Genomic DNA, 57,262 nt, shown 5'->3' on the forward strand with positions numbered 1-57,262 from the left:
GCGCCCGTCCAGTCGGTGACCACATGGCCGGCGGTGGCCACATGCCACAGCCCGACGGCCACGACCACGGCGTTCAGCGCGAGGTAGACGCCGACCAGGGCGAAGGCGACGCCGATCGCCTCCAGGAACCCCTTGAGGAACACCGCGCCCAGCAGGGCGACGAGCAGCAGGGTGATGACCATCTGGTGGCCGTGGAGGGTGCCGGTCAGGTGCGGGTTCTCGATCAGGTGGGTGGAGGCGTCGGCGGCCGAGAGCGTGATGGTGATCAGGAAGTCGGTGGCGGCGAAGCCCAGCAGGGTCAGGACGAAGAGCTTGCCCTTCCAGAAGGTGAGGAGCCGTTCCAGCATGGCGATGGAGCCCTGGCCGTGCGGGCTCTCCTGCGCCACCCGTCGGTAGACCGGCAGTGCGCCGGCCAGGGTGACGATCACGAGGACGACGGTGGCGATGGGGGAGAGTAGTCCGGCGGCGAGGGCGGCGATGCCGGGCTGGTAGCCGAGCGTGGAGAAGTAGTCGACGCCGGTCAGGCACATCACCCGCCACCAGGGCTGGCCCTTGTGCGGTGGCTCGGGCTGGGCGTCGGGGCCCTGCGCGGAGCCCTTGCCCATGTCGGACAGCCCCTCCAGCATCCACGCCCGCAAGCGGCTCGGACGTGCGTGCTCCGTAGCGGCCATCGGCGTGCTCTCCTGGCATATGGCTCTGCGAGCGATTCCGGCCATCAAGGAGACCGGGTTCCAGCGTAGGCAGAGACCGAATCCGGTGGCCCGTGGACGGCGACCGGATGGTGTCGCGCCGCCCGGAGGAGACAGGTGGGCATCAGGTAGGTGGTGCCTGGTCGGCGAGGGTGCGCCGAGGGCCGGCCCGCTGAGACCGCGGGGAGTGGCCGGGCACGCCCAGGGCCTAGGGTGGCGCACCCAGGGCCGTCGGCTGCCGGAAGGCGTGGCGTGTCGTGACAGGAGCAACCGTCCATGACCGCACCCGAGTTCACTCCCGAGGAGGCCGCCGCGCTGGCGGACGTCGACGGGGCGTCCATCGCCCGGACGCTGCGGGAGCTGATCGCGATCCCGAGTGTGACCGGAACCCCGGCCGAGTCGGAGATCCAGCACGAGCTGGCCCGGCGGCTCGACCGGCTCGGGCTCGACGTCGACCTGTGGTCCATGAACCTGCCCGAACTCCTCGCCGACCCCGGCTTCCCCGGCGCCGAGGCACCCAGGGACGAGGCCTGGGGCCTGGTCGCCTCGACCCCGGACGGGGACGACGGACCGGCACTGATCCTCCAGGGGCACGTGGACGTCGTACCGCCGGGGGATCCGGCGAGCTGGGAGGGCGACCCGTTCGTGGCGAGGACCGCCGGGGACGTCGTGTACGGCCGCGGCGCCTGCGACATGAAGGCCGGACTCGTGGCGCACCTGGCCGCGCTGGAAGCGGTGCGCGCGAGCGGGGCCCGGCTGCGCGGCCGCGTCGCCGTGCACTTCGTCGTCGGCGAGGAGGACGGCGGGCTCGGCGCCTTCGGCACGCTGCGGCGCGGGCACACCGGCGACGCGTGCGTCATCACCGAGCCGACCGGCGGCACTCTGGTGACGGCCAACGCGGGAGCCCTGACCTTCCGGGTCTCCGTACCGGGCCGGGCGGCCCACGCGAGCTCCCGTGACGAGGGGGTGAGCGCCGTGGACGCGTACATACCGGTCCACCGGGCCCTGGCCGCCCTGGAGGAGGACCGCAACACCGACCCGGACCCCTTGATGAAGGAGTACCCCATCCCCTACGCGCTGTCGGTCGGCACCGTCCGCTCCGGCGACTGGGCGAGCAGCGTGCCCGATCTGCTGGTCGCCGAGGGCCGGCTGGGCGTGCGGCTCGGCGAGGACCCGGCCGCGGCCCGGGCCGAGCTGGAGGAGTGCGTGGCCCGGGCCTGCGCCGCCGACCCCTGGCTCAGCGCGCACCCGGCCGTCGTCACCTGGCCGGGCGGCCAGTTCGCGAGCGGCCGGCTGCCCGCAGGCCACCCGCTGCGGGACGCCGTCGCGACGGCGCACGCCGACGCGACGGGCGGTCCCGGGCCGCGGGAGCGCGGGGCGCCGTACGGCAGCGATCTGCGGCTGTACGCGGCGGAGGGCATCCCGACCCTGCAGTACGGGCCCGGTGACGTACGCCTCGCGCACAGCGCACGGGAGCGGGTTTCGCTCGCCGAAGTCACGAACGTGGCACGCGCACTCGCGTTGACGATCTTGCGCACGGTCGGAATCAAATGAAGAGAAGGTAAGAAGTCGGCTCTTACGATTACCCCCTGTACCTGCTGTTACTACAGATAGTGGCCAGCTTTTCGTCGTCTTCGTTGCTGCATTCCAGTGACAGCCGGGTCGCAGCCCGTTCGGCTCCATGGAAGCCTCGAAGGTGCGCGCAAGTGGGGGATCCGTCCAGTGGGGGATCTGTCACAGCACAGGAGACAAACGTGAAATCCACGCTTCGTACCCGCTCTGCCCGTGTCCTCGCCGTCGGTGCCGTCGCCGTCACCCTGGTGGCGGTCGGGGCCGTAGGTGCCTTCGCCGCCGCGCCTGCCTCGACGGCGCAGAACACGACCGTGACGGCCGCCTCGATCACCGTCCAGCCGTCGCACACCGAGCTGAAGCCGGGTCAGTCCGTGACGTTCGCGGGCCACACCGAGGGCCTGAGGGCCGGCGACATGCTGACGCTTCAGCGGTACGTCGGCAGTCAGTGGGTCACCGTGAAGAGCCTCAAGGTGCAGGGCGACACCTTCACCTTCTCCGCCGTCAAGCTCCCCAACCGCGGCATGGAGAAGTTCCGGGTGATCCACGCCAAGGCGATGTCGCCGACGGTGACGATCAACGTGCGGTGACGCCGCGAGCCTGACGCCACAAGGCTGAGGGGCGCCCCGGATCCCGGGGCGCCCCTTCCGTCTGTCCGGTGTGCGCGACAAACGTCCGGAATTCCGTCGCCGTGACCGCTGCGGAGCCGAGTGCGGCGCTCCATAGGGAATTCGGCGCGCATTTCCCTTTATGCGGTCACGATGTCATCCGGTCACGATGTCACGTGCGTCACAACGCCGTCGGAGTTGCTCTGTCGAGTGGTCCGGTGACGCCGGTTCAGGGCCACACCAGGCAATAGGGCTGATGCCCCGCCTCATGCAGTCGATGGCTGAAATCCTGCCATTCGTGGAGCAGCTGGTACACGTTGAAGGCGTCACGCGGCCCGCCCCGGTCCGGCACCGTGGACCAGATGAACGCCGCGGCGCCCACCGCCTCCTCGCCGATGCCGCGCAGGGGGTCGACGACCGTCATGGGGAGCTTGACCACCGCGTAGTCGGGGTGCAGGACGACCAGTTCCAGCGGCGGAACCTTGTGCAGCGGGACGCCCTCGATGCCCGTGAGGACCATCGCCGCCATCGTCTCCGGCTTGATCTTGGTGAACATGCCGCCCATGCCCAGCTCGTCGCCGCCGAGCTCTTCGGGACGCATCGAGATCGGGACCCGGGCCGCGGTGGCGCCGTCGGGCGCACCGAAGTACTTGTACGTCACCCCCACCCGGCCACCATTCCCGCTTCCTGCCCCGAGTCCGTCCAACCTACGGTTCGCGTGGTCCATGCCATCCATACGCGACAGCCGGTCGATCCGCTCAGGTCCACCCTGCGCACCCTGCGCCTGACGTCTCTCGCTCGTCTCCTCCGCGTCGCGTCGGTGCCTTCCCTGCCGGGCACGCCGAGGACCGAGGTCATCGGTCCCCTCGCCCAGTCCGCCACCGCGATGCATATCTCCACCCGACTGCTTTTCTAGGATGCGAAGGCCCCGCTGCGCAACCCGATCATCGTGTCAGTGACCTCCCCCACGTTCGTCCGCCGAAACGTGCGGTGAAACACCTGTCCGCAGGATCTTCGCAGCCTCTGACACCATGGCTTGTGTGAGCTATCCGTACGAAGCCCCAGTTTCGCAGACTCTTTTCGAGCGCGCGGCGGCCGTCACGCCCGGCGGCGTGAACTCTCCGGTACGCGCCTTCCGCGCCGTGGGCGGTACGCCCCGGTTCATGGTGTCCGGTGACGGTCCCTATTTGACCGATGCCGACGGACGCGAATATGTCGATCTTGTTTGTTCGTGGGGGCCCATGATCCTCGGGCATTCCCACCCCGAGGTGATCGCCGCCGTCCAGGAGGCCGTCTCGCGCGGCACCTCCTTCGGTACGCCCGGTGAGGGCGAGGTCGCGCTCGCCGAGGAGATCGTCGCCCGGGTCCGGCCCCTCGAGCAGGTGCGCCTCGTCTCCAGCGGGACGGAAGCCACCATGTCGGCGATCCGGCTCGCCCGCGGGTTCACCCGGCGGTCCAAGGTGATCAAGTTCGCCGGGTGCTATCACGGACACGTCGACTCCCTCCTTGCCGCCGCCGGCTCCGGGGTCGCGACGTTCGCGCTGCCCGACACCCCCGGAGTCACCGGTGCCCAGGCCGGCGACACCGTCGTCCTCCCCTACAACGATCTGGACGCCGTCCGCACCGCGTTCGCCGTCCACCCCGGCGAGATCGCCTGCGTGATCACCGAGGCCTCGCCCGGGAACATGGGGGTCGTTCCGCCGTTGCCGGGGTTCAACCAGGGGCTCAAGGATCTCTGCGAGGAGAACGGCGCTCTCTATATCTCCGACGAGGTCATGACCGGCTTCCGCACCAGCAAGGCCGGCTGGTACGGGATCGACGAGGTCGAGCCCGACCTCATGACGTTCGGCAAGGTGATGGGTGGCGGCTTCCCCGCCGCCGCGTTCGGCGGACGTGCGGACGTCATGGCGCATCTGGCCCCGGCCGGGCCCGTCTACCAGGCCGGCACCCTCTCCGGGAACCCGGTCGCCACCGCCGCCGGTCTGGCCCAACTGCGGCTGCTCGACGACGCCGCGTACGAGAGGGTCGACGCGGTCTCGGCCGAGATCCGTACGCTCGTCACGGACGCGCTGACCAAGGAAGGCGTGGCGCACCGGCTGCAGAACGCCTCCAACATGTTCTCCGTGTTCTTCACCGACCGGCCGGTGCACAATTACGAGGACGCCAAGAGCCAGGAGTCCTTCCGGTTCACGGCGTTCTTCCACTCCCTTCTCTCCCAGGGCGTCTACCTGCCGCCCTCTTCTTTCGAATCCTGGTTCGTCTCCACCGCCCACGACGAGCGGGCGATCCAGCAGATCGCCGACGCCCTTCCGGCGGCGGCCCGTGCAGCAGCGGAGGCCACGGCAGCATGAGTGACATCACCGTCGTCCACCTGATGCGGCACGGCGAGGTCGCCAACCCCGACGGGGTGCTGTACGGGCGGCTGCCCGGCTACCACCTGTCCGAACTGGGCCGGCAGATGGCCGAGCGGGTCGCCGAGCACCTCTCCTCCCGGGACATCACCCACGTCGTCGCCTCCCCGCTGGAGCGGGCGCAGGAGACGGCCACCCCGATCGCCAAGGCGCACGGTCTCGACCTCGCGGTCGACGAGCGGCTGATCGAGGCCGAGAACGTCTTCCAGGGCAAGACCTTCGGGGTCGGGGACGGCGCGCTGCGGCGCCCCGAGAACTGGAAGCACCTCGTCAACCCGTTCAAGCCGTCCTGGGGCGAGCCGTACGTGGAGCAGGTCGTCCGGATGATGGGGGCGCTGGACGCCGCCAAGGACGCGGCGCGCGGCCACGAGGCCGTGTGCGTCAGCCACCAGCTGCCGATCTGGATCGTGCGCAGCTTCGTGGAGAAGCGCCGGCTGTGGCACGACCCGCGCAAGCGGCAGTGCACGCTGGCGTCCCTGACCACCTTCACGTATCAGGGCGACAGGATCGTGTCGGTGGGGTACACCGAGCCGGCCCGGGACCTGGTGCCGGCCCATCTGCTCGCGGGTGCCAAGCCGATCAAGGGCAAGGACAAGGCGTTCGGGGCCTGAGGACCGGCGCCCCGGTGACGGCGTACGCCTTAAGCCAAGGCGTACGCTTCATCACAAGACGTACGCAGTCCTGCCATATGATCGTTTCTTCGTAAAATCCGCTCCACGTAGTCGAGTTCGGCGGAACCTTCGTCTTCATTGCGCCCTCTCATTGTGTGACCACTGAGAGGGCGCAATGAGATGGGGACGGAATGCGGGAGATCAGCCGACGGGGACTGATGGGGCTCGGGGCGGGTGCGGCCGCCGCGATGGGGCTGGCGGGATGCGGTACCCAGCAGCACGACGACGCGAAGCCCGGCCGTGGTTCCGGCAAGAGCACTCCCCGTGCCTCCAGCAGCCCCACGGCCACCGCACGCCCCCTCGGTGACGGCTCGACCTCGGCCACCGGCAAGCAGCCCAACCAGCCGGACAAGCCGGTGCCCCTGGAGCCCGGCCAGACGCCGCCGCAGTTCGTCGTCTTCTCCTGGGACGGCGCCGGAGAGGTCGGCAACGGGCTCTTCCCGCGCTTTCTCGACCTCGCCAAGGAGCACGGCGCGCACATGACCTTCTTCCTCTCCGGGCTCTATCTACTGCCCGAGTCGAAGAAGCGCACCTACCTCCCGCCGAACAACGCGCCGGGTGCCTCCGACATCGGCTATCTGACGGACGCGCACATCCGCTCCACCCTGCAGAACGTGCGCCGCGCCTGGCTCGAGGGCCATGAGATAGGCACCCATTTCAACGGGCACTTCTGCTCCGGTTTCGGCACCGTCGCGCACTGGACGCCCAAGCAGTGGCGCAGCGAGATCGACCAGGCCAAGTCCTTCGTCAAGGAATGGCGGACCAATACCGGGTTCACCGATCTGCCGTCGCTGCCCTTCGACTACGACAAGGAACTGATCGGCGGCCGGACCCCCTGCCTCCTCGGCCAGGACAACCTGCTGCCCACGGCCCGCGAACTCGGCTGGCGCTACGACGCCTCCTCGCCCGGCGGCCGGCAGCGCTGGCCGGAGAAGCGCCAGGGCCTGTGGGACTTCCCGCTCCAGCTGGTCCCGTTCCCCGGGCGCAGCTTCGAGGTCCTGTCGATGGACTACAACATGCTCGCCAACCAGTCGATCCGGACGACGCAGGCTCCCTCGTCCAACTACCCGGGCTGGCGTACCCAGGCGGCGAACGCCTACATATCCGGATTCCGGCGGGCATATGAGACCAATCGTGCACCGTTCTTCATAGGTAACCACTTCGAGCACTGGAACGGCGGCATCTACATGGACGCTGTCGAAGAGGCGTTCAAGCACATAGCCCGTGAGAAGGAGAAGGGCGCCGACGTACGACTCGTCTCCTTCCGGCAGTTCACGGACTGGCTCGATGTGCAGCGGCCCGAGGTCGTGCGCAAGCTGCAGTCGCTGGACGTGGGGCAGAAGCCGGCCGGGGGCTGGACGACGTTTCTCGCGGCAGCTGGCAAGAAGGCTTCGGGCGCCCCGTCGAAAGCCGCCTGAAACGCGGTTTTCCACCCACAAGGGGGGTGCGCAAGATCCCCGGAACGGACATGCGAAACTTTTCACATGAGTGCCGCCTGCCGCACCCCCCAACGCCTGAACCGGACCCGCAGCCGCCGACGCGCCGCCCTGGCCACCGCCGGGGCCGCCATGGCGGCGCTGGTGCTGTCCGCCTGCTCCTCCGGGGGCACCTCAGGGGGCTCCGGCAACACCAACTTCATCACCGGCAAGGACGGCATCGCGACCGTCAAGAAGGGCGAGCGGGCCGCCGCTCCCGACCTGTCCGGGCCGACGATCGACGGCAAGCAGCTGGACGTCGCCGCCTACAAGGGCAAGGTCGTCGTCATCAACGTCTGGGGCTCCTGGTGCCCACCGTGCCGCGCCGAGGCGTCGAACTTCGTCAAGGTCGCCCAGGACACGGCCGGCAAGGGCGTCCAGTTCGTCGGCATCAACACCCGTGACACCAGCACCCAGCCGGCCCGCGCCTTCGAGAAGCAGTACGGGGTGCCGTACCCGAGTCTGTACGACCCGACCGGAAAGCTGATGCTCCGCTTCAAGCAGGGCACGCTCAACCCGCAGGCGATCCCCTCCACGCTGGTCATCGACCGGGAGGGGAAGATCGCCGCGCGCACGCTGCAGGCGCTCAGCGAGGACAAGCTGCGCGCGATGCTCGCCCCGGTACTCGCGGAGAAGTGACGTGACCGGAGTGTCCACTCTCGCCGCGGCCACCGATCCCAACCAGACGGTACTCAACGGGGCCCTGCTGCTCGCCGTGCCGGTGGCGGTGCTCGGGGGTCTCGTCTCCTTCTTCTCCCCGTGCGTTCTGCCGCTCGTCCCCGGTTACCTCTCGTATGTGACGGGGGTCACCGGCAGCGATCTGGCGGAGGCGCGGCGCGGGCGGATGGTCACCGGCGCCTCCCTGTTCGTGATCGGGTTCACCGTCGTCTTCGTCTCCGGCGGGGCGCTGTTCGGGTATTTCGGGCAGACGCTGCAGGAGTACAGGGACACCGTGTCCAAGGTGCTCGGCGTCCTCATGATCCTGCTGGGCGTCTTCTTCATGGGGCTGATGCCCTGGCTGACCCAGCGGGAGTTCCGTTTCCACAAGCGGCCGATGGCCGGGCTGATCGGCGCGCCGCTGCTGGGCGCGCTGTTCGGGATCGGCTGGACCCCGTGCATCGGCCCGACCCTCGCCTCCGTGCTGGCGCTCTCCTCCAACCAGGCGAGCGCGGGCCGCGGGGCCCTGCTGACCGTCGCCTACTGCCTCGGTCTCGGGGTGCCCTTCGTGCTCGCCGCGGTCGCCTTCCGCAAGGCGCTCGGTGCCTTCGGCTGGGTCAAGCGCCACTATGTCTGGGTGATGCGCATCGGCGGCACGATGATGATCGTGACCGGTGTGCTGCTGCTGACCGGCGCCTGGGACAGCCTCGTGCAGGACATGCAGACCTGGTCCAACGGCTTCACGGTGGGGATCTGACCCATGAGCGACACACGGAGCACCGACGTGCACAGCGACGGAACCCCTGGAACATCGGCGCGGACCAGCGAGCCCGGTACCCCCGCGAACGCCACCGAGTCCGACCTCGGCGAGGCCGCCTCGCAGCTGTCCACCGCCCCCGTCGAGACGGCCGTGCCCGGCTCCTTCGGCGGTTCCCGGGCGCCCGGCGCCAAGGGCTGGATCACCTGGATCCTGCGGGAGACCGTCGGCTGGGCCCGCTGGTTCTGGCGGCAGTTGACCTCCATGCGGGTCGCGCTGCTCCTGCTGTTCCTGCTCTCGCTCGGGGCGATCCCCGGGTCGCTCATCCCGCAGTCCGGCACCGACGCGCTGAAGGTGCAGGACTTCATGACCGCCCACAGGACGCTGGGCCCGGTCTACGAGAAGCTCGGGCTGTTCCATGTGTACAGCTCGGTGTGGTTCTCGGCGATCTACATCCTGCTGTTCGTCTCCCTCATCGGCTGCATCGTGCCGCGCAGCTGGCAGTTCGTCGGCCAGCTCAGGGGCCGCCCGCCGGCCGCGCCCAAGCGGCTGACCCGGCTGCCCGCGTACGCGACCTGGCGCACCGACGCCGACCCCGAGCAGGTCCGCGAGGTCGCGCTGAAGGTGCTCAAGCGGCGCCGTTTCCGTGCCCATGTCGCCGGTGACGCCGTCGCCGCCGAGAAGGGCTATCTGCGCGAGGCCGGGAACCTGGCCTTCCACGTCGCCCTCGTGGTGATGCTGGTCGCCTTCGCCTGGGGCCAGCTCTACAAGTCCGAGGGCAACAAGCTGGTCGTGGAGGGCGACGGGTTCTCCAACACCCTCACGCAGTACGACGACTTCAAGTCGGGCAACCTCTTCACCGACGACGACCTCGTGCCGTTCAGCTTCAAGCTGGACAAGTTCGCCGCCACGTACGAGCGCACGGGCCCGAACAAGGGCACCCCGCGCACCTACCAGGCCGGTCTCACCTACAGCGTGGGCGCCTACGGCAAGGACAAGAGGACCACCATCAAGGTCAACGAGCCGCTGAACATCGGCGACGCGAAGGTCTACCTCGTCAGCCACGGGTACGCCCCCACGGTCACCGTCCGCGACGGCAAGGGCGACGTCGTCTACCACGACGCCGTGCCGCTGCTGCCCCTCGACCCCAACGTGACCTCGCAGGGCGCGATCAAGGTGCTGGACGGCTACCGGAACGCCCAGGGCCAGCAGGAGCAACTCGGCTTCCTCGCGGTCTTCGTGCCGACCTTCGCCGGAGCCGGCAAGGGCACGATGTTCTCGCAGTTCCCGGCGCTCGACTACCCGGTGCTCGCGCTGAACGCGTACCACGGGGACCTGGGCGTCAACGCGGGCCTCCCACAGAACGTGTACCAGCTGGACACCAAGAACCTGAAGCAGTTCAAGGACGCGAGCGGCGCCATCCTCAAGTCCCGTCTGCTGCCCGGTGAGACCATGACGCTGCCCGGCGGCAACGGCTCGATCACCTTCGACAAGGACATCAAGGCCTGGGCCGGCTTCCAGATCGTCCAGCAGCCCGGCACCGGCTGGGCGCTCGGCGCCGCGATGACCGCGATCTTCGGACTGGCCGCCTCGCTGTTCATCCACCGCCGCCGCGTCTGGGTGCGCGCGACGACCGGAGCCGACGGCGTGACCGTCGTCGAGATGGCGGGTCTCGGCCGCAGCGAGTCCACGAGGCTGCCCGAGGAACTCGGCGACCTGGCCGCGCTCGTCCACGACCAGGCACCCACGACAATCGACGACGAACCGTCCCCGGACGCCGACCCCGATCAGGAGCCGGGCGCCGCAACCTCCGTACCCGTCGCTGAAGGGGCTCAGAAGAAGTGACCCTCGCCACCGCCACCAACGAACACCTCGCGAACATCAGCAACACGCTGATCTACTCCGCGATGGCCGTCTACACCCTGGCGTTCTTCACCTACATCGCCGAATGGATCTTCGGTAGCCGCAGCAGGGTCGCCCGTACGGCGAACGCGCTCACCGCCGACGGCGCGAAGAAGGCGGAGGGGCCCGCCGTCACGGTCCGGAAGGCCGGGGGCACCGCGGTGCTCGAGCGGCCGAAGGTCGTCACCCGCGCCGCGGCCGGCGCCCGTGACGTCCCGGACGGCCCCGGCGCCCACGGCGGCGACGAGCAGGGCGACCTCTACGGCCGGATCGCCGTCTCGCTCACGGCGCTGGCCTTCCTCGTCGAACTCGTCGGCGTCATCGCCCGCGCGGCGTCCGTACAGCGGGCGCCCTGGGGCAACATGTACGAGTTCAACATCACCTTCTCCACGGTCGCCGTCGGTGTGTACCTCGCGCTGCTCGCCCTGAAGAAGAACGTGCGCTGGCTGGGTCTCTTCCTCACCACCACGGTCCTGCTCGACCTCGGTCTCGCCGTCACCGTCCTGTACACGGCCAGCGACCAGCTCGTCCCGGCCCTCCACTCGTACTGGCTGTACATCCACGTCTCCACCGCCATCATCTGCGGTGCGGTCTTCTATGTCGGCGCGGTCGGCACGCTCCTCTATCTCTTCAAGGACTCGTACGAGAACAAGCTGCAGAACGGCGGCAAGCCCGGCACGTTCGCCACGTCCGTCCTGGAGCGGCTTCCCGCCTCCGCCTCCCTCGACAAGTTCGCCTACCGCGTGAACGCCGCGGTCTTCCCCCTGTGGACGTTCACGATCATCGCGGGCTCCATCTGGGCGGAGTCCGCATGGGGCCGCTACTGGGGCTGGGACCCCAAGGAGACCTGGGCCTTCATCACCTGGGTCGCGTACGCCTGCTATCTGCACGCCCGTTCCACGGCCGGCTGGAAGGGCCGCAAGGCGGCCTACATCGCGCTCATCGCCTTCGGCTGCTGGTTGTTCAACTACTACGGCGTCAACATCTTCGTGACCGGCAAGCACTCCTACGCGGGCGTCTAGTCCTCCTGCCGCACAGGCCGGTTCCGTGGCGTGAGCCACCGGAACCGGCCTGTGTCGTTCGCACGCGGCCCCGGCGGGACGGCCCGGCACCTGCAACACGTGCGGAACATCCGCTCGCGGGCGAGGCTGGTGTCATGACCGATCCCATCGAAGAGGGCACCGCCGAGCACCGTGGGGACGTGCACGTACGGCACTACCTGCTGCACCTGCCCCGGCCCGTGGAGGAGGTCTGGCCCGCCCTGGCAACCGCCGCGGGTCTTGGCTGCTGGCTGGCCGCCGCCGAGCCGTTCGAACCACGGCTCGGCGGCGAGGTGGGACTGAGCCTGCCCGGTGGAACGGTCCGGGGCCGCGTCACCGCGTGGGACGTGGAACGGGTCGCCGAGTACACCGTGGAGCGCCGCGGCCGTATCCGCTTCCATCTGGAACCGGGCCGTCCCGAGGGGACCACGGTGCGCTTCACGCACGAGTCCGAGGAGGACACGGACCCGGGCTGGCGGGAACGCTTCGAGCGCCTGCTCGCGTATGTGGGAGGCCGCGGCGGCTGAGCCGTCGCACGCTCCTCGGCCCGGTGTTTCGGCCGACGGAGAGCGGAGGCATGGATCAGGCACAGGCGCACGAGACGCTCGCCACCGCGGTCGCGGAGGCCCTGTGGAATGAGGACTTCGGAACGTGACTGAGCCCCGCATCCCCACCATCGATCTGCGACCCTGGCTGGACGGCGCCCCGGACGCCCGCGCCCGTACCGCGCGCACCGTCGACGACGCCCTGCGCAGCGCCGGTTTCCTGCTGGTCACCGGGCACGGCGTGACCGCGTCCCTGCGCGCCCGGATCCGTGCCGCGGCGCGGACGTTCTTCGTGCTACCCGCCGAGATCAAGGAGAAGTACGCGGCCCGGGTCGGCGGTCGCGGCTGGCTCGGCCCCGGCACCGAGGCCAACGGCTACTCCGAGGGCACCGAGACCCCGCCCGACCTCAAGGAGTCGCTGACCTTCGCCACGCACGAGCCGTTCGAGGACCCGGAGATCAACGCGCAGTGGTACGCGCCCAACGTCTGGCCGCGGGAGGTGCCGGAGTTGCGGGTGCTGTGCGAGGAGTACCTGGCGCGGATGAGCGAGCTGGAGAACCGGTTGCTGTCGCTGCTCGGCGAGGCCCTGGGGCTCGAACAGGACTTCTTCACGCGCCATATGGCACATCCGACGTACGGGTTCAACATCAACTGGTACCCGGGTACGGAGCTCGTCGGCGAGCCCGAGCCGGGCCAGTTCCGCATCGGCCCGCACACCGACTTCGGAACCGTCACGATCCTCGACCGGCAGGCCGGCAAGGGAGGACTCCAGGTCCACACGGACGACGGCGGCTGGCAGGACGCGCCCTACGACCCGGCGGTCTTCACCATCAACATCGGTGACCTGATGGCCCGTTGGACGGGCGACCGCTGGCGTTCGGGCCGCCATCGGGTTCTGCCGCCGCCGGCCGACGCGCCCGCCGAGGAGCTGATGTCCCTTGTCTACTTCGGCGAGTGCACCCCGGGCACCGTCGTCGAGTCGGTACCGGCGCCGGTGGGGCGGGTGGCGTACGAGCCGGTCGACTCGCATGTGTATCTGCGGGAGAAGCTCGACTCGATCACGGTCCGCTGAGCCCTGCGCCGGCCCCGTGCCGGACCGCGGACGGAACCAGGGCCGGACGCCACCCTGGTTCCAGGGTCAGGGCCTCGCCCTCAGTCCTGGGGCTCCTCGCCGCGTTCCCGGCGCCGCAGTTCGTCCTCGCGCCGGCGCAGGTCGGCCTCCCAGTCCTTCAGGAGCGCCTCGTCCTTCTTGTTCTCTTCCTTCAATGTCTTCAGGAAGGCGGGGTTGTCGTCGGGCGCGATCCACTCCATGCGGTGGTTGCGGTGCCACTCGGAGGGCGTGGCTCCGTTCGCCGGGGCCTGGCGCACCTTGCCCGCCACGAACCAGGCGATCGGGCCGACCAGCACTTCCCCGAAGAGCAGGATGATGATGACCCAGACCACCTTGGGCAGCCCCCGGATCTGCGTCTCGGGGGTGTTGAGGCAGTCGATGAAGGCGTATATCCACAGCGCCAGGACCAGCAGGTAGGGCAGATACCTGAACATGGTGGTGCGATCCCCCAGGAGTCGGCGACGGGGCATGAGAGGGCCCCGGTGACGGGGCAAGGTTAGCCGGTACCGGATACTGGGACGCATGGCCTACGACGATCTTCGGTCCCTGCTCCGGGCGCTGGACCGCGAGGGGGACCTCAAGCGCATCAAAGCCGAGGTCGACCCCTATCTGGAGGTCGGGGAGATCGTCGACCGGGTCCAGAAGTCCGGCGGGCCCGCGCTGCTCTTCGAGAACGTGCGCGGCTCGAGCATGCCCCTCGCCATGAACGTGTTCGGTACCGACCGGCGTCTGCTCAAGGCCCTCGGCCTGAAGTCGTACGGCGAGATCTCCGACCGGATCGGCGGACTGCTGAAGCCGGAACTGCCGCACGGATTCGTCGGGGTGCGCGAGGCGTTCGGGAAACTCGGGGCGATGGCCCACGTACCGCCCAAGAAGGTCAAGTCCGACAATGCCCTCGTGCAGGAAGTCGTCCTGCGCGGCGACGAGGTGGACCTCGACACCCTGCCGGCCCTCTTCACCTGGCCCCAGGACGGCGGCTCCTTCTTCAACCTCGGGCTCACCCACACCAAGGACCCGGAGACCGGGATCCGCAATCTCGGTCTGTACCGCCTCCAGCGCCACGACAAGCGCACCATCGGCATGCACTGGCAGATCCACAAGGACAGCCGCAACCACTACCAGGTGGCGGCGAGGCGCGGCGAGAAGCTCCCCGTCGCGATCGCCTTCGGATGTCCGCCGGCCGTGACGTACGCCTCCACCGCGCCGCTGCCCGGCGACATCGACGAGTACCTCTTCGCCGGGTTCATCGCGGGCAAGCGGATCGAGATGGTCGACTGCAAGACGGTCCCGCTCCAGGTGCCCGCCAACGCCGAGGTCGTGCTGGAGGGCTGGCTGGAGCCCGGGGAGATGCTGCCCGAGGGGCCGTTCGGCGACCACACCGGCTTCTACACGCCGCAGGAGCCCTTCCCCGCCCTGACGATCGACTGCGTGACGATGCGCCGCCGCCCTCTGCTCCAGTCGATCGTGGTGGGCCGCCCCCCGACGGAGGACGGTCCCCTCGGCCGGGCGACCGAGCGGTTCTTCCTGCCGTTGCTGAAGATCATCGTGCCGGACATCGTGGACTACCACCTCCCCGAGGCGGGCGGTTTCCACAACTGTGCGATCGTCTCGATCGACAAGAAGTACCCCAAGCACGCCCAGAAGGTGATGCACGCCGTCTGGGGTGCGCACATGATGTCCCTCACCAAGCTGATCGTGGTCGTCGACGCCGACTGCGACGTCCACGATCTGCACGAGGTCGCCTGGCGTGCCCTCGGCAACACGGACTACGCCCGTGACCTCACGGTCGTCGAAGGCCCGGTCGACCACCTCGACCACGCCTCCTACCAGCAGTTCTGGGGTGGGAAGGCAGGCATCGACGCCACGAAGAAGTGGCCCGAGGAGGGGTACACGAGGGACGGGGGCTGGCCCGACATGGTCCTGTCCGACCCGGAGACGGCGGCGAAGGTGACCCGCCGCTGGAAGGAGTACGGCCTGTGAGCAGCGCCTCCGCCGCGATCCCGCAGCCGGGACGCACCAAGGCATTCCTTCGCCTGGTGATGATCGAGCACTCCGTCTTCGCGCTCCCCTTCGCGTACATCGCCGCGCTGACCGCGATGTACCAGTGGGACCGGAACATCCACTGGGGCCGGCTGTTCCTGGTCACCGTCGCCATGGTGGGCCTGCGCACCTTCGCCATGGCGGCGAACCGGATCATCGACCGGGAGATCGACGCCCGCAATCCGCGCACGGCCCACCGTGAACTGGTCACCGGCGCGATGTCGGTGCGGCACGCCTGGACGGGCGCACTGATCGCGCTGGTCTTCTTCCTGGGCTCCGCGGCGCTGCTCAACCCGCTGTGCCTGGCGCTCGCCCCCATCGCGGTGATCCCGATGGTGGTGTATCCGTACGGCAAGAGGTTCACCAACTTCCCGCAGGCCATCCTCGGACTCGCCCAGGCGATGGGCCCGGTCGGCGCCTGGCTGGCGATCACCGGCAGGTGGGACTGGGACGCGGTCATCCTCGGGCTCGCGGTCGGGATCTGGATCGGCGGCTTCGACCTGATCTACGCCTGCCAGGACGTGCAGACGGACCGCGAGATCGGGGTCATGTCGGTGCCCGCCCGCTTCGGCGTGCCGGCGGCGATCTGGGGCGCCCGGGTGTGCCACACGGTCGTGACGGTCCTGTTCGTCTGGTACGCGGCCGTCACCAGCGCCGGATTCTTCTTCTGGCTCGGTCTGGTGATCGTGGCGGGGGCCTTCGTCTACGAGCACTCGATCGTGCGGCCCCACGACCTGAGCCGATTGAACCGGGCGTTCTTCAGCGTCAACGGATTCATCGGTATCGCCCTGTTCGTGTGTGCGCTCCTTGACCTTCTGGTTCGGGGCCTGAGCGTGTGAGTACGGCGCGGCCTACCAACGGGTGCAGGGCCCCAGGGAGTCGACCGTGACCGTCTCGGGCATCGACCGCATGCTCGCGCGGCTCAGCAAGCCGGCGGACATCTTCCCCGGCTGTCTGACGGAGATGGTCGAGGGCGGCATCGGAAGGCCGACGCTCACCACCGGCCGCCTTCCGGTGGACCCGAAAGCGCGCGACCGGTCCTGACACCGGCCCCAACCCCCCGCCGGAACAGGAACGCCGCCGCCACCCCCGCCACCAGACCGATCAGATGGCCCTGCCAGCTGACGTTCGTCTGGGCGGGCGAGAGGCCCATCAGGATCGAGCCGCCCCACACCGCGCCGACCAGCAGGCCGACCAGGATGCCGAGCGGGCGGCGCTCGACGAGGCCGCCGGCCACGAGGAAGCCGAACAGTCCGAAGATGAGGCCGGAGGCGCCCGCGGTGTTGGTATGCGCCGGGGCGATGAGCCATACGCCCAGGCCGTCCGCCACGATGATCAGCAGACAGACCGCGGCGAACCGGCGCAGTCCGCCGAGGGCCGCCAGGAAGCCGAGGACCAGCAGCGGCACGCTGTTGGCCGCGACATGGGCGAAGCCGAAGTGGATGAAGGCGGCGGGAACGACGTCGACCAGCTCGGAGGCGGTGCGCGGCATGATGCCGAGCCCGTCCAGGGCGTGGCCGCTCACCACGTCCACCACTTCGAGCAGCCACAGCAGAGCCACCCACCCCACCATCAGCTTGGCCGCCGCCTTGGCGCGGTCGCTCTGCGACCACTCGGGCTTCGCACCCTGCATGGCACCCCCCACCCCTCGCTGATCCCCTCCGGTGAACGGCGGGGCCCCCTTGGCCGGTTCCCGCCCCGCGGCGCCGGATAGGCTCGGTGTCGTGAACCCAGTCAAGCCAGGAGAGACGTCGCGTACGCCTTGGATCGTAGGGGTGTCCGGCGCCTCCGGCACCCCGTATGCCGCTGCCGTGCTGCGCGCACTGCTCGCCGCGGGCGAGAGTGTCGATCTGGTCGTCTCCCGCGCCTCGCGGCTCACTCTGCTGGACGAGACGGGGATCGCCTTCCGCGACGCGCACTGGCGGGACGACCTGAGGGAATGGCTGGGGCGGGGCGCCGACGGCAAGCCCGGGACGTTCACGGTCGACGTCGACGGGGACCGCGTACGGCACTGGAGCGCCGGCGACCTGGCCGCCGGGCCGGCCTCCGGGTCGTACCCCGCCAAGGGGATGCTGATCGTGCCCGCGTCGACGGCGTGTGTGGCCGGTGTCGCCCTCGGGCTCTCGAAAGACCTGTTGCAGCGGGCCGCGAGCGTGACGCTCAAGGAGCGGCGGCCGCTGGTCGTCGCCGTGCGGGAGACCCCGCTCGGTGGGCAGACCCTCAGGCATCTGGTGGCCCTGGACGAGGCGGGCGCGGTCGTGCTGCCCGCGTCGCCGGCGTTCTACGCCGGGGCGACGCACATCCAGGACCTCGTCGACTTCGTCGCCGGGCGGGTGCTGGACGCGGCAGAGGTGCCGCACCGGCTGTACCGGCGCTGGAAGGGAGAGCTCGGGGGAGGCTCGCGGCCCGACGAGTAGAGGCTGACGGATTCTGCGCAGCGTCCTCCGATGACGCTCCGGGACAGTGGTCCATCACTGATCGTATGAATGATTCTCAGGGCTCCGGCTCTGCACGCCTTGATTTCTATACGTAAACCTTCAGTAACGCCGAACAATGAAAGGCTTAGGACCTATGGATGCCGTTGACAGGCAGCTCATTCAGGCCCTGCGCGAGAACGGCAGGGCCTCTTATGCCGAGCTCGGCCGGCTCGTGGGCCTCTCCGGGCCCAGCGTCACCGACCGCATCAACCGCCTGGAGGCGGCCGGCGTCATCACCGGCTACCGCGCCACCGTGGACGCCGCCTCCCTCGGTCTCGGCGTCACCGCCCTGATCGGCATCTCGCTGTCCGACGCCGCCGACCACGAGGACGTGGCGCGCCGTCTGAGGGACCTTCACGAGATCGAGGACTGCTGGTTCATCGCCGGCGACGACTCCTTCATGCTCAAGGTGCGCGCGAGCGACGTGGACGGCCTGGAGAAGACCATCCGCCGGCTGTCCGGCACCAAGGGTGTCTCCCGTACGCGCACCACGATCGTGCTGTCCACGAAGTGGGAGAACCGGGTGGGCGAGCTTCCCGAACAGAGCTAGGCGCACGGCGCCGTATGGGGGCGCCGTCCGTCCGGAGGGCGGGGGGTACGGTTGGCAGGATTCGTCCAAGGGAGAGGCAGAAGCATGGATGTCGGGCTCAAGCGCGAGCTGGAGGACAAGGTCCGGGCCGGTGAGCGGCTGACCCGCGAGGACGGCATCGCGCTGTACGAGTCGGACGACCTGGCGTGGCTCGGCGGTCTCGCGCACGAGGTGCGGACCCGCAAGAACGGTGACGTGGTCCACTTCAACGTCAACCGCCACCTCAACATGACGAACGTGTGCACCGCCTCCTGCGCCTACTGCTCCTTCCAGCGCAAGCCGGGCGAGAAGGACGCGTACACGATGCGCATCGAGGAGGCGGTCAAGCTCGCCAAGGCGATGGAGTCGGACAACCTCACCGAGCTGCACATCGTCAACGGCCTGCATCCCAACCTGCCGTGGCGCTACTACCCGCGCTCGCTGCGCGAGCTGAAGGCGGCGCTGCCGAATGTCTCGCTGAAGGCGTTCACCGCGACGGAGATCCACCACTTCGAGACGATCTCCGGTCTGACGGCCTCCGAGATCCTGGACGAGCTGATCGACGCCGGACTGGAGTCGCTGACCGGCGGCGGCGCCGAGATCTTCGACTGGGAGGTCCGGCAGCACATCGTCGACCACAGGACCCACTGGGAGGACTGGTCGCGCATCCACCGCCTGGCGCACGAGAAGGGTCTGAAGACCCCGTGCACCATGCTGTACGGCCACATCGAGGAGCCGCGCCACCGCGTGGACCACGTGCTGCGGCTGCGTGAACTCCAGGACGAGACCGGCGGCTTCCAGGTCTTCATCCCGCTGCGCTACCAGCACGACTTCGTGGACATGAAGGACGGCAAGATCCGCAACCGCCTTCAGGAGCGCACCCAGATGGCGACGGGGGCCGAGGCCCTGAAGACCTTCGCGGTCTCGCGTCTGCTGTTCGACAACATCCAGCACGTCAAGGTGTTCTGGGTCATGCACGGTGTGCAGACCGCGCAGCTGGCCCTCCAGCACGGTGCCGACGACATGGACGGCTCGGTCGTCGAGTACAAGATCACGCACGATGCGGACAACTTCGGCACGCCGAACAAGCTGACCCGCGAGGACCTGCTCGACCTGATCCGTGACGCGGGCTTCCGGCCGGTGGAGCGCAACACCCGGTACGAGATCATCCGCGAGTACGAGGGCTCGGACCCGGCGCGCCGGGACGAGCCGCAGCCCATGCGCCTCTGAGCGCCCACGCACCCTGGTGCAAGCCCCGGCTCGGCCGGGGCTTTCGCGTGCGCGCCGACGGCGCGGAAGGGGCTTGAGTCCTGGCCGGAGTAATAGGTACCCTCGCGGCATGCCCCTTACTTTCGCCTTCGATCCCGCCATGACCTCCGAGCTCCGTGACGGCGTCCTCGACCTGTGGACGGACGTGTCCAACGCCGGCGGCGCCGTGGGATTCGTGGCTCCGGTCACCCGCGAGGAGATACGCCCGGAATTCCTGAAGCACCTGGCGGCGATGAGTGAGGGGCGCGCCCGGCTGCTGGTGGGACACGACGAGGACGGGCGGGTGGCGGCGACCACGTTCCTCACCTTCAACACCCACCGGCTGATGAAGCACTGGCTGTGGCTCTACACGGTGATGGTGCATCCGCGGCACCAGGGCAAGGGCTACGGTCGTGACCTGCTGGCCGCCGCCGCGGACGCGGCGCGCGGCATCGAGGGCATCGAGGCGGTACGGCTCACCTGCCGGGGCGGTCTCGGTCTCGAGAACTTCTACGGGTCCTGCGGCTACAAGGAGGTCGGCCGGGTGCCCGACGCCATCCGGGTGGCTCCGGGGGACGACCGCGACGACATCACGATGCTGCTGCACCTTGGGTGAACCGGGGCGTACCCCGGTGCAAGATCGGGCGTCCGGCGTGCTTCACTGGAGGGCGCCCTTTGGGAACCCTTTGGGAAGATCGCCGGGTTCTCGGTTTGGCTCGAACAGGGGAACCCCCACGGAACGGAAGAGTGGATTGCGATGCTCCGCTACACGCTGATGCGCCTCGGTATTCTCGCGGGCTGCCTCGTGGTCGTCTGGGGCCTCGTCTACTCGGGCATCGTCCCGCGCGGCCTTGGCGACTCCAACGGCATCTGGATCATCCTGCTGGCCCTGGTGATCTCGGCCCCGATCAGCTTCGTCGTCCTGCGCAAGGAACGCGACCGGGCGTCCATGCAGGTCGTCGGCCGGGTGGACCGTATGAAGGCCAACATCGAGGCGAACCGTGCGCAGGAGGACGTGGCGGACGACGCCGCCAGGACTCAGGGCCAGACCTCCTGAGGCGGCCCGTACGGCGGGCCGCCCGACCGTAGTCTTGCCGGTATGGGTGCCGTGAAGACCAAGCGGATGCCGCGGGCGGTCCGGGAGCAGCAGATGCTGGACGCCGCCGTGAAGACCTTCGGGCAACGCGGCTACATGGCCGCGTCCATGGACGAGATCGCCGAACTCGCCGGTGTGTCCAAGCCCTTGGTGTATCTGTACCTGAACTCCAAGGAAGACCTCTTCACCGCCTGCATCCGCCGGGAGGCCGCCGCGCTCATCGAGGCGGTGCGCTCCGCCGTGGGGCCCGGACTCGCTGCCGACCGCCAACTCTGGGACGGGCTGCGAGCGTTCTTCACGCACACCGCGCAGCACCCGGAGGGCTGGTCGATCCTCCACCTGCAGGCCCGTACGCAGGGCGAACCCTTCGCCGCCGAGGTGACCGCGATGCGCGAGGAGATCGTCGCGTTCGTGACGCAGCTCATCGCCGTCGCCGCACGGGAGGCCCGCCCGCGACCTCTCGGCTGCGCTCGAGCGGAGAGGTACCCCGAGGACCCCGACCTCCCTGAGCGCGAGGTCGCAGGGCTCGCCGAGGCCCTGGTCGGTGCCGCCGAGTCGCTCGCGGCCTGGGCCAACGCCACTCCCGGCGTCTCCGCCCGGCAGGCGGCGGCCACCCTGATGAACTTCGCCTGGGCGGGCCTCGGCAACCTCATGGACGGCCGCCCCTGGTCGCCGCCCGACCAGGGCCAGACGACCCGGCCGGGTCCGGCCGCGGGCGGGAACGGCTTCTGAGACTGCGCGCCTACTGATCGTGTGAGGTGTCCCGGGCAGGGAGCCGGCGCGTCTCACCGGTGAGGTGGAGCCGGTGCCCGCCCCGCAGTTCGAACCGCCCGCCGGCGGCGGCGTACGTCACGGAACCCGGGAGCAGGACCGGATTCCGGAACTCGGCGCGCACCTGCACCGCGGCGTGGGCCGGCTGTTCGGCGACGCACCGGGCGACCGTCCACATGCCGTGTGCGATGGCACGCGGAAAGCCGAAGAGGCGGGCGGTGAAGGCGTGCAGATGAATGGGGTTCCGGTCTCCCGAGACGGCCGCGTACCGCCGGCCGAGGTCTGCGGCGAGCCGCCACTCCTCCAGCGCGGGAGGGGGTTCGCCCTCGGGTGCCGGAGCCGCGGCCGGGGCCGGGGTGCCGTGCCGGGCGAGATAGGCGCTGGTCGACTCCCACAGGAGCCGGTCACCGGCGCGGACCTCCGTGACGACCACTGCCTGGGTGCCCCGCCGATGGGGCGCCAACTCCCTGACACGCACGCCGACGTCGTACTCCCCGTCCGGGACGAGCGGCTCCCGCTGGGTGATCTCGATGCTCGTGTGCACCAGCCCGAGGAGGGGGAGGGGGAACTCACGGCTCGCCATGATCCGCATGGCCAGGGGAAAGCCGAGGAGGTGGGGGTAGGTCACGGGCACCGTGTCGACGCCCGTGGGAAACCCGCAGACGCGTTCGTAGGCGGCGAGATGCGCCGGATCGATCCGGACGCCGGGCAGAGCGAGCGGCGCCCGGGGGAAGCGGGCTCCGGGGTGCGGGCGCTTGAGCGGGGAGAGGAGAGCGCCGCGGGCGAGAACGGGAAGCAGCGAAGACATGAGGGAGGCTCCAGGACGGGGACGAAGTGAGGGGGAGCAGCCCTTGAAGGGCGCGAGGGGGAACACCTGTTGATGGCCGCGAGGGGCCGCGAGGGACCACGGACGGTACGCGGTCGTGGACGGGGATCCGTGCCGAGCGCTACGCACCGAGCAGGCTCTGTCCGCACACGCGCACCACCTGCCCGTTCACCGCCCCCGATCCCGGACCGGCCAGCCAGGCGATCGTCTCCGCCACATCCACCGGAAGGCCGCCCTGCCCCAGCGAGTTCATCCGCCGTCCCGCCTCCCGGACGACCAGGGGAATCGCCGCCGTCATCCGGGTCTCGACGAACCCCGGTGCGACCGCGTTCACCGTCACCCCGTGCTCCGCCAGGGCCCGGGGCGCCAGCGCCCGCACGAGGCCGATCACGCCCGCCTTGCTCGCGGCGTAGTTCGTCTGTCCCACGTTCCCCGCGATCCCGGCGATCGACGCGGTCGCCACGATCCGCCCCCCGTCCCGCAGCAGACCGCGTGACAGCAGGACGTCCGTCGTGCGCAGCACACTCGCCAGGTTCACCTCGAGCACCGGACTCCACCGCTCGGCCGCCATGTTCGCGAGCCGCCGGTCCCGGGTGATCCCCGCGTTGTGGACGAGGACGTCCAGGCCGCCCGGCAGCGCCTCGGCGATCCGCGCACCCGCGTCGTCGGCCGCGATGTCGAGCGTCAGCGCGGTCCCGCCGATCCGCTCGGCGACCCGCCGTACGTCCGCCTCCGCGGCCGGCACGTCGAGGCACAGCACGTGCGCCCCGTCCCGGGCCAGCGTCCCGGCGACCGCCTCGCCGATCCCGCGGGCGGCCCCGGTCACCAGCGCGGTCCGCCCGGCGAGCGGCCGCGACCAGTCCTCCGGAGCGGCCGTCCTCCCGTCCCCGACCTCGATGACCTGCCCGCTGACGTACGCGGACCTCGGCGAGAGCAGGAACCGCAGCGTCGACTCGGCGGCCTCGGCGTCCGGCAGCCGCACGAGCGTGACGGTCCGGCCCCGCCCGATCTCCTTGCCGAGCGATCGCACGAAGCCCTCCAGGCCCTGCTGCGCCGCCGCCTGGTGGTGGTCGTCCGGGTCGAGCGGGGAGCCCAGCACCACCACGCGCCCGCTCTCGGCGACCGATCGCACGACGGGGTGCAGCGCGGCGTGCACCTCGGCGAGCGCGTCGACGTCCCGTACACCGGTGGCGTCCAGGACGACGGCGGCGGGCCGCTCGGTGCCGGGCACAAGACCGGTACGGCTCAGCACCGGAGCGAGGTCCAGCTCCGACTTGCCCGCCGTCAGGTGCATCAACGGCCCGTCCAGCACGGGGCGTTCGGCCGACCAGCGGTGCAGTGCCACGGGCTGCGGCAGCCCGAGCCGCCTGGTGAGGAAGCGGCCCGGTGCGGTCCCCGTGAAGCGCAGATAACGGTCGGCCATGGTCCGGCTCCCAGCTCGCTCGACTGTCCACATCTCTTTACTCTGGAGTAAGGTTACCCGGGGTAAGGTTAGCCGGGCGCGCGAGGAGCGGGTCGAGATGAGCAGTTCCCTCCACATCGGTGAGGTGCGGCGGATCGCCGTCGTCGGCGGCAGGCGCATCCCCTTCGCCCGCTCCGACGGTCCGTACGCCACCGCTTCCAACCAGGAGATGCTGACCGCGGTGGTGGACGCGCTGGTCGAGCGGTACGGGCTCGACGGCCCAGGTGCCGTGGGCGAGTTGGTCGCCGGAGCCGTGCTCAAGCACAGCCGCGACTTCAACCTTGCCCGCGAGGCCGTGCTCGGCTCGCGTCTGGACGCCCGCACGCCCGCGTACGACGTCCAGCAGGCCTGCGGCACCGGTCTCCAAGCGGTGATCGCCGCCGCCAACAAGATCGCCCTGGGGCAGACCGAGTCCGCGATCGCGGGCGGGGCGGACACGACCAGCGACGCGCCCCTCGGGGTGAACGACGCGCTGCGCCGCATCCTGCTCGAGGTCCGCCGGGCCCCGTCGCCCGGTGCCCGGCTGAAGGCGCTGGCCAGGATCCGCCCCGGTCATCTGGTTCCCGACATCCCCCGCAACGCCGAGCCGCGCACCGGCCTGTCCATGGGGGAGCACGCGGCCGTCACCGCCCGCGCGTGGGGCATCACCCGTGAGGCCCAGGACGCGTTGGCGGCCACGAGCCACCGGCGGCTGGCGGCGGCGTACCAGCGGGGCTTCCTGGCCGACCTGGTCGTCCCCTTCCGCGGCCTGGAGCGGGACCAGAACCTCCGCCCCGACTCGACACCGGAGAAACTCGCCCGTCTGGCACCGGTGTTCGGCACCGGCGGCCCGAACCCGACGATGACGGCGGGCAATTCGACGCCGCTCACGGACGGCGCCGCCGTCGTGCTGCTCGCGAGCGAGGAGTGGGCGCGGGAGCGGGGCCTTGAGCCGCGGGCGTATCTGACCGCGTACGAGACCGCTGCCGTCGACTTCGCCGGCGGGGACGTGGCGGGCGGCCCGGATGGGCTGCTGATGGCGCCGGCCCACGCCGTGCCCCGCATGCTCGACAAGGCCGGGTGCGGCATCGAGGACTTCGACTTCGTCGAGATCCACGAGGCGTTCGCCTCACAGGTGCTGGCGACGCTGGCCGCCTGGGAGAAGCAGGGTCTCGCCCCGGTGGACCGCGCCCGGCTGAACGTCACGGGGTCCTCCTTGGCCACCGGTCACCCCTTCGCCGCGACCGGCGCCCGGATCGTGGCGACGCTCGCCGAACTCCTCGCCGAGCGCGACGCCCCGGGCCGCGGTCTGATCTCGATCTGCGCGGCCGGCGGACAGGGAGTCACGGCGATCCTCGAACGCCCCTGACGGCCAAGGGGGAGGAGGCTGCACAGCCCCGGCCCCAGACCATCCCGGAACCCGCACGAAGTCCCCACGTGCGGGCCGTACGATCGCGGTTCTGACCGGCGGTAACAGCGAGTCGCTCCGCCGATGAACGGATCGGTGCGCGCTGTGCGTACCCGATACGGCAGAGCAGTGCACAGCCGCAGTCCCAGGAGCTGCCCCATGCCCATCTCGTACTCGTCCGCACCCGTCGCCGTCGCCCCCCTCGATCTCGACCACGACGGCGGCCCGGTGCTCGTCGAGCCGCAGACACGGCGGCTGAACGGCGAGGTGCGGGAGGTGTACGTACCTCCGCTGGTGCCGCCGGTGAGCCATGGCTCGCTCGCCGACCTGCCGTTCGAGAACGCGACCGAGATGCCCGGCCATCATGTCCTCAGCCGCCGGGACCCGGACGGCGGCTGGACGGAGGTGACGGCGGTTCAGTTCGCCGACCAGGTACTGGCCGTGGCGAAGGGGCTGATCGCCGAGGGCCTGATGCCGGGCGACCGGATCGCGATCATGGCCCGCACCACCTACGAGTGGACGCTGCTCGACTTCGCGGCCTGGGCGGCCGGACTGGTCACGGTTCCCGTCTACCCCACCTCGTCGGTCTTCCAGACCCGCTGGATCCTCCAGGACTCCGGCGCGGTGGCCCTGGTGACGGAGACGGTCGGCCAGGCGGCGGCCCTCGGCCCGGAACTCAGCCGGCTGCCCGATCTGCACCATGTGTGGGTGATGGAGAAGGGGCACGTCGAGCGCCTCGCGGAGCACGGCGCGCCGGTGCCGGACCAGGAGGTGGTCGTACGCCGCGGCGTCCTCGGCCCGGACACCCTTGCCACGATCATCTACACCTCGGGCACGACGGGCCGCCCGAAGGGCTGTGCGCTGTCGCACGGCAACTTCCTGGCAGAGGTGGACAACGCGATCGAACTGCTCCACCCGGTCTTCAAGGCGACGACGACCGGTGACGAGCCCTCCACACTGCTGTTCCTGCCGCTGTCGCACGTCTTCGGCCGGATGGTGGCGGTCGCCTGCATCCGCGCACGGGTGCGCCTCGGGCACGCGCCGAGCCTGCAGGCGGAGGACCTGCTGGCGGACCTGGCGAGCTTCCGCCCGACCTTCCTGCTGGTCATCCCGTACATGCTGGAGAAGGTCTTCAACAATGCGCGGGCCACGGCCGAGCGCAGCGGCCGCGCGGCCCTGTTCGACCGGGCGGCGAGCGTGGCCCGCCGCTACGGCGAGGCGCTGGAGGCCCGTCAGCACGGCACGGGCTCCGGACCCAGCCGCTCCCTGAAGGCGGCCCGCGTTCTGTACGACCCCCTGGTCTACCGCCGTATCCGGAACGCCCTGGGCGGCCGCGTACGCCATGTCATCTGCGGTGGCTCCCCTCTGGGACAGCGGTTGGCGGCGTTCTACGCGGGCACGGGCATCGAGATCTTCGAGGGCTACGGCCTGACCGAGACGACCGGCGCGGCGACGGTGACGCCCCCGCTCAGGCCCCGCCTCGGAACGGTGGGCTGGCCGCTGCCTGGCACCAGGGTCCGGATCGCCGCGGACGGCGAGATCCTGCTCGCCGGCGGACAGGTGTTCCGGGGCTACTGGGACCCCCATGGCGGCGGGGTGGTCCCTGCCAGCCCGGACGGCTGGCTCCCCACGGGCGACATCGGCCGTCTGGACGACGAGGGTTATCTGACGATCACCGGCCGGAAGAAGGAGATACTGATCACCGCCGGGGGCAAGAACGTGGCCCCCGCCCCGCTGGAGAACTGGCTGCGCTCCCACCCCCTGATCTCCCAGTGCATGGTCCTCGGCGACGGCCGCCCGTATGTGAGCGCGCTGATCACGCTGGACCCGGAGGGCATCGTCCACTGGCGCCAGATGCGCGGCAAGCACCCGGTGCCGCCGGAACTCCTCCTGGACGACGAGGAGTTGCACGCGGTCCTGCAACGTGCCGTGGACGAGACCAACAAGCTGGTCTCGCGCCCCGAGTCGATCCGCCGCTTCGCCGTCCTGCCGGTGGACTTCACGCAGGAGGCCGGCCATCTGACTCCGTCGATGAAGCTGCGCCGGATGGCGGTCATGCGGGACTTCGCCGCAGAGGTGGAGCAGTTGTACGCGCGGTAGGTCCGTCGCTGCCCGCTGCCCGCTGCCCGCTGCCCGCTGACCGGGTGCCGGAGGTGTCACCCGATCGCCGACGAGCGGTTCACTCGCCCGGCCGCAGCGATGGCGGCGCTGGCGGCCGTCCGCAGCCCTCCGTGGTTCCATCCGGTCAGGGAGGATCACATGATGGCTGAGGACCGACAGCAGGACACCCGAACGTCGCGGCGGCGGATGCTCGCCGCGGCTGCCCTGGCGCCCTTGCTGGGCGGGGCGACCCCCGCGTGCGCCCTGTCCACCGGAACAACGAAGGACAGACACGAGGGGCCGGTCGCACCGGCGCGCACCGCCCTGTCGGACTGGCGGGGCGTGGCCCACGTGCTGGGCCGGCAGGGCGACATGAAGCGCGACCTGATGTACCACACGGGCCTGCCGCGCCGGGACCTCTCGGTGGTCTCGCACGGCGTCGTCGTCAAGCCGGCACTCGCCCTCGGGTCGCACGTGTCCTTCGTCCGGTACGCCGACGGGGGAACACTGCTGATGGGCGACGTGGTGGTCACCGAGGACGAGCTGCAGCCCTACAGCGACGTCCTGTACGAGCACGGGATCGAGCAGACCGCCATCCATAAGCACCTGCTCTCCCAGTCCCCGGACATCTGGTGGATCCACGTCCATGCGCACGGCCGGGACCCGGTGTCCATCGCCCGGGGCCTGCGCGCGGCGTTCGACCGCACCGGCACTCCGCCCCCGGCGCGGCCGCAGGTCGTCCCGCCGCGGCCCGTCGACCTGGACACCGCGGGTATCGATGCCGCACTGGGCGTCAAGGGCGCCCACGACGACGGGATCTACAAGAACACGTTCATCCGCCGAGAGGTCATCACCGACGGCCATATGATCCTGCCGCCGGGCCTCGGGTCGACCACGGCGCTCAACTTCCAGCCGCTGGGTGGCGGCCGGGCGGCGATCAGCGGCGACTGCGCCATGATCGCCGGGGAGGTACAGGACGTTCTCGTGGCCCTGAGGCGGGCCGGCGCCGAGCTCGTCGAACTGCACAACCACGGCCTGACCGACGAGCCCCGGCTGTTCTTCGTCCACTTCTGGGCGGTGGGCGACGCGGTCCGCCTCGCCCGGGGGCTGCGCACCGCCGTGAACGCCACCAACGTCCTGCCGGTGCCCGTCTCGGTCGACTGACGACCCGAACGGGGGAACGGTCCGGCATCCGCTTCCGGCCTTCGTCGTCCTTGGCATCCCTGCGCTCCGACTGGCACATCCGGAGGAATCCGGACAGTCATACGGGGTGAAAAGGGCTTATGCATGGAGAAGCGACAAAGGCGGAGGGAAACGGAGAACAGCGCGATGACCGCAAGCGGCGAAGCAATCACCTGTCCGTTCGACTTCAGCGAGGGTCTGGACTTCGACCCCGCGCTCGCGGCTCTCATGGCCCGCGACTCCATCACCCGCATCAGGCTTCCGTACGGTGACGCCGAGGCCTGGCTGGTCACCGGGTTCGAGGGCGTACGGCAGGTGACCACGGACCACCGGTTCAGCCGGGCGGGGATCATGGGATCCGACTATCCGAGGCTGACACCGGAGCCCATCGTCTCCCCCGAGTCGATCAACGTGATCGATCCGCCGCACAGCACCCGGCTGCGCCGGCTGGCATCGCAGGGCTTCGCCAAGCGGCATGTCGAGCTGATGCGTCAGAGGATCGCCCGGCTCGCGGACACCCTGCTCGAAGAGATGGCCGAGCAGGGGCCGCCGGCGGACCTGGTCCACCATCTGTCGAACCAGCTTCCTCAGCAGACCATTTACGACGTCCTCGGGATCGCCCGCGAGGACTGGCCCCGGATGCAGAAGTACGCGCACCAGCTGCTCGCCACCGGCCCGGACGGCCGCGAGACCGCGGCGAGAGCCAAGGCCGCGCTGCGCGAGTACTTCGGCGAACTGGTCGAACAGCGGCGGCGCACCCCGGGCCCCGACCTGATCAGCGCGCTCGCCGCCGCCAAGGACGGCGACGACGTGCTCGACGACCAGGAACTGGCGGTCATGGCGCTGACCCTCGTGCTGAGCGGTCAGGACACGGCCACCTGCCAGATCAGCAACATCTCCTATCTCCTGCTGACCCGCCCCGAACTGTTGCAGCACCTCAGCGACCGGCCGGAGACCCTGACGGACGTCCTGAACGAGCTGCTGCGGGTCATCCCCTTCCGCAAGGGGGTCGGCATTCCCCGGGTGGCACTGGAGGACGTGGAGATCGAGGGGGTGCGGATCCGGGCGGGTGAGTTCGTGCATGTGTCGTACCTGACGGCGAACCGCGACCCCAAGCGCTACACGGACCCGGACGTCATCGACCCGGAGCGTCCCATGGCGCCGCACATGACCTTCGGCTGGGGCGGGCACCGGTGCATCGCCGTCCCGCTGGCGATGGCGGAGCTGGAGGTGGCCATCGGGCGGCTGATGGAGCGGTTCCCGGGTCTGCGGCTCGCGGTGGCCCCGGAGGAAGTGCGCTGGGACACGGAGACGATCCGGCGCTTCCCGCTCGAGCTGCCCGTGGCCTGGTAGGGCGGCGGCCGGGCTCACGGTCCGACGGTCGTCCCGTGTCCGCCGCCGCGCTCGGCGGCAGCGGAAGGGCGCCGGTCCACCGTACAGGCCTGCCCACCGTCAGCGTCACCGTGCGAAGCCACCCGAACGGGTGTGCGCACTCGCGGCCGCCTCATGGGCATCTCGCCTCGCCGGTCGGGGCCACCGCGCGAAAGTCATCCGTATGGGTGTCCGGCCAACGCCGCAGTGTGGCCGGCCGGGCAGCGTCACCGCTCCTGGCGAAAGTGGCCCACCGGCGGTGGTCCGTCCGGGTGAACCACGCCGTCCGGCGTACCAAGAAAGTGGACCGGCGCAAAAAAGCAGGAGCCCCCTGCGCCGGATGGCGCGCGGGGCTCCTTGGGTACTGCTGTCCGTTCCGGATCAAAGCACTCGGGCTCAGTGAGCCGAAGGCCTGGAACCGAAGACCGAAACTCCGAGACCGGAGACTCAGATGGCCGTGACGTTCTCCGCTTGCGGACCCTTCGGGCCCTGGGTCACGTCAAAGCTGACCTGCTGGTTCTCCTCGAGCGAACGGAAGCCGTTCGCGTTGATCGCGGAGTAGTGGACGAAGACGTCGGGGCCGCCGCCTTCCTGGGCGATGAAGCCAAAGCCCTTTTCGGCGTTGAACCACTTCACGGTTCCGGTAGCCATAAGCCCTCCTTGGGCCCAAAGGGTTGCCCTGCTCCAGAACCTGCAAGTGTGAAAACTGAAGCGCCGCACAACTGCATATGTCTGAAAACGACGAGAGCCCGCGGTTACATGCTCCGCAGGCTCTGTACTGCAAGGAAACCAAACTGCAACTTGCGGCGAGCCTAGCACGCAGGCAGCCGAAAGCAATAGAGGTCAAGATCACTTCACCCGAAGGTTTCAGCGGGTGGTGAGCGGGGTTGACGTCGCCGTGGCTCATCGTAGTCGCTGAGGTGGACACCAGGAGACCGGGGCGTTTCCGAAGCCACTCGCGGACCCTGGGCCCAGCACGGTACCGCACGGGGTCTAGTCTCGCGATGTGGACAATTCTCGCACCCGGCCGCGCGTCGGCCACATCCAGTTCCTGAACTGCCTGCCCCTGTACTGGGGGCTCGCGAGAACCGGCACCCTGCTGGACTTCGAGCTGACCAAGGACACCCCGGAGAAGCTCAGCGAGCGGCTGGTGCGGGGCGACCTCGACATCGGCCCCATCACCCTCGTCGAGTTCCTCAAGAACGCCGACGACCTGATCGCCTTCCCGGATATCGCGGTCGGCTGCGACGGCCCCGTGATGTCCTGTGTGATCGTCTCCCAGGTCCCGCTGGACCAGCTCGACGGCGCCCGCGTCGCCCTCGGCTCCACCTCGCGCACCTCCGTACGCCTCGCCCAGCTGCTGCTCGCCGAGCGGTACGGGGTGACGCCGGACTACTACACCTGCCCACCCGACCTCAGCCTGATGATGCAGGAGGCCGAGGCCGCGGTGCTGATCGGCGACGCCGCCCTGCGCGCCAACCTCCACGACGGGCCGCGCTTCGGCCTCGCCGTGCACGACCTCGGCACCCTATGGAAGGAGTGGACGGGCCTGCCGTTCGTCTTCGCGGTGTGGGCGGCGCGGCGCGACTACCTGGAGCGTGAGCCCGTCATCACCCGCCAGGTGCACGAGGCCTTCCTGTCCTCGCGCAACCTGTCGCTCGAGGAGGTCGGCAAGGTCGCGGAGCAGGCGGCCCGCTGGGAGGCCTTCGACGAGAAGGTGCTGGAGAAGTACTTCACGACGCTGGACTTCCGCTTCGGCGACCCTCAGCTGGCGGCGGTCGCCGAGTTCGCGCGCCGGGTCGGGCCGACGACGGGCTTCCCGGCCGATGTTCAGGTCAAGCTCCTCCAGCCGTAGGGAAGTTGTCACCGGGCCCGGTGCCGCCGGACCCGGTCTGCGGACCCGGCGAGAGCTACCCTGCTGGGAGTCATAGGGGGAGGGGGGCCGCCATGCAGTCGCTGGAGGCCGGTGAACCCACCGTCGTGGGGCCGTACCGGCTGCTCGGCAGGCTGGGCTCCGGTGGGATGGGTCGCGTCTACCTGGGACGCAGCACGGGCGGGCGCACCGTCGCGGTCAAGGTGGTGCATCCGCACTTCGCCCTGGACGAGGAGTTCCGCGCCCGTTTCCGCCGGGAGGTGGACGCCGCGCGTCGCGTCGGGGGCGCCTGGACCGCACCGGTCCTGAACGCGGACCCGGAGGCCCCGGTGCCCTGGGTCGCGACCGGGTACGCGGCGGGTCCGTCCTTGACCGCGGCGGTGACGGACGGCGGACCGCTTCCCCTCGCCTCGGTACGGGCCCTGGGCGCGGGGCTCGCGGAGGCCCTGACGGCGGTCCACGGCCTGGGCCTGGTCCACCGGGACGTGAAACCCTCGAACGTCCTGCTGACCCTGGACGGCCCGGTCCTCATCGACTTCGGTATCGCGCGCGCCATCGACGGCACGGCATCGCTCACCTCCACAGGGGTCTCCATCGGCTCGCCCGGCTATATGTCGCCCGAACAGATCCTCGGCAAGGGCGTCACGGGCGCGGCGGACGTCTTCTCGCTGGGCGCGGTCCTGGCGTACGCGGCCACCGGGCAGTCCCCCTTCTCCGGCGACTCCTCCGCGGCGTTGCTGTACAAGGTCGTGCACGAGGAGCCGGAACTGGACGGCCTCGAAGGCGCATTGCGGGAACTGGTGGCCGCGTGCCTCGCCAAGGACCCGGCGGCGCGCCCCGCACCGGAACAGGTGGCCGGGCGGCTCGCCCCCGAGGGCGCGGCCCGTCTGGTGGCGGCCGGCTGGCTGCCGGGCCCGCTGGTGGAGCAGGTCAGCCGCAAGGCCGTACAGCTGCTGAACCTGGAGGCGGGGGAGGCGGCACTCTCGGGGCCGGTGGGGTTCGGCAAGGCCGCGGTGGCCGAGTCCTCGGTGGCCGCGGCGGTGGCGGACGGTGGTCCGGCCGGGCCCCGGGCGCCTCTGACGGACGGGTCGTCCGGGCCGCGGCCCGCGGGGGTCTTCGGCCCGCCGCCCGAGATGACCGCTCCTCCGATACCTCACCCCCGCGAGGCACAGGCGCAGCCGCAGGACGCCGTGCCCCCCGCGGACGCCGGGGGGAAGGTCTCCATGGGCGTCGCCACGACCTCGGTGCCGGGAACCGGCGGCCGTGGCCGGCGCGTGAGCTGCACGGTCGCGCTGGCGGTGGCCGGAGCGCTGGCCGCGGTCACGGTCGGATCGGTCCTGCTGCTCGGGCTGCTCCACAAGGCCGATTCGGGCAAGGACGGGGCGGTCGGCAACGGCGCCCCAACGGCCGGTCAGGGGACGGGACCCGGGGCCGTGCCCGCCGCGTATCTGGGCACCTGGGAGGGCGATGCCCTGGCGCTCGGCGGCGCGCTGCCGGCGGGCACCTTCCGCGTCACCATCCGGCAGGCGGGTGTCGGCGAGGAGATCGGCACGTTCCGCTCCACCGACCAGCTCGGCGGCATCTGCGACGACGTACTGCTGCTGAAGCGGGCCTCGGCCCGACAGCTCGTCGCCACGAGCGTGGCCCAGAAGTCCAACCCGTCGACGTGCACGACCGGACGGCACGAGGTGCGGCTCACCCCGGTCGGCACCGGCCTCGACTTCGAGACGGACAACTCGGACGCCGGCGACCCGACATCGCGCATGGCGAAGGTCAAGTAGTCCGCCGCTTCACCGAGTCGGGCCCGGGCGGCGCTTACCCTGTCGGCGTGGATCTGGACCTCTGGCTGACCCCCGGTGCCGCGCTGTGGGGCGCGGCGGCCGGCGCGCTGCTGCCCCGGGCCGCCTACCGGCTCTCCGTCGAGCCGGAGCAGCCGTGGCGGGACCGGTGCCCGGACGGGCATCCCATCGGCGGATGGGTCGGCCGGGCGCGCTGTGTGGACGGGCGGTCCTACGGCCCCGCGACCGTACTTGTCTGTGCGGTCACCGCGCTGGTCTGCGCCGGGCTCGCGCTCGCCACGGGCACCCGCCCCGAACTGTTCGTCTGGCTGCTGCTCGCTCCCCTCGGCGTGCTGCTGACGATCGTGGACTTCCGGGTGCAGCGGCTGCCGGATGTGCTCACCCTGCCGCTGGCGGTCCTCGCCCTGTGCCTGCTCGCCGCCGCGGCGGCCCTGCCCGAGCACGCGGGGCGCTGGCTCACCGCGCTCCTCGGCGCATTGGTGCTCGGCGGCGCGTACTTCCTGCTGTTCCTCGTCAACCCGAACGGCATGGGCTTCGGCGACGTCAAGCTCGCGCTCGGGCTCGGTGCGGTGCTCGGCTGGTACGGCTGGCCCACCGTGGTGCTCGGGACCTTCGCCGGGTTCCTCTTCGGAGGGCTGTACGGACTCGGGCTGGTCGTGGTGCGGCGCGCGGGGCGGCGCACGGCGATCCCGTTCGGGCCGTTCCTCATCGCGGGCGCCCTGGTCGGGCTGCTGACCGGCGCGTACGCGGCCTGACGAAGGTCCCGGAAAACCTCTGGCGTAGGCTGGTTCGGTCCGTCCACGACCCTTGGGTCCGTCCACAACCCTTACGAAAGGGACGCCCGGTGACCGAGAAGGCCGACCTCACGCCCATTGATGTCACAGCCGTCCTCGACCGCGCCGCCGCCGGTGGTCGGATCACTCCCGAAGAAGCGCTCGTCCTCTACCGGGACGCCCCGTTGCACGCGCTGGGCGCCGCGGCCGACGCCGTACGCCGGCGCAACTACGCGGGTGTCGAGCACATCGCGACGTACATCATCGAGCGCAACATCAACTACACGAACGTCTGCGTGACGGCGTGCAAGTTCTGCGCCTTCTACGCGGCTCCGAAGGACACCGCCAAGGGCTGGACCCGCGACCTCGACGACATCCTGCGCCGGTGCGCGGAGACGGTCGAACTCGGCGGCACACAGATCATGTTCCAGGGCGGCCACCACCCGGACTACGGCGTCGAGTACTACGAGAAGCACTTCCGGGCCATCAAGGACGCCTTCCCGCAGCTGGTCATCCACAGCCTGGGGGCCTCCGAGGTCGAGCACATGGCGCGGATCTCCGGCGTGACGGTGGAAGAGGCCATCACCCGCATCCACACCGCGGGCCTCGACTCCTTCGCCGGCGCCGGTGCCGAACTCCTCCCGGCGCGGCCGCGCAAGGCCATCGCCCCGCTGAAGGAGAGCGGCGAGCGCTGGCTGGAGATCATGGAGACTGCGCACAACCTGGGCGTCGAGTCGACCTCCACCATGCTCATGGGCACGGGCGAGACCAACGCCGAGCGCATCGAGCACCTGCGGATGATCCGCGACGTACAGGACCGCACGGGCGGCTTCCGGGCCTTCATCCCGTACACCTACCAGCCCGAGAACAACCACCTGAAGGGCCGCACCCAGGCGACCCTCTTCGAGTACCTGCGGATGATCGCGATCGCCCGCCTCTTCCTCGACAACGTCCGGCACATCCAGGGCTCGTGGCTGACCACCGGCAAGGAGGTCGGCCAGCTGTCCCTGCACTACGGCGCGGACGACCTCGGCTCGATCATGCTCGAGGAGAACGTGGTCTCGTCCGCCGGTGCCAAGCACCGCTCGAACCGGCTGGAGATCATCGATCTGATCCGCAAGGCGGGCCGGGTCCCGGCACAGCGCTCCACGACCTACGAGCACCTCGTCGTGCACGACGACCCGGCGCACGACCCGGTCGACGAGCGGGTCATGTCCCACATCTCGTCGACGGCGATCGAGGGCGGTACGGCCCACCCGGAGCTGAAGCTGCTCGCGTCCAACTAGGGCGCGCGTGCTGACGATCCACACCGCCGGCCTGCTGGTCACGGGGGAGCGGCGGCCCGCTCTGGCGGGCGGCGCGATCCTCGTCGACGGCAGGAGGTGCGCGGCCGTCGGCCCGTACGAGGAACTGGCGGCGGCGCATCCGGCGGCCCGGGTGCGGCGCTGGCCGGGGCTCATCGCCCCGGGCCTGGTGAATCCGTACGGTCCCGAACTGCTGGAGCAGGCCTACCATCCCGATCCCCGCGAGGCCGGCGAACTGGGCACCGAACCGATCGCCGGCAAGGCCCTCGCGGCACTGGCGTTGAGCGACGCCCGGTGGGGTGCGAGCGCGCGGCGCGGTGTGCAGCGGATGCTCGCCCACGGGACGGTCGCCGTGGCCGGGCAGCTTTCCCGGCCCGCCGTGGTGGACGCCGTGCAGCGAGCGGGGCTGGCGCAGGAGGGGCGCTTCGAGCGTCCCGCCGGGCCGCCGTCCCTCGACCCGCTGGCCGGGCGGAGCCTGGCACAGGCGATGGTTCGTCCGCTTCCGTCCGACGCCCCGCACGGCCAGGACGCCACGTTCGCCGTCTTCGACGTCCCGGACGAGGCCGCGCTCACCGCACGGGGAGCCGGCACGTGCGTGGCGACGGTCGTCGCCGGGCGGCTCGTGCACCGGCGCCGCTGACGCCGAGTCCGGCCGCGGCGTCAGAAAACCCCTCATCGCGCCTGGCACGCTGATCGACCGGCTCTGGAACACGCCCGCGTGCGAGAAGCGGCTGCCGCTGGACAGCCGGTGGTTCCTGTATGGCGTCGGTGGGTGCTGATCTGGAGGGCGATCCCGCTCGTGGGCCGGGCCGAGGACGGTGGCCGCGAGGAGGAGACCGGGGCTGCTCCCGTAGGTCCCTCCGAGGGCCGCGAGACCCGCCTACGGGCCGGGCGCCTGAGTCGCGCCCGGCCCCTACTGCCACAATGGGCACCGTGACCCGCGCATCCCTGGACAAGCAGCCGCACGAAGTCGCCTCGATGTTCGACGACGTGGCGGAACGGTACGACCTGACCAACGACCTGCTGTCGCTCGGCCAGGACCGGGTGTGGCGCAAGGAGGTCGCGAAGGCCGTCGACGCCCGCCCCGCGCAGCGAGTCCTCGATCTCGCGGCGGGCACGGCGACCTCGTCGCTCCCCTTCACGCGCACCGGCGCATACGTGGTCCCCTGCGACTTCTCGCTGGGGATGCTCCAGGTCGGCAAGAAGCGGCACCCCTGGCTGCCGTTCACGGCGGGTGACGCGACCCGGCTGCCGTTCCAGGACGACGTGTTCGACGCGGTGACGATCTCCTTCGGGCTGCGCAACGTGCAGGACACCGACGGCGCGCTGCGCGAGCTGTACCGGGTGACCAAGCCCGGCGGGCGGGTCGTCATCTGCGAGTTCTCGCACCCGACCTGGGCGCCCTTCCGCACGGTCTACACCGAGTACCTGATGCGCGCGCTGCCGCCGGTGGCCCGCGCGGTGTCGTCCAACCCCGACGCGTACGTCTACCTCGCCGAGTCCATCCGCGCCTGGCCCGACCAGCCGGCCCTCGCGGAGCGACTGCGCACGGCGGGCTGGTCGAAGGTGGCCTGGCGGAACCTCTCGGGCGGGATCGTCGCCCTGCACCGCGGCTTCAAGGCGGACTGACGGGACCAGGCGGCGCGGACCCGGCGGGCACCGCGCCACCGGGTCCATCAGTTCACCGGAGCACCTCGAACGCGTCGCCCGGTTCACTGAGTTCGCGGCGCACCCCGCCCGGTGGCGGGATGGGCAGCCGTGGCTCGCGGACCCCGGCGCCTCCCCCGCCCTCGCCCTCACTGAGGTCGAACCACACGGTGACCACCGCACCGCGCGGCACCTCGACGCCGGGCAGGGGATATTGGCGTACGACGTAGTCGAGGACGGTTCGGTGGAAGTCCGGCCGGTCGGGCGCGGCAAGCATGACGCCCTGCTTGGCGGCGGCCTCTCGCGCGTCCATCGCCATCAGGCCGACCAGCCGCGGTACGCGTACTTCGGGTGTTTTGGGTGTTATAGGCACAGATGTCACCCCCAGCGGTACTGGAAGGGTAACCGGCCGAGGGTGCTACCCGGAAGCGCCATGTGTCTTTCTGTAACAGTCGGCTACCGGGCGTCACAGGGTAAGTCGGTAGCAGTGCGCGGGATCGCCGAGCCGCGGGTGCGGGAAGACCTCGGCCAGTTCCATGCCGAGGCGCTGGGTGACGGCGATCGACCGCTGGTTGGCGGCCATGACCATCGCCACGACCCCGGGAACGCCCGCCGCGCGCACCCGCTCCAGCGTGGCGAGCGCGGCGGCGGTGACGTACCCCTTGCCCCAGTGCTCCCGCCCGAGCCGCCAGCCGATCTCGATCTCGCCCTTCGGCCCCCACTCGCCCGGCCAGGGCTGCGCGCCCGTGAAGCCGACGACGTCGCCCGTGCCGTCGAGCACGGTCCACAGGCAGAAGCCGTGCTCGGCGTCGTGTCTGCGCTGCCGGGCGGTGAGCTCCTCGTAGACGGACAGCTCGGCGGCCCGGCCGCCGTGGAACTCCATGACCTCGGGGTGGTCGAAGACCCGGTGCCAGGCGAAGGCGTCCTCGTCGGTGGGAACGCGCAGCCGTACGTCGGGGAGAGCTCGGTTCACGGGGGCAGCCCTTCAGCCGGGGGATCGGTACCGCTGAATAGACTGCCCATGTCCAGTGCCCGTCAGCACGCCGTTTTCACCATGGATTTCGGCGCTGTCGGTGCCGGCGTCGTCCGTGCCGTCGTCAAGTCTTGGGGAGAACCCGCCGTGACCGAGCCCCAGCCCCTTACCGAACACACTGCCGATGTGATCGTCGTCGGGGCCGGGCCAGCCGGTTCCACCACCGCGTACTACCTGGCGAAGGCCGGGCTCGATGTCCTGCTGCTGGAGAAGACCGCCTTCCCACGCGAGAAGGTGTGCGGCGACGGCCTCACGCCCCGCGCCACCAAGCAGCTCGTCGCGATGGGCATCGACATCTCCGAGGAGGCCGGCTGGCTGCGCAACAAGGGTCTGCGCATCATCGGCGGCGGAGTGCGGCTCGAGCTGGACTGGCCGGATCTCGCCTCGTACCCGGACTACGGCCTCGTCCGCAAGCGCGACGACTTCGACGAGCAGCTGGCCCGCCAGGCGCAGAAGGCCGGCGCGCGCCTGTACGAGCTGTGCAACGTGGGCGCGCCGATCGTCGACGAGCGCACCGGACGCATCACCGGCGTGCACGCCAAGCTGGGCGACGAGAAGCGCGAGGTCACCTTCCACGCGCCGCTCGTGGTGGCCGCGGACGGCAACTCCTCGCGCCTGTCGCTGGCCATGGGCCTGCACCGCCGCGAGGACCGCCCGATGGGCGTCGCGGTCCGTACGTACTTCACGTCCCCGCGCCACGACGACGACTACCTGGAGTCCTGGCTGGAGCTCTGGGACCGGCGCGGCGGCCAGGAGCGGCTGCTGCCGGGCTACGGCTGGATCTTCGGCATGGGGGACGGCACCTCCAACGTCGGCCTCGGCGTCCTGAACACCTCGGCCTCCTTCAAGGAGCTGGACTGGCGCGAGGTGCTCAAGACCTGGTGCGCCTCGATGCCCGAGGACTGGGGCTACACCCCCGAGAACATGACCGGCCCGATCCGCGGCGCCGCCCTCCCCATGGCCTTCAACCGCCAGCCGCACTACACGAAGGGTCTGCTCCTCGTCGGCGACGCGGGCGGGCTGGTGAACCCCTTCAACGGCGAGGGCATCGCCTACGCCATGGAGTCGGGACAGATCGTGGCGGACGTCATCGTCCAGGCGCTGGGCCGGGCGACCCCCGGCCAGCGCGAACTGGTCCTGCACAACTACCCGAAGGTCCTCAAGGAGACCTACGGCGGCTACTACACCCTGGGCCGCGGCTTCGTGAAGCTGATCGGCAACCCGAAGGTGATGAAGGTCGCGGCGCAGCGAGGCCTGACCCATCCGCTGCTGATGAAGTTCACGCTGAAGCTCCTCGCCAACCTGACGGATCCGACGGGTGGCGACGCGATGGACCGGATCATCAACGGTCTGAGCAAGGTGGCGCCGAAGGCGTGAAGGTTCGGCGAGTGTCGGGCCGCTGAGAGGGCCCGCTCCCTACGGTGACGTGCACATGATGCATTCGTGGCCGAAGGGGGCCGAGCCATGCGTACGGGACACAGTCGAAGAACCCTTCTGAAAGGTGCGGCGGCCGGTGCGGCAGGGGGCGCGGTCGGGGTCACGCTGCCCGCGGGCCCGGCGGCGGCCGCCCCCAGCGGCCAGGGCCACGTCGCCGTCCTGGGCGGCGGCGTGTCGGGTCTGACCGCCGCCCACGAGCTCGCCGAACGCGGCTACCGCGTCACCGTCTACGAGTACTACGACGTCCTCGGCGGCAAGGCCCGCTCCATCCCCGTCCCGGGATCGGCGGCCGCCGGCCGCAAACCGCTGCCCGGTGAACACGGCTTCCGCTTCATCCCCGGCTTCTACCGCAACCTCCCCGACACCCTGCGCCGCATTCCGTACCCGGGCAACGCGGACGGCGTCCACGACAACCTGCGCTCCGGCACCGAGACCCTGTTCGCCCGCGCCGGTGGCCGGGCCGATCTGCACTTCCCGCTGCGCCGGGTCACCACACCCCCGCACCTGGGCGACCTGACTCCGGCCTGGATCCGCGATCAGCTGCTGTCCGTACTCGGTCTCGCGACCCGGATGCCCGCGTACGAACTGAGCTATTTCGTCAACCGGCTGCTCGTCTTCCTCACCAGCTGCGAGGTCCGCCGCGACCAGCAGTGGGAGCGGGTGCCCTGGTGGGACTTCATCAGGGCCGAGGACTTCAGCGAGGAGTACCGCCGGATGTTCGCCATCGGCCAGAGCCGCAACCTCACGGCCACCAAGGCCGAGGAGTCCTCCACCCGCACGGTCGCCGGCGTCTACATGGAGAACTTCCTCGTCTTCGGCCTGCTCGGGCTCGGCCAGGACGGTGACATCGACCGCGTCCTCAACGGCCCCACGACCGAGGCGTGGCTCGACCCGTGGGTCGCCCATCTGCGCTCGCTCGGCGTGGAGTTCGTGCTCTCCACGTCCGTACGGGACGTTGTGTATGAAAACGGGCGGATCGCCGGAGTCCGCGTCACCGCCCCGGACGGCACCGGCGCACGCACGGTCACCGCCGACCACTACATCTCCGCCCTCCCCGTCGAACACGCTCGTCCGACGTGGGGCCCCGCGCTGCGCGCCGCCGATCCGCAGCTCGGCCGGTGCGACGCGCTGCGCACCGACTGGATGGTGGGCGTCCAGTACTACATGCGCACGCGGACCCCGATGGTGAACGGGCACGTCAACTGCCTCGACTCACCCTGGTCGGTGACGGCGGTCGGGCAGGCGCAGTTCTGGGACACGCACGACTTCCCCGCCGAGTACGGGGACGGGCGCGCCGTGGACTGCGTCTCCGCCATCGCCTCCGAGTGGGACAAGCCGGGCATTCTGTACGGGAAGACGGCACGCCAGTGCACCCGTGAGGAGTTCGTGGCCGAGGTCTGGGCCCAGCTCCAGGACGCGGTCGGCGTCGCGGGGGATCCCGTGCTGAAGGACGAGGACCGGCTGGCGTGGTTCCTGGACCCCGCCGTGACGGGCATGGGCGGGCCGGATCCGGCCAACCGGGAGCAACTGCTCATCCATCCCGTCGGCTCGCTCTACGACCGCCCCTCGGCGAAGACCGCCGTGCCGAACTTCTTCCTCGCCGGCGACTACGTCCGCACGGGTATGAACCTGGCCTCCATGGAGGGCGCCAACGAGGCTGCCCGGCACGCCGTCAACGCCCTGCTCGACGCCGACGGGTCGGCCGCGGCGCGCTGTGTCACCTGGGGCCACTACCAGCCGCCGGAGCTGGAGCCCCTCAAGCGGGTCGACGAACTGCGCTATCGGCTCGGCCTGCCGAACACCTTCGACCTCGGGTGAGCGGCACGGGCGGGTGAAGGCGCGGCGTCGGGCGGCGGGTCCTCACTTCGGGGGAGTCCGGGGGACGGCATGCGGGTGTGCCGGAAGGGCCGCTGCCCCCGAGCGGCTGCGGCCCTTCACCCGTGCGGCTGCTGGATGCGGTCAGAGCACCCGGACCGCACCGCTCGGCGGGTCGTACGACAGCGGCTTCTCGACGACGCCGGTCGAGGGGTTCTGGGCACCGACGAACATGCCGTCGCCGACGTACACCGCCACGTGGTACGCGCTGCCCGCGCCGCCCCAGTAGAGGATGTCGCCCGGCTGCAGATTGCTCAGCGAGACCTGCGTGCCCGCGGTCGACTGGCCCTGCGAGACGCGCGGCAGGCTCACGCCCACCTGCTTGAACGCGGCCTGCACAAGTCCGGAGCAGTCCCACGAGTTGGGGCCGGTACCGCCCATGACGTACGAGTCGCCGATCTGCGCCTTGACGAAGGCGACGATCGCCGCGGCCGAACCGGTGGCCGTGGACGTCGAGGCGGTGCTCGTCGCTGCGGAGAGGACGGTCCGCGCGGTGCTGCGCGAGGCGGCCTGGGTGGCCTGGCGGGCGGCCTCGGCCTTGCGCTTGGCCTCCGCCGCCTTCTTCTTGGCCGCCGCGAGGTCCGCATTGGCCTGCTTCGCGGCATGTGCGGCGGCCGCGTCACGCTCGGCCTGCAACTGGTAGTTGGCCGCGGCCAGCTGGGTGGCCTCGGCGGACTGCGCGACCTGAGTGGCCAGGTCGGCCGTCAGGGTGGGCAGTTCGAGGGTCTGTGTCACCGGCTCGGCTGCGTTGGCCGAGGCCGAGGCGCCGGCGGCGGCCAGGCTGAGGACGCCACCCGCGACTCCGGCCCGCATCGCGATCGTCGACGCGTTGCGGTTCCGGGGTTTCCGGTGGCTGCGTATGTGAGCGGTGTGGGACATGGGTACAAGCGGTACCAGGGGCTCCTCCATACCTTCAAGAAACGTGTGGTGCGCCACAGTTGTTCAATCGAGACCCTGAATTGCCGGGGCGTCACTCTTTATTGACGCCGTAACGGGCATTACGGACAGCAGTGATCAAGGCTGTGAACACGGCCTTTCGCCGTTACGCCCGGATTGCTCCGCACCTACCACTGGATATGCCAGGTGGCCAAGCCTGGTTCATCGGAACCTCACGCGGATGTGGCACAGGTCACGGAACGGTCACCGCCGCGGTGGCGTCTCGCGCGCGGTGGTGTCCTCTGGCTCGTGAACGCGTGCACTCCCGTCCGCGGGGTGCGGGCTACTCGTGAACGGGTGCGCCTGTGATCGTGAAGGCCCGTGAACGCGCGGCCCTGCTCGTGAACGCGCGCACACGTCCACATCTGTCACCGCTCCTACCCCTGAAGTGTGAACGGACTCCTCTATCAAGCGATCCGGTCCAGGGCGAATTTGCTTTCAACGTCATCACTTTGATATTGCAAGGCCGCTCCGACCTGCGGGGATGAGCGAAAATGTCACCTCTTGGTGATCACTCGACTGCTTCGCGTATGAAGATCACCGCTCATCCGACTTCATGATCCTTCGCCGGGTGGTGGAGATCACAAAGTAGGTCCCGACCCCCGTGTCGCAGATCACATACCGGCGGGCATAAGATGCGGGGCAGTTGGGCTTGTGACCTGCTTCACATGTACGTGATCTTCGCCGGGACGAGCGGGGGTCGTGGGACAGGTGGGGCAGCTGTGAGCCCGGCAACCGCCAGCAGTCAGTGCCGACTGAGAGGAGCGAGGAGCGGTGAACGCGTATGCGCCCATCCTCGTACTGGGAGCCCTCGGGGCAGGCTTTGCGATCTTCTCCGTGGTCATGGCCACGCTGATCGGTCCGAAGCGGTACAACCGCGCCAAGCTCGAAGCGTATGAGTGCGGTATCGAGCCGACCCCCACGCCGGCCGGTGGCGGGCGTTTCCCGATCAAGTACTACCTGACGGCGATGCTCTTCATCGTCTTCGACATCGAGATCGTCTTCCTCTACCCCTGGGCCGTCACCTTCGACTCCCTGGGGATCTTCGGGCTCGTGGAGATGCTGCTCTTCGTGCTCACCGTCTTCGTCGCCTACGCGTATGTATGGCGACGCGGCGGCTTGGAATGGGACTGAGGGGCCTTTGGACATGGGACTCGAAGAAAAGCTGCCGAGCGGTTTCCTTCTGACCACCGTCGAGCAGGCCGCGGGCTGGGTGCGCAAGGCGTCGGTCTTCCCCGCCACCTTCGGCCTCGCCTGCTGTGCCATCGAGATGATGACCACCGGCGCCGGCCGTTACGACCTGGCGCGCTTCGGCATGGAGGTCTTCCGCGGTTCGCCCCGCCAGGCGGACCTGATGATCGTCGCGGGCCGGGTCAGTCAGAAGATGGCGCCGGTGCTCAGGCAGGTCTACGACCAGATGCCGAACCCCAAGTGGGTGATCTCCATGGGGGTCTGCGCCTCCTCGGGCGGCATGTTCAACAACTACGCGATCGTCCAGGGCGTCGACCACATCGTCCCCGTCGACATCTATCTGCCCGGCTGCCCGCCGCGGCCCGAGATGCTGATGGACGCGATCCTCAAGCTGCATCACAAGATCCAGACCTCCAAGCTCGGCGTCAACGCCGAGGAGGCGGCCCGCGAGGCGGAGGAAGCGGCCCTCAAGGCCCTTCCGACGATCGAGATGAAGGGGCTGCTGCGATGAGCGACGCGAAGAGCAACGGCGCGAACACTCCGGGCAACGGCGCGAACGGAGCCGCGGAGAACGGCAACGGAGTCAACCCCGAGAAGGACCTCGGCGCCGCGAACCTCCCGGGGATGCGCGGCGACCACGGCGAGGAGATCCGGGTCCAGCGCGGCATGTTCGGCGCCAACAACGGCGGCGACACCTCCGGTTACGGCGGCCTCGTCCGCTCCATCCGGCTCCCCGGTGCATCGACCCGCCCCTACGGCGGCTGGTTCGACGAGGTCGCCGACGAGTTGGAGGGCGCCCTGGAGGAACAGGGACTCGTCCCCGAGAACGCCATCGAGAAGACGGTCGTCGACCGCGGCGAGCTGACCTTCCACATCGAACGCGAGTACCTCCTGGCCGTCGCCCAGACACTCCGCGACGACCCGGCGCTCCGCTTCGAGCTGTGCACGGGTGTGAGCGGAGTGCACTACCCCGGCGACAAGGGCCGCGAGCTGCACGCCGTGTACCACCTGCGCTCGATCACCCACAACAGGCTGCTCCGCGTGGAGGTCAGCGCCCCCGACGCCGACCCGCACATCCCGTCGCTCGTCTCCGTCTATCCCACGAACGACTGGCACGAGCGCGAGACGTACGACTTCTTCGGCCTGATCTTCGACGGCCACCCGGCGCTGACCCGGATCATGATGCCCGACGACTGGCAGGGCTTCCCGCAGCGCAAGGACTATCCCCTCGGCGGTATCCCCGTCGAGTACAAGGGCGCCCAGATCCCGGCTCCGGACCAGCGGAGGTCGTACTCATGAGCACGCATACTCCCTCCTCCGCCTCCGCGCGCGAGACGACCGAAGGCACCGTCTACACGGTCACCGGCGGCGACTGGGACGAGGTCGTCCAGTCCGCGGCTCGCGCCGACGACGAGCGCCTCATCGTCAACATGGGTCCGCAGCACCCGTCCACGCACGGCGTGCTCCGGCTCATCCTGGAGATCGAGGGCGAGACCGTCACCGAGGCCCGCTGCGGAATCGGCTACCTCCACACCGGCATCGAGAAGAACCTCGAGTACCGCACGTGGACGCAGGGCACCACGTTCGTGACGCGCATGGACTACCTGACGCCGTTCTTCAACGAGACGGCGTACTGCCTCGCGGTCGAGAAGCTCCTCGGCATCGAGGACGAGGTCCCGGACCGCGCCACGCTCATCCGCGTGCTCCTGATGGAGCTGAACCGGATGTCCTCCCACCTGGTGTGCATCGCCACCGGAGGCATGGAGCTCGGCGCCACCACCATCATGATCTACGGCTTCCGCGACCGGGAGCTGATCCTCGACATCTACGAGCTGATCACCGGTCTGCGGATGAACCACGCCTACATCCGCCCCGGCGGACTCGCCCAGGACCTGCCGCCGGGCGCGGTGGACCAGATCCGCGAGTTCGTCAAGAAGATGAGGAAGAACCTCCCGGAGTACGACAAGCTCGCCACCGGGAACCCCATCTTCAAGGCCCGTATGCAGGACATCGGCTACCTCGATCTGGCCGGCTGCATGGCCCTCGGTGCCACCGGCCCGATCCTGCGTTCCGCGGGCCTGCCGCACGACCTGCGCAAGGCACAGCCCTACTGCGGCTACGAGACCTACGACTTCGACGTCCCGACCGCCGACAGCTGCGACGCCTACGGCCGCTTCCTCATCCGCCTGGAGGAGATGCGCCAGTCGCTGAGGATCATCGAGCAGTGCCTGGACCGGCTGCAGCCCGGGCCGGTCATGGTCGCCGACAAGAAGATCGCCTGGCCCGCCCAGCTCGCCCTGGGACCGGACGGGCTCGGCAACTCCCTCGACCACATCAAGAAGATCATGGGCACCTCCATGGAGGCCCTGATCCACCACTTCAAGCTGGTGACCGAGGGCTTCCGCGTCCCGCCGGGACAGGCATACGCGGCGGTCGAGTCGCCCAAGGGCGAACTGGGCGTGCACGTCGTGTCCGACGGCGGCACCCGCCCCTACCGGGTCCACTTCCGCGACCCGTCCTTCACCAATCTGCAAGCCATGGCGGCGATGTGCGAGGGCGGCCAGGTCGCCGACGTGATCGTCGCCGTCGCGTCCATCGACCCCGTGATGGGAGGCGTCGACCGGTGACCACCAGTTCCTCGGAGCGGGGCGTCAGCCTGGGCATGCCCGAGCTGCCCGCGCCCGACTACCCGGACGACGTTCGAGCCCGGCTCGAGCGGGACGCGCACGAGATCATCGACCGCTACCCGGACTCGCGGTCCGCCCTGCTGCCGTTGCTGCACCTGGTGCAGTCGGAGGAGGGGCACGTCACACGGACCGGAATGCAGTTCTGCGCGGACATGCTGGACCTGACCACGGCCGAGGTCACCGCGGTCGCCACCTTCTACACCATGTACCGGCGCAAGCCGTCCGGTGACTACCAGGTGGGCGTCTGCACCAACACCCTGTGTGCCGTGATGGGCGGCGACGCGATCTTCTCCGCCCTCCAGGAGCACCTGGGCGTCGGCAACGGCGAGACCACCGCGGACGGCAAGGTCACCCTGGAGCACATCGAGTGCAACGCGGCCTGCGACTACGCGCCGGTCGTGATGGTGAACTGGGAGTTCTTCGACAACCAGACCCCGCAGAGCGCCAAGAGCCTGGTGGACGACCTGCGCGCGGGACGGCAGGTCGAACCCACCCGCGGCGCCCCCCTGTGCACCTTCAAGGAGACCGCCCGGATGCTGGCGGGCTTCCCCGACGAACGGGACGGTGCCGTCGAGGCGACGGGCAGCGCGGGCCCCGCCTCGCTGATCGGGCTCCGGCTCTCCAAGGGCGAGACCCCCACCGCGCGCGTGGTGCACCCGCGGGACGGCGGACCGCACGACGAGCCGCGACCGGGATCGGTGCACGAGCCGTCACCGGCCGAGCACCTCGGGTCGCACGACGCACCACAGGACACATCGGCCTCCGACCCGGCCCACCCGGCGGGTCCCGTCACGGAGGAGGGGGAGTGATGACAGTGACCACCGAGGACGGGGGGACCTCCCGCCCGGGCAAGTTCGAGGGTGGGGGAGAGAGCAGCCCCGAGAAGCTGCTCGCACCCGTCCTGTCCGCCTTCTGGGACGAGGAGAAGGCCTGGACGCTGGACGTCTACCGACGGCACGAGGGGTACGAGGGGCTCCGCAAGGCGCTCGCCATGTCGCCGGACGACGTGATCGCGTACGTCAAGGACTCCGGACTGCGCGGGCGCGGCGGCGCGGGATTCCCGACCGGAATGAAGTGGCAGTTCATTCCGCAGGGCGACGGCAAGCCTCACTATCTTGTTGTCAACGCCGACGAGTCGGAGCCCGGGACCTGCAAGGACATCCCGCTCCTCTTCGCGAACCCGCACAGCCTCATCGAGGGCATCGTCATCGCGTGCTATGCCATCAGGTCGTCGCATGCCTTCATCTATCTGCGGGGTGAGGTCGTCCCCGTACTGCGCCGGCTGCACTCGGCCGTGGACGAGGCCTACGCGGCGGGCTACCTCGGCGAGAACATCCTGGGCAGCGGACTCGACCTCCAACTCACCGTGCACGCGGGCGCGGGCGCGTACATCTGCGGTGAGGAGACCGCACTGCTCGACTCGCTCGAAGGCCGCCGTGGCCAGCCGCGGCTGCGTCCCCCCTTCCCTGCGGTCGCGGGCCTCTACGCGTGCCCGACTGTGGTGAACAACGTCGAGTCCATCGCGTCCGTTCCCGCGATCCTGACCCGGGGCAAGGAATGGTTCCGGTCGATGGGCAGCGAGAAGTCACCCGGCTTCACGCTCTACTCGCTCAGCGGCCATGTCGCGAGTCCCGGTCAGTACGAGGCCCCGCTCGGCATCACGCTCCGCCAGCTGCTCGAGATGAGCGGCGGCATGCGGCCCGGCCACCGCCTCAAGTTCTGGACGCCGGGCGGCTCCTCGACGCCGATGTTCACCGACGAGCACCTCGACGTCCCGCTCGACTACGAGGGCGTGGGCGCCGCCGGTTCCATGCTCGGCACCAAGGCCCTGCAGTGCTTCGACGAGACGACCTGTGTGGTCCGTGCCGTCACCCGCTGGACCGAGTTCTACGCCCACGAGTCCTGCGGCAAGTGCACGCCCTGCCGCGAAGGGACGTACTGGCTCGTCCAGTTGCTGCGGGACATCGAGGCGGGCAAGGGCGCGATGTCCGACCTCGACAAGCTCGCCGACATCGCCGACAACATCAATGGCAAGTCGTTCTGCGCCCTCGGTGACGGCGCCGCCTCGCCGATCTTCTCCTCCCTCAAGTACTTCCGCGAGGAGTACGAGGAGCACATCACGGGCCGGGGCTGCCCCTTCGACCCGGCCAAGTCCACGGCCTGGGCGGACAAGCCCGCGGAGGTGACCGCATGACTGTGACCACCAGCGCTCCCTCGGGAGGGGGAGGGGCGGCGGTCCCGCCGGAGGACCTCGTCACGCTGACGATCGACGGCATCGAGATCAGCGTGCCCAAGGGCACCCTGGTCATCCGTGCCGCCGAACAGCTCGGCATCGAGATCCCCCGCTTCTGCGACCACCCTCTGCTCGACCCGGCCGGTGCCTGCCGCCAGTGCATCGTCGAGGTCGAGGGCCAGCGCAAGCCCATGGCCTCCTGCACGATCACGTGCACGGACGGGATGGTGGTGAAGACGCACCTCACCTCGCCCGTCGCCGAAAAGGCCCAGAAGGGTGTGATGGAGCTGCTGCTCATCAACCACCCGCTGGACTGCCCGGTCTGCGACAAGGGCGGCGAGTGCCCGCTGCAGAACCAGGCCATGTCGCACGGCCACGCCGAGTCCCGCTTCGAGGGCGGCAAGCGCACCTACGAGAAGCCCGTCCCGATCTCCACCCAGGTGCTGCTGGACCGGGAACGGTGCGTGCTGTGCGCCCGCTGCACCCGGTTCTCCAACCAGATCGCGGGCGATCCGATGATCGAGCTGCTGGAGCGCGGCGCACTCCAGCAGGTCGGCACCGGCGAGGGCGACCCCTTCGAGTCGTACTTCTCCGGCAACACCATCCAGATCTGCCCGGTGGGCGCGCTCACCTCGGCGGCGTACCGCTTCCGCTCGCGGCCCTTCGACCTCGTCTCGTCGCCGTCGGTGTGCGAGCACTGCTCCGGCGGCTGCGCGACCCGCACGGACCACCGGCGCGGCAAGGTCATGCGTCGCCTCGCGGCGAACGACCCCGAGGTCAACGAGGAGTGGATTTGCGACAAGGGGCGCTTCGCGTTCCGGTACGCGCAGATGAGGGACCGCCTCGACACCCCGCTGGTGCGCGGCGAATCCGGTGAACTGGAGCCCGCTTCCTGGCCCGAGGCGCTGGAGGTCGCCGCGCGGGGCCTGCTCGCCGCGCGGGGCCGGGCCGGTGTGCTGACCGGTGGCCGGCTCACCGTCGAGGACGCCTACGCGTACAGCAAGTTCGCGCGCGTGGCCCTCGACACGAACGACATCGACTTCCGCGCGCGCGTGCACAGCGGTGAGGAGGCCGACTTCCTGGCCGCCAGGATCGCGGGTCGCGGCCGCGACCTCGACGGTACGGGCGTCACGTACACCTCCCTGGAGAAGGCACCCGCCGTCCTGCTCGTCGGGTTCGAGTCCGAGGAGGAGGCGCCCGGCGTCTTCCTGCGGCTGCGCAAGGCCTGGCGCGGACACGGACAGCAGGTGTTCTCGCTCGCCACACACGCCACCCGGGGCCTTGCGAAGGCCGGCGGCACCCTGCTGCCCGCCGCGCCCGGCACCGAGACCGAGTGGCTGGACGCGCTGGCCGGCAAGGTCGGCCTGGAGGAGGACGGCGTACGGGCCGCCGAGGCCCTGCGCACCGAGGGCGCGGTGATCGTCGTCGGCGAACGCCTCGCCGCCGTGGCGGGCGGGCTCACCGCCGCCGTCCGGACCGCGGCCGCGACCGGCGCCCACCTGGTGTGGATCCCGCGCCGGGCCGGGGAGCGCGGAGCGGTCGAGGTGGGTGCCCTGCCCTCGCTGCTGCCGGGCGGCCGTCCGGCCACCGACCCGCGTGCGCGGGAGGAGGTCGCCGCCGCCTGGGGCGTCGCCGAACTCCCGCACCGCTACGGCCGGGACACGGGTCAGATCGTGGAGGCCGCGGCCACGGGCGAACTGCGGGCCCTGATGGTCGCCGGCGTCGACGTCGCCGACCTGCCCGATCCGGCACGCGCGCGTGAAGCACTCTCCGCGGTGGACTTCGTGGTCTCGCTCGAGCTGCGCCCCGGCGAGGTCACCGACCGCGCGGACGTGGTGCTGCCGGTCGCGGCGGTCGCCGAGAAGGCCGGCACCTTCCTCAACTGGGAGGGCCGGGCCCGCTTCTTCGAGGCCGCGCTCAAGCCCGACCAGATGACCCGCTCAGTGGCACCCACCGACGCGCGCGTGCTCCAGATGCTCGCCGACGCCATGGACGTCCATCTGGGCCTGCCCGATCTGCGCACCGTGCGCATGGAGCTGGACCGGCTCGGCGCATGGGGCGGACCACGGGCGAACAACCCCCTGGAGATCGGCGGGCAGCTGCCGCGCCCGGCAGCCGGGGAGGCCGTGCTCGCGGGCCACCGGCTGCTGCTCGACCTGGGCCGCCTCCAGGAGGGCGACGACGCGCTCGCCGGCACCCGGCACGCGGCACGCGCGCGCGTGTCCGCCGCCACCGCTGCCGAGGCGGGCGTCAAGGACGGCGACACCTTCGCCGTGACCGGCCCCGCCGGAACCGTCGAACTCCCGCTGCAGATCACCGAGATGCCCGACCGCGTCGTCTGGCTCCCGCTGAACTCCACGGGTGGTGGCGTCGCCTCCGACACCGGCGCGCTGCCCGGCACCCTCGTCCGCATCGGCCCGGCGACGTCCACCGTCGACACCCCCAAGGAGGTGGAGGCATGAGCCCGTACCTCGCCGCTGAAGACCTCTCCATGTTCGGCCACGACCCGTGGTGGCTGGTCGTCATCAAGGCGGTCTTCTGCTTCGCCTTCCTGATGGTGACCGTGCTGTTCTCCATCGTGTGGGAGCGCAAGGTCGTCGCCTGGATGCAGCTGCGCATCGGCCCCAACCGGCACGGCCCCTGGGGCATGCTCCAGTCGCTCGCCGACGGCGTGAAGCTGATGCTGAAGGAAGACGTCATCGTCAAGCGCGCGGACAAGGTGGTCTACGTGCTCGCGCCGATCGTCGCGGCCATCCCGGCCTTCATGGCGATCGCGGTGATTCCCTTCGGACCCTCCGGCAACGAGATCTCGATCTTCGGCCATCGCACCGCGATGCAGCTGACCGACCTGCCGATCGCGATGCTCTACATCCTCGCGATCGCCTCGGTCGGCATCTACGGCATCGTGCTGGCGGGCTGGAGCTCCGGATCCACCTATCCGCTGCTGGGCGGTCTGCGCTCCTGCGCGCAGATGATCTCGTACGAGATCGCCATGGGCGCCGCCTTCGCCTCCGTGTTCCTCTACTCGGGGTCGATGTCGACGTCGCGGATCGTCGAGCAGCAGCACGACCGCTGGTTCATCCTGCTGCTCCCGGTCTCGTTCATCATCTACATCGTCACGATGGTCGGCGAGACCAACCGTGCCCCCTTCGACATGCCCGAGTCGGAGGGCGACCTGGTCGGCGGGTTCAACACCGAGTACTCGTCGATCAAATTCGCGATGTTCATGCTCGCCGAGTACGTGAACATGGTGACCGTCTCGGCCGTGTCGACCACGCTCTTCCTGGGCGGCTGGCGGGCACCGTGGCCGATCAGCACCTTCTGGGCGGGAGCCAACCACGGCTGGTGGCCGCTGCTCTGGTTCGTCGTCAAGGTCCAGTTGCTGCTGTTCTTCTTCATCTGGCTGCGCGGCACGCTGCCCCGCGTCCGCTACGACCAGCTGATGAAGCTCGGCTGGAAGGTGCTCATCCCGGTCTCCGTGGTCTGGCTGATGCTCGTGGCGACCGTGCGGGTGCTGCGCAACGAGAACTACGGCTTCGCCGACATCGCCTTGTATGTCGCGGGCGGCATCCTCGCGCTGCTGCTGGTGTCGTTCGTCATCGACATGTTCCGCGCAAAGGCCACGGAGGGCGAACGGCCCGCCGAGGGGCCGGCCGCATTCGACGCGATGGCGGGCGGATTCCCCGTGCCGCCGCTGCCCGGTCAGACCCTGCCGCCGGTACCGCGGCGCCGTTCGCGCGGCCAGCGGGAGCTGATTGTCAGTGGTGGACCGGACACTGTCAGTGACGGATCTTCGGATGGAAAGGAGGCGTCCGATGGCTGAGGAGCCCAAGGAGACCAAGCCCGGTTTCCAGAACCCCGTGGCCGGCTTCGGCGTGACCTTCAAGGCCATGTTCAAGAAGCGGCTGACCGAGCAGTACCCGGAGCAGAAGAAGACCACGGCTCCGCGGTTCCACGGACGGCACCAGCTCAACCGCCATCCGGACGGCCTGGAGAAGTGCGTCGGCTGCGAGCTCTGCGCCTGGGCCTGCCCCGCCGACGCGATCTATGTCGAGGGCGCGGACAACACGGACGAGGAGCGCTACTCGCCGGGCGAGCGGTACGGGCGGGTGTACCAGATCAACTACGCCCGCTGCATCCTGTGCGGGCTGTGCATCGAGGCGTGCCCCACCCGCGCGCTCACGATGACGAACGAGTTCGAGCTCGCCGACTCCAGCCGCGCCAACCTCATCTACACCAAGGAGCAGCTGCTCGCCGGCCTCGAAGAGGGCATGGTCGACACGCCCCACGCCATCTACCCGGGGACGGACGAGCAGGACTACTACCAGGGTCTGGTGACGGAGGCCGCGCCCGGCACGGTGCGTCAGGTGGCCGTCTCCAAGGGAGAGAAGCCCGAGGAACAGGGGGCTGACGCATGAGCCCGCAACTCGCCGCCTACACCACCTCCACGGGAGAGGCCTTCCAGTTCTGGGTCCTCGGCACCGTCGCGGTGATCGGCGCCCTGTGCACCGTCTTCATGAAGAAGGCCGTGCACAGCGCGCTCTGCCTGGCCGGCACCATGATCGTGCTGGCGGTGTTCTACCTCGCCAACGGCGCCTACTTCCTCGGGGTCGTGCAGATCGTCGTCTACACCGGCGCGATCATGATGCTGTTCCTGTTCGTGGTGATGCTCGTCGGTGTCACCGCGGCGGACTCCCTGAAGGAAACCATCAAGGGCCAGCGCTGGCTGGCCCTTGTGTGCGGGGTCGGCTTCGGCGTCCTTCTCCTCGCGGGCATCGCCCACGCGTCCCTGAAGGACTTCGACGGCCTGGGCAAGGCCAACGCGAACGGCAATGTGGAGGGTCTGGCGGCCCTCATCTTCACCAAGTACGTGTACGCCTTCGAAATCACCGGTGCCCTGCTCATCACGGCCGCGGTCGGCGCCATGGTGCTCACCCACCGCGAGCGCACCGAGCGCGCCCGGACCCAGCGCGAGCTGTCCGAGCAGCGGGTGCGCGAGGGCAAGCACCTTCCGCCGCTTCCGGCCCCCGGCGTCTACGCCCGGCACAACGCGGTGGACATCGCCGGTCTTCTCCCGGACGGCACCCCGTCCGAGCTGACCGTCAACAAGACCCTGCGCGAGCGCGGTCAGATCCGTGATGTGTCCGAGGAGGCGATCGGCGATCTGAAGGCCCTCGAACAGCGGGCCGCGGAGCGCCTGGAGCGGTCCGAGGAGGAGCGTCCGGCGCTCAAGAGGACCGAGGAGGCGTCGAAGTGAACCCGGTCAACTACCTCTACCTAGCCGCCCTGTTGTTCACGATCGGCGCGACCGGTGTGCTCATCCGGCGGAACGCGATCGTGGTGTTCATGTGCATCGAGCTGATGCTCAATGCCTGCAACCTCGCGTTCGTCACCTTCTCCCGGATGCACGGCAATCTCGACGGCCAGATCATCGCGTTCTTCACGATGGTCGTCGCCGCCGCGGAGGTCGTGGTCGGGCTCGCGATCATCGTGTCGCTGTTCCGTACCCGCCACTCGGCCTCGGTCGACGACGCCAGCCTGATGAAGCTGTAAGGGGTCGGAAGAACTGTGGAGAACCTGATTGCGCTGCTGATCGCGGCGCCTCTGCTCGGAGCGGCCGTCCTGCTGTGCGGCGGCAGAAGGCTCGATGCGGTCGGCCACTGGATCGGCACGGTGCTCGCCACCGCCTCCTTCGTGGTCGGCGCCGTCCTCTTCACCGACATGCTGGGCAAGGCCGCCGACCACCGGACCCTGACGCAGCACCTGTTCAGCTGGGTCCCGGTGGGCGGCTTCCAGGCCGACGTGGCCTTCCGGCTCGACCAGCTGTCGATGACGTTCGTCCTGCTGATCACCGGTGTCGGCTCGCTCATCCATCTGTACTCGGTCGGGTACATGGAGCACGACGAGCGCAGGCGCCGCTTCTTCGGCTATCTGAATCTGTTCCTCGCGGCGATGCTGCTGCTCGTCCTCGCCGACAACTACCTCCTGCTGTACGTCGGCTGGGAGGGCGTCGGTCTCGCCTCGTACCTGCTGATCGGCTTCTGGCAGCACAAGCCGAGCGCGGCGACGGCGGCGAAGAAGGCGTTCCTCGTCAACCGCGTCGGCGACATGGGCCTCTCGATCGCCATCATGCTGATGTTCACGACCTTCGGGACCTTCGCCTTCGGGCCGGTCTTCGCGGACGTGGGCAAGGCCGGCGAGGGCAAGCTCACCGCCATCGGCCTGATGCTGCTGCTCGCCGCGTGCGGCAAGTCCGCACAGGTTCCGCTGCAGTCCTGGCTCGGGGACGCGATGGAGGGCCCGACCCCGGTCTCGGCCCTCATCCACGCCGCGACCATGGTGACCGCGGGTGTCTATCTGATCGTCCGCTCCGGTGTGATCTTCAACGCGGCACCGGACGCCCAGCTGGTGGTCACCGTGGTCGGTGCCGTCACGCTCCTGTTCGGTGCGATCGTCGGTTGCGCCAAGGACGACATCAAGAAGGCGCTGGCCGGCTCCACCATGTCGCAGATCGGGTACATGGTGCTCGCCGCGGGTCTCGGCCCCATCGGCTATGTCTTCGCGATCATGCACCTCGTGACGCACGGCTTCTTCAAGGCGGGGCTCTTCCTCGGTGCCGGCTCGGTGATGCACGGCATGAACGACGAGGTCGACATGCGCAAGTACGGCGGCCTGCGGAAGTACATGCCGGTCACGTTCGTCACGTTCGGCCTCGGCTACCTCGCCATCATCGGCTTCCCGGGCCTGTCCGGCTTCTTCTCCAAGGACAAGATCATCGAGGCGGCCTTCGCCAAGGGCGGCACCGAGGGCTGGATCCTGGGCGGCGCGGCCCTGCTGGGGGCGGCCATCACCGCGTACTACATGACGCGCGTGATGATCATGACCTTCTTCGGTGAGAAGCGCTGGCAGCCGGACGAGCACGGCCACGAACCGCACCCGCACGAGTCGCCGGGGGTCATGACGATCCCGATGATCGTGCTGGCCTTCGGTTCGGTGTTCGCGGGCGGGTTCTTCTCGGTCGGCGACCGCTTCCTGCACTGGCTGGAGCCGGTCACCGGGCACTCGGAGGGCAACTCGCCGGTCAGCGCCCTGACGGTCACGATCGCCACGATGGTGCTGCTCGTCGTGGGCGCCGGCATCGCCTACGCCCAGTACGGCCGCCGCCCGGTGCCGGTCGTCGCCCCGCGCGGATCGCTGCTCACCCGGGCGGCCCGGCGCGACCTGCTCCAGGACGACTTCAACCACGTCGTTCTCGTCCGCGGCGGAGAGCACCTCACGCGCTCCCTGGTGTACGTGGACCACACCCTGGTCGACGGCGTCGTCAACGGCACCGCGGCCTCGGTCGGCGGCCTCTCCGGTCGGCTCCGCCGGCTGCAGAACGGCTACGCACGGTCGTATGCGGTCTCGATGTTCGGCGGTGCGGCGCTGCTCGTCGCCCTGACCCTGCTGATGAGGGCGGTCTGATACCGATGTCCTTTCCTCTGCTGACTTCGGCGGCGGCGCTCCCGGCCCTGGGAGCGATCGCCACGGCCGCGGTCCCGGCCGCACAGCGGACCGTCGCCAAATGGCTGGCGCTGGTCGTCTCGCTCGCCACGCTCGCGCTCGCCGCGCTGGTCGTGGTCCGCTTCGATCCGGGCGGCTCCCGCTACCAGCTCACCGAGTCCCACGCCTGGATCAGGGACTTCGGGGTGCGGTACGAACTCGGGGTGGACGGCATCGCCGTGGCGCTCATCGCGCTGACCGCCCTGCTGATGCCGTTCGTGATCCTGGCGGGATGGCACGACGCCGACCCGCTGGAGACCGGAAGCCGCCGCTGGCGGCCGACGCAGGGCTTCTTCGCCCTGATCCTGGCCGTCGAGGCGATGGTGATCCTCTCCTTCGAGGCCACCGACGTCTTCCTCTTCTACATCTTCTTCGAAGCCATGCTCATCCCGATGTACTTCCTCATCGGCGGCTTCGGGGACCGTGCCCACGAGCACGGCGAGAAGGTGGCGTCCACGCAGCGGTCGTACGCCGCCGTCAAGTTCCTCCTCTACAACCTGGTCGGCGGCCTGATCATGCTGGCCGCGGTGATCGGCCTCTACGTGCAAGCGGGGAACTTCTCGCTCCCGGAGATCGTGCAGGCGCGGGCGAACGGCTCGCTCCACATGGCGACCAGCACCGAACGCTGGCTGTTCCTCGGCTTCTTCTTCGCCTTCGCGGTGAAGGCGCCGCTGTGGCCGGTGCACACCTGGCTGCCCAACGCCATGGGAGAGGCCACCGCCCCGGTCGCCGTGCTGATCACGGCGGTCGTCGACAAGGTCGGCACGTTCGCCATGCTCCGCTTCTGCCTCCAGCTGTTCCCGGAGGCCAGCAAGTGGGCGACGCCCGCCATCCTCATCCTGGCGCTGATCAGCATCATCTACGGTGCACTGCTCGCCGTGGGCCAGCGGGACATCAAGCGCCTGGTGGCCTACGCGTCGATCTCGCACTTCGGCTTCATCATCATGGGCATCTTCGCGATGACCAGCC

General features: G+C 69.9%; 54 protein-coding genes and 1 pseudogene (1 of these 55 cut by a window edge). 45 read left to right on the plus strand and 10 right to left on the minus strand.

All coding sequences use genetic code 11. The annotated features are described in order from the left end of the window. Positions 1-671, minus strand: a pseudogene (locus ACWDA7_RS10650) (amino acid transporter); the annotation flags it as partial. Between the two features lie 294 nt (positions 672-965). Between ACWDA7_RS10650 and ACWDA7_RS10655 the strand changes: the two are divergent. Both ACWDA7_RS10655 and ACWDA7_RS10660 read left to right on the plus strand, forming a co-directional pair. Beyond that, a complete protein-coding gene (locus ACWDA7_RS10655; RefSeq protein ID WP_450603754.1) occupies positions 966-2,243 on the plus strand; it encodes an ArgE/DapE family deacylase in 1,278 nt (425 codons plus the stop codon). Between the two features lie 200 nt (positions 2,244-2,443). After that, positions 2,444-2,848: a hypothetical protein gene (locus tag ACWDA7_RS10660; RefSeq protein WP_450603755.1), complete on the plus strand. Its 405-nt coding sequence runs from the start codon at positions 2,444-2,446 to the stop codon at positions 2,846-2,848. Between the two features lie 247 nt (positions 2,849-3,095). Here ACWDA7_RS10660 and ACWDA7_RS10665 read toward each other — a convergent pair whose 3' ends face one another. Further along, on the minus strand, positions 3,096-3,758 hold the full coding sequence (locus tag ACWDA7_RS10665; RefSeq protein WP_450603756.1) for a hypothetical protein: 663 nt from the start codon (positions 3,756-3,758) through the stop codon (positions 3,096-3,098). A gap of 139 nt (positions 3,759-3,897) precedes the next feature. Here ACWDA7_RS10665 and hemL point away from each other — a divergent pair, with 139 nt between their 5' ends. From hemL to ACWDA7_RS10710, 9 genes are all read left to right on the plus strand, one after another. Further along, the gene (gene hemL, locus ACWDA7_RS10670) at positions 3,898-5,217 is read left to right on the plus strand and encodes a glutamate-1-semialdehyde 2,1-aminomutase (protein WP_450603757.1); all 1,320 of its coding nucleotides are present in this window, start codon (positions 3,898-3,900) and stop codon (positions 5,215-5,217) included. After that, entirely contained in the window at positions 5,214-5,888 is a 675-nt protein-coding gene (locus tag ACWDA7_RS10675) for a histidine phosphatase family protein (protein ID WP_432931120.1), read from the plus strand. The genes hemL and ACWDA7_RS10675 overlap by 4 nt, the downstream gene beginning before the upstream one ends. Before the next feature lie 191 nt (positions 5,889-6,079). After that, entirely contained in the window at positions 6,080-7,366 is a 1,287-nt protein-coding gene (locus ACWDA7_RS10680; protein ID WP_450603758.1) for a hypothetical protein, read from the plus strand. 66 nt (positions 7,367-7,432) lie between these two features. Next, positions 7,433-8,062 carry a TlpA family protein disulfide reductase gene (locus tag ACWDA7_RS10685; protein ID WP_450603759.1) on the plus strand — a complete coding sequence of 210 codons (630 nt, stop codon included), beginning with the start codon at positions 7,433-7,435 and terminating at the stop codon, positions 8,060-8,062. A 1-nt stretch (position 8,063) separates the two neighbouring features. After that, positions 8,064-8,837 carry a cytochrome c biogenesis CcdA family protein gene (locus ACWDA7_RS10690; RefSeq protein WP_359395157.1) on the plus strand — a complete coding sequence of 258 codons (774 nt, stop codon included), beginning with the start codon at positions 8,064-8,066 and terminating at the stop codon, positions 8,835-8,837. A gap of 3 nt (positions 8,838-8,840) precedes the next feature. Next, complete coding sequence (gene resB, locus ACWDA7_RS10695; protein WP_450603761.1) at positions 8,841-10,682, plus strand: cytochrome c biogenesis protein ResB; 1,842 nt, start codon at positions 8,841-8,843, stop codon at positions 10,680-10,682. Then, positions 10,679-11,761 (plus strand): c-type cytochrome biogenesis protein CcsB, encoded by a 1,083-nt coding sequence (gene ccsB / locus ACWDA7_RS10700; protein ID WP_450603762.1) that lies wholly within the window; start codon positions 10,679-10,681, stop codon positions 11,759-11,761. Before resB ends, ccsB begins: the two co-directional genes overlap by 4 nt. Positions 11,762-11,895: 134 nt before the next feature. Continuing rightward, positions 11,896-12,306 carry an SRPBCC domain-containing protein gene (locus ACWDA7_RS10705; RefSeq protein WP_450603763.1) on the plus strand — a complete coding sequence of 137 codons (411 nt, stop codon included), beginning with the start codon at positions 11,896-11,898 and terminating at the stop codon, positions 12,304-12,306. A gap of 124 nt (positions 12,307-12,430) precedes the next feature. Further along, entirely contained in the window at positions 12,431-13,396 is a 966-nt protein-coding gene (locus ACWDA7_RS10710; protein ID WP_450603764.1) for an isopenicillin N synthase family dioxygenase, read from the plus strand. 80 nt (positions 13,397-13,476) lie between these two features. Here ACWDA7_RS10710 and ACWDA7_RS10715 read toward each other — a convergent pair whose 3' ends face one another. Then, positions 13,477-13,869, minus strand: a complete 393-nt coding sequence (locus ACWDA7_RS10715; protein ID WP_450603766.1) for a PLD nuclease N-terminal domain-containing protein — start codon at positions 13,867-13,869, stop codon at positions 13,477-13,479. Between the two features lie 88 nt (positions 13,870-13,957). On the opposite strand from ACWDA7_RS10715, the gene ACWDA7_RS10720 reads away from it, so the two are divergent. Genes ACWDA7_RS10720 through ACWDA7_RS10730 form a run of 3 tightly spaced genes read left to right on the plus strand, consistent with a single transcriptional unit; the run spans position 13,958 to position 16,519 of the window. Next, positions 13,958-15,415 carry a menaquinone biosynthesis decarboxylase gene (locus tag ACWDA7_RS10720; protein WP_450603767.1) on the plus strand — a complete coding sequence of 486 codons (1,458 nt, stop codon included), beginning with the start codon at positions 13,958-13,960 and terminating at the stop codon, positions 15,413-15,415. Continuing rightward, complete coding sequence (gene mqnP / locus ACWDA7_RS10725; RefSeq protein WP_450603768.1) at positions 15,412-16,314, plus strand: menaquinone biosynthesis prenyltransferase MqnP; 903 nt, start codon at positions 15,412-15,414, stop codon at positions 16,312-16,314. The genes ACWDA7_RS10720 and mqnP overlap by 4 nt, the downstream gene beginning before the upstream one ends. 46 nt (positions 16,315-16,360) lie before the next feature. After that, complete coding sequence (locus tag ACWDA7_RS10730) at positions 16,361-16,519, plus strand: hypothetical protein (RefSeq protein ID WP_450603769.1); 159 nt, start codon at positions 16,361-16,363, stop codon at positions 16,517-16,519. Here ACWDA7_RS10730 and ACWDA7_RS10735 read toward each other — a convergent pair. Then, complete coding sequence (locus tag ACWDA7_RS10735) at positions 16,470-17,108, minus strand: rhomboid family intramembrane serine protease (RefSeq protein WP_450603770.1); 639 nt, start codon at positions 17,106-17,108, stop codon at positions 16,470-16,472. The genes ACWDA7_RS10730 and ACWDA7_RS10735 overlap by 50 nt on opposite strands. 91 nt (positions 17,109-17,199) lie before the next feature. Here ACWDA7_RS10735 and ACWDA7_RS10740 point away from each other — a divergent pair, with 91 nt between their 5' ends. The 6 genes from ACWDA7_RS10740 to ACWDA7_RS10765 all read left to right on the plus strand — a co-directional run bounded on the left by ACWDA7_RS10740 (position 17,200) and on the right by ACWDA7_RS10765 (position 21,596). Beyond that, a complete protein-coding gene (locus tag ACWDA7_RS10740) occupies positions 17,200-17,892 on the plus strand; it encodes a UbiX family flavin prenyltransferase (protein WP_359395176.1) in 693 nt (230 codons plus the stop codon). 154 nt (positions 17,893-18,046) lie between these two features. Beyond that, positions 18,047-18,502 (plus strand): Lrp/AsnC family transcriptional regulator, encoded by a 456-nt coding sequence (locus ACWDA7_RS10745; RefSeq protein WP_359395178.1) that lies wholly within the window; start codon positions 18,047-18,049, stop codon positions 18,500-18,502. Positions 18,503-18,586: 84 nt separating this feature from the next. Then, on the plus strand, positions 18,587-19,750 hold the full coding sequence (gene mqnE, locus ACWDA7_RS10750; protein WP_450603771.1) for an aminofutalosine synthase MqnE: 1,164 nt from the start codon (positions 18,587-18,589) through the stop codon (positions 19,748-19,750). A gap of 109 nt (positions 19,751-19,859) precedes the next feature. Continuing rightward, the gene (locus tag ACWDA7_RS10755) at positions 19,860-20,384 is read left to right on the plus strand and encodes an N-acetyltransferase family protein (RefSeq protein ID WP_450603772.1); all 525 of its coding nucleotides are present in this window, start codon (positions 19,860-19,862) and stop codon (positions 20,382-20,384) included. 141 nt (positions 20,385-20,525) lie between these two features. Then, a complete protein-coding gene (locus ACWDA7_RS10760; protein ID WP_450603773.1) occupies positions 20,526-20,825 on the plus strand; it encodes a DUF4229 domain-containing protein in 300 nt (99 codons plus the stop codon). Positions 20,826-20,867: 42 nt separating this feature from the next. Next, a complete protein-coding gene (locus tag ACWDA7_RS10765; RefSeq protein WP_450603774.1) occupies positions 20,868-21,596 on the plus strand; it encodes a TetR/AcrR family transcriptional regulator in 729 nt (242 codons plus the stop codon). A 10-nt stretch (positions 21,597-21,606) separates the two neighbouring features. Here ACWDA7_RS10765 and ACWDA7_RS10770 read toward each other — a convergent pair whose 3' ends face one another. Further along, the gene (locus ACWDA7_RS10770) at positions 21,607-22,443 is read right to left on the minus strand and encodes a MaoC/PaaZ C-terminal domain-containing protein (RefSeq protein WP_450603775.1); all 837 of its coding nucleotides are present in this window, start codon (positions 22,441-22,443) and stop codon (positions 21,607-21,609) included. A gap of 139 nt (positions 22,444-22,582) precedes the next feature. Continuing rightward, a complete protein-coding gene (locus ACWDA7_RS10775; protein ID WP_450603776.1) occupies positions 22,583-23,884 on the minus strand; it encodes a 3-oxoacyl-ACP reductase in 1,302 nt (433 codons plus the stop codon). Positions 23,885-23,981: 97 nt separating this feature from the next. Between ACWDA7_RS10775 and ACWDA7_RS10780 the strand changes: the two genes are divergently transcribed. From ACWDA7_RS10780 to ACWDA7_RS10795, 4 genes are all read left to right on the plus strand, one after another. Continuing rightward, on the plus strand, positions 23,982-25,271 hold the full coding sequence (locus ACWDA7_RS10780) for an acetyl-CoA C-acetyltransferase (RefSeq protein ID WP_450603777.1): 1,290 nt from the start codon (positions 23,982-23,984) through the stop codon (positions 25,269-25,271). 198 nt (positions 25,272-25,469) lie between these two features. Then, positions 25,470-27,410, plus strand: coding sequence for an AMP-dependent synthetase/ligase (locus tag ACWDA7_RS10785; RefSeq protein ID WP_450603778.1), 1,941 nt, complete (start codon positions 25,470-25,472; stop codon positions 27,408-27,410). A gap of 159 nt (positions 27,411-27,569) precedes the next feature. Next, positions 27,570-28,574, plus strand: a complete 1,005-nt coding sequence (locus ACWDA7_RS10790; protein WP_450603779.1) for a DUF1259 domain-containing protein — start codon at positions 27,570-27,572, stop codon at positions 28,572-28,574. A gap of 165 nt (positions 28,575-28,739) precedes the next feature. After that, complete coding sequence (locus ACWDA7_RS10795) at positions 28,740-29,945, plus strand: cytochrome P450 (protein ID WP_450603780.1); 1,206 nt, start codon at positions 28,740-28,742, stop codon at positions 29,943-29,945. 465 nt (positions 29,946-30,410) lie between these two features. On the opposite strand, the gene ACWDA7_RS10800 is transcribed toward ACWDA7_RS10795, so the two are convergent. Then, positions 30,411-30,614 (minus strand): cold-shock protein, encoded by a 204-nt coding sequence (locus ACWDA7_RS10800; protein ID WP_043442843.1) that lies wholly within the window; start codon positions 30,612-30,614, stop codon positions 30,411-30,413. Positions 30,615-30,969: 355 nt separating this feature from the next. On the opposite strand from ACWDA7_RS10800, the gene ACWDA7_RS10805 reads away from it, so the two are divergent. The 6 genes from ACWDA7_RS10805 (at position 30,970) to ACWDA7_RS10830 (ending at position 37,341) form a co-directional block, all read left to right on the plus strand. After that, on the plus strand, positions 30,970-31,818 hold the full coding sequence (locus ACWDA7_RS10805) for a menaquinone biosynthetic enzyme MqnA/MqnD family protein (RefSeq protein ID WP_450603781.1): 849 nt from the start codon (positions 30,970-30,972) through the stop codon (positions 31,816-31,818). Positions 31,819-31,910: 92 nt separating this feature from the next. After that, positions 31,911-33,617 carry a serine/threonine-protein kinase gene (locus tag ACWDA7_RS10810; protein ID WP_450603782.1) on the plus strand — a complete coding sequence of 569 codons (1,707 nt, stop codon included), beginning with the start codon at positions 31,911-31,913 and terminating at the stop codon, positions 33,615-33,617. 47 nt (positions 33,618-33,664) lie between these two features. Further along, positions 33,665-34,390, plus strand: a complete 726-nt coding sequence (locus ACWDA7_RS10815) for a prepilin peptidase (RefSeq protein ID WP_450603783.1) — start codon at positions 33,665-33,667, stop codon at positions 34,388-34,390. An 89-nt stretch (positions 34,391-34,479) separates the two neighbouring features. Then, a complete protein-coding gene (gene mqnC, locus ACWDA7_RS10820; RefSeq protein WP_359395205.1) occupies positions 34,480-35,694 on the plus strand; it encodes a cyclic dehypoxanthinyl futalosine synthase in 1,215 nt (404 codons plus the stop codon). Between the two features lie 7 nt (positions 35,695-35,701). Then, the gene (locus tag ACWDA7_RS10825; protein ID WP_450603784.1) at positions 35,702-36,352 is read left to right on the plus strand and encodes an imidazolonepropionase-like domain-containing protein; all 651 of its coding nucleotides are present in this window, start codon (positions 35,702-35,704) and stop codon (positions 36,350-36,352) included. Between the two features lie 293 nt (positions 36,353-36,645). Beyond that, complete coding sequence (locus ACWDA7_RS10830; RefSeq protein WP_360990299.1) at positions 36,646-37,341, plus strand: demethylmenaquinone methyltransferase; 696 nt, start codon at positions 36,646-36,648, stop codon at positions 37,339-37,341. 52 nt (positions 37,342-37,393) lie between these two features. On the opposite strand, the gene ACWDA7_RS10835 is transcribed toward ACWDA7_RS10830, so the two are convergent. Together ACWDA7_RS10835 and ACWDA7_RS10840 are read right to left on the minus strand one after the other, a co-directional pair. Next, positions 37,394-37,732 (minus strand): PASTA domain-containing protein, encoded by a 339-nt coding sequence (locus tag ACWDA7_RS10835; RefSeq protein WP_360990302.1) that lies wholly within the window; start codon positions 37,730-37,732, stop codon positions 37,394-37,396. Between the two features lie 93 nt (positions 37,733-37,825). Next, complete coding sequence (locus tag ACWDA7_RS10840) at positions 37,826-38,332, minus strand: GNAT family N-acetyltransferase (protein ID WP_450603785.1); 507 nt, start codon at positions 38,330-38,332, stop codon at positions 37,826-37,828. A gap of 147 nt (positions 38,333-38,479) precedes the next feature. Here ACWDA7_RS10840 and ACWDA7_RS10845 point away from each other — a divergent pair, with 147 nt between their 5' ends. After that, on the plus strand, positions 38,480-39,769 hold the full coding sequence (locus ACWDA7_RS10845; RefSeq protein WP_450603786.1) for a geranylgeranyl reductase family protein: 1,290 nt from the start codon (positions 38,480-38,482) through the stop codon (positions 39,767-39,769). An 87-nt stretch (positions 39,770-39,856) separates the two neighbouring features. After that, entirely contained in the window at positions 39,857-41,647 is a 1,791-nt protein-coding gene (locus tag ACWDA7_RS10850) for a hydroxysqualene dehydroxylase (protein WP_450603787.1), read from the plus strand. A gap of 141 nt (positions 41,648-41,788) precedes the next feature. Here ACWDA7_RS10850 and ACWDA7_RS10855 read toward each other — a convergent pair whose 3' ends face one another. After that, positions 41,789-42,583 (minus strand): C40 family peptidase, encoded by a 795-nt coding sequence (locus tag ACWDA7_RS10855; protein ID WP_450603788.1) that lies wholly within the window; start codon positions 42,581-42,583, stop codon positions 41,789-41,791. An 831-nt stretch (positions 42,584-43,414) separates the two neighbouring features. On the opposite strand from ACWDA7_RS10855, the gene ACWDA7_RS10860 reads away from it, so the two are divergent. The 13 genes in view from ACWDA7_RS10860 to ACWDA7_RS10920 are tightly spaced (at most 15 nt apart) and all read left to right on the plus strand, a layout consistent with a single transcriptional unit that may run on beyond the window. After that, positions 43,415-43,774, plus strand: coding sequence for an NADH-quinone oxidoreductase subunit A (locus ACWDA7_RS10860; RefSeq protein ID WP_030379754.1), 360 nt, complete (start codon positions 43,415-43,417; stop codon positions 43,772-43,774). A gap of 13 nt (positions 43,775-43,787) precedes the next feature. Further along, the gene (locus tag ACWDA7_RS10865; protein WP_023547484.1) at positions 43,788-44,342 is read left to right on the plus strand and encodes a NuoB/complex I 20 kDa subunit family protein; all 555 of its coding nucleotides are present in this window, start codon (positions 43,788-43,790) and stop codon (positions 44,340-44,342) included. After that, positions 44,339-45,130, plus strand: a complete 792-nt coding sequence (locus tag ACWDA7_RS10870; protein ID WP_432931176.1) for an NADH-quinone oxidoreductase subunit C — start codon at positions 44,339-44,341, stop codon at positions 45,128-45,130. The genes ACWDA7_RS10865 and ACWDA7_RS10870 overlap by 4 nt, the downstream gene beginning before the upstream one ends. Beyond that, entirely contained in the window at positions 45,127-46,458 is a 1,332-nt protein-coding gene (locus tag ACWDA7_RS10875; RefSeq protein WP_450603789.1) for an NADH-quinone oxidoreductase subunit D, read from the plus strand. The genes ACWDA7_RS10870 and ACWDA7_RS10875 overlap by 4 nt, the downstream gene beginning before the upstream one ends. Beyond that, positions 46,455-47,327, plus strand: a complete 873-nt coding sequence (gene nuoE, locus ACWDA7_RS10880) for an NADH-quinone oxidoreductase subunit NuoE (RefSeq protein ID WP_450603790.1) — start codon at positions 46,455-46,457, stop codon at positions 47,325-47,327. The genes ACWDA7_RS10875 and nuoE overlap by 4 nt, the downstream gene beginning before the upstream one ends. Next, on the plus strand, positions 47,327-48,712 hold the full coding sequence (gene nuoF / locus ACWDA7_RS10885; RefSeq protein WP_360990318.1) for an NADH-quinone oxidoreductase subunit NuoF: 1,386 nt from the start codon (positions 47,327-47,329) through the stop codon (positions 48,710-48,712). The genes nuoE and nuoF overlap by 1 nt, the downstream gene beginning before the upstream one ends. Continuing rightward, positions 48,709-51,213 carry an NADH-quinone oxidoreductase subunit G gene (locus ACWDA7_RS10890; RefSeq protein WP_450603792.1) on the plus strand — a complete coding sequence of 835 codons (2,505 nt, stop codon included), beginning with the start codon at positions 48,709-48,711 and terminating at the stop codon, positions 51,211-51,213. Before nuoF ends, ACWDA7_RS10890 begins: the two co-directional genes overlap by 4 nt. Then, complete coding sequence (gene nuoH, locus ACWDA7_RS10895) at positions 51,210-52,574, plus strand: NADH-quinone oxidoreductase subunit NuoH (protein ID WP_450603793.1); 1,365 nt, start codon at positions 51,210-51,212, stop codon at positions 52,572-52,574. The genes ACWDA7_RS10890 and nuoH overlap by 4 nt, the downstream gene beginning before the upstream one ends. Further along, positions 52,567-53,169, plus strand: coding sequence for an NADH-quinone oxidoreductase subunit NuoI (gene nuoI, locus ACWDA7_RS10900; protein WP_450603794.1), 603 nt, complete (start codon positions 52,567-52,569; stop codon positions 53,167-53,169). The genes nuoH and nuoI overlap by 8 nt, the downstream gene beginning before the upstream one ends. Then, positions 53,166-54,008: an NADH-quinone oxidoreductase subunit J gene (locus ACWDA7_RS10905; protein WP_432931188.1), complete on the plus strand. Its 843-nt coding sequence runs from the start codon at positions 53,166-53,168 to the stop codon at positions 54,006-54,008. The genes nuoI and ACWDA7_RS10905 overlap by 4 nt, the downstream gene beginning before the upstream one ends. Then, positions 54,005-54,304 carry an NADH-quinone oxidoreductase subunit NuoK gene (gene nuoK, locus ACWDA7_RS10910; protein WP_023547474.1) on the plus strand — a complete coding sequence of 100 codons (300 nt, stop codon included), beginning with the start codon at positions 54,005-54,007 and terminating at the stop codon, positions 54,302-54,304. The genes ACWDA7_RS10905 and nuoK overlap by 4 nt, the downstream gene beginning before the upstream one ends. Positions 54,305-54,319: 15 nt before the next feature. Beyond that, complete coding sequence (gene nuoL / locus ACWDA7_RS10915; protein WP_450603795.1) at positions 54,320-56,215, plus strand: NADH-quinone oxidoreductase subunit L; 1,896 nt, start codon at positions 54,320-54,322, stop codon at positions 56,213-56,215. Positions 56,216-56,220: 5 nt separating this feature from the next. After that, positions 56,221-57,262: the 5' portion of an NADH-quinone oxidoreductase subunit M gene (locus ACWDA7_RS10920; protein ID WP_450603796.1), read on the plus strand. It continues 530 nt past the right edge of the window; 1,042 of the gene's 1,572 nt are visible here — the first part of the coding sequence; the start codon lies at positions 56,221-56,223; its stop codon lies off the right edge, out of view.

It is taken from the genome of Streptomyces sp. NPDC001156 (assembly GCF_053598275.1).

Coding starts and splice junctions, on each gene's coding strand:
- ACWDA7_RS10655 (WP_450603754.1), top strand. CDS start 966: ATGACCGCACCCGAGTTCACTCCCGAGGAGGCCGCCGCGCTGGCGGAC.
- ACWDA7_RS10665 (WP_450603756.1), bottom strand. CDS start 3,758: ATGCATCGCGGTGGCGGACTGGGCGAGGGGACCGATGACCTCGGTCCT.
- hemL (WP_450603757.1), top strand. CDS start 3,898: ATGGCTTGTGTGAGCTATCCGTACGAAGCCCCAGTTTCGCAGACTCTT.
- ACWDA7_RS10675 (WP_432931120.1), top strand. CDS start 5,214: ATGAGTGACATCACCGTCGTCCACCTGATGCGGCACGGCGAGGTCGCC.
- ACWDA7_RS10680 (WP_450603758.1), top strand. CDS start 6,080: ATGCGGGAGATCAGCCGACGGGGACTGATGGGGCTCGGGGCGGGTGCG.
- ACWDA7_RS10685 (WP_450603759.1), top strand. CDS start 7,433: ATGAGTGCCGCCTGCCGCACCCCCCAACGCCTGAACCGGACCCGCAGC.
- resB (WP_450603761.1), top strand. CDS start 8,841: ATGAGCGACACACGGAGCACCGACGTGCACAGCGACGGAACCCCTGGA.
- ACWDA7_RS10705 (WP_450603763.1), top strand. CDS start 11,896: ATGACCGATCCCATCGAAGAGGGCACCGCCGAGCACCGTGGGGACGTG.
- ACWDA7_RS10715 (WP_450603766.1), bottom strand. CDS start 13,869: ATGTTCAGGTATCTGCCCTACCTGCTGGTCCTGGCGCTGTGGATATAC.
- ACWDA7_RS10720 (WP_450603767.1), top strand. CDS start 13,958: ATGGCCTACGACGATCTTCGGTCCCTGCTCCGGGCGCTGGACCGCGAG.
- ACWDA7_RS10735 (WP_450603770.1), bottom strand. CDS start 17,108: ATGCAGGGTGCGAAGCCCGAGTGGTCGCAGAGCGACCGCGCCAAGGCG.
- ACWDA7_RS10745 (WP_359395178.1), top strand. CDS start 18,047: ATGGATGCCGTTGACAGGCAGCTCATTCAGGCCCTGCGCGAGAACGGC.
- mqnE (WP_450603771.1), top strand. CDS start 18,587: ATGGATGTCGGGCTCAAGCGCGAGCTGGAGGACAAGGTCCGGGCCGGT.
- ACWDA7_RS10755 (WP_450603772.1), top strand. CDS start 19,860: ATGCCCCTTACTTTCGCCTTCGATCCCGCCATGACCTCCGAGCTCCGT.
- ACWDA7_RS10760 (WP_450603773.1), top strand. CDS start 20,526: ATGCTCCGCTACACGCTGATGCGCCTCGGTATTCTCGCGGGCTGCCTC.
- ACWDA7_RS10765 (WP_450603774.1), top strand. CDS start 20,868: ATGGGTGCCGTGAAGACCAAGCGGATGCCGCGGGCGGTCCGGGAGCAG.
- ACWDA7_RS10770 (WP_450603775.1), bottom strand. CDS start 22,443: ATGTCTTCGCTGCTTCCCGTTCTCGCCCGCGGCGCTCTCCTCTCCCCG.
- ACWDA7_RS10775 (WP_450603776.1), bottom strand. CDS start 23,884: ATGGCCGACCGTTATCTGCGCTTCACGGGGACCGCACCGGGCCGCTTC.
- ACWDA7_RS10780 (WP_450603777.1), top strand. CDS start 23,982: ATGAGCAGTTCCCTCCACATCGGTGAGGTGCGGCGGATCGCCGTCGTC.
- ACWDA7_RS10785 (WP_450603778.1), top strand. CDS start 25,470: ATGCCCATCTCGTACTCGTCCGCACCCGTCGCCGTCGCCCCCCTCGAT.
- ACWDA7_RS10790 (WP_450603779.1), top strand. CDS start 27,570: ATGATGGCTGAGGACCGACAGCAGGACACCCGAACGTCGCGGCGGCGG.
- ACWDA7_RS10795 (WP_450603780.1), top strand. CDS start 28,740: ATGACCGCAAGCGGCGAAGCAATCACCTGTCCGTTCGACTTCAGCGAG.
- ACWDA7_RS10800 (WP_043442843.1), bottom strand. CDS start 30,614: ATGGCTACCGGAACCGTGAAGTGGTTCAACGCCGAAAAGGGCTTTGGC.
- ACWDA7_RS10810 (WP_450603782.1), top strand. CDS start 31,911: ATGCAGTCGCTGGAGGCCGGTGAACCCACCGTCGTGGGGCCGTACCGG.
- ACWDA7_RS10850 (WP_450603787.1), top strand. CDS start 39,857: ATGCGTACGGGACACAGTCGAAGAACCCTTCTGAAAGGTGCGGCGGCC.
- ACWDA7_RS10855 (WP_450603788.1), bottom strand. CDS start 42,583: ATGTCCCACACCGCTCACATACGCAGCCACCGGAAACCCCGGAACCGC.
- ACWDA7_RS10865 (WP_023547484.1), top strand. CDS start 43,788: ATGGGACTCGAAGAAAAGCTGCCGAGCGGTTTCCTTCTGACCACCGTC.
- ACWDA7_RS10870 (WP_432931176.1), top strand. CDS start 44,339: ATGAGCGACGCGAAGAGCAACGGCGCGAACACTCCGGGCAACGGCGCG.
- ACWDA7_RS10875 (WP_450603789.1), top strand. CDS start 45,127: ATGAGCACGCATACTCCCTCCTCCGCCTCCGCGCGCGAGACGACCGAA.
- nuoF (WP_360990318.1), top strand. CDS start 47,327: ATGACAGTGACCACCGAGGACGGGGGGACCTCCCGCCCGGGCAAGTTC.
- ACWDA7_RS10890 (WP_450603792.1), top strand. CDS start 48,709: ATGACTGTGACCACCAGCGCTCCCTCGGGAGGGGGAGGGGCGGCGGTC.
- nuoH (WP_450603793.1), top strand. CDS start 51,210: ATGAGCCCGTACCTCGCCGCTGAAGACCTCTCCATGTTCGGCCACGAC.
- nuoI (WP_450603794.1), top strand. CDS start 52,567: ATGGCTGAGGAGCCCAAGGAGACCAAGCCCGGTTTCCAGAACCCCGTG.
- ACWDA7_RS10905 (WP_432931188.1), top strand. CDS start 53,166: ATGAGCCCGCAACTCGCCGCCTACACCACCTCCACGGGAGAGGCCTTC.